The organism is Paenibacillus sp. FSL R5-0928 (assembly GCF_037970385.1).
Taxonomy (GTDB): domain Bacteria; phylum Bacillota; class Bacilli; order Paenibacillales; family Paenibacillaceae; genus Paenibacillus_AQ; species Paenibacillus_AQ odorifer.
Window position 1 is genome coordinate 461,371 of record NZ_CP150225.1, and the last position, 57,671, is coordinate 519,041.

At 45.6% G+C, this 57,671-nt stretch carries 54 protein-coding genes and 1 riboswitch (1 of these 55 running past the window's edge); of the genes, 31 read left to right on the forward strand and 23 right to left on the reverse strand.

Features of this window, described 5'->3' with window-relative positions; translation table 11 throughout:
• The 5 genes from MKZ16_RS02050 to MKZ16_RS02070 form a co-directional block, all read right to left on the reverse strand.
• Positions 1 to 37: the 5' portion of an ABC transporter permease gene (locus tag MKZ16_RS02050; protein WP_038568418.1), read on the reverse strand. The gene continues 1,910 nt to the left of window position 1, outside the view; 37 of the gene's 1,947 nt are visible here — the first part of the coding sequence; its start codon is at positions 35 to 37; the stop codon falls past the left edge of the window.
• Positions 27 to 788 (reverse strand): ABC transporter ATP-binding protein, encoded by a 762-nt coding sequence (locus MKZ16_RS02055; protein ID WP_038568421.1) that lies wholly within the window; start codon positions 786 to 788, stop codon positions 27 to 29. The genes MKZ16_RS02050 and MKZ16_RS02055 overlap by 11 nt, the downstream gene beginning before the upstream one ends.
• Before the next feature lie 106 nt (positions 789 to 894).
• Positions 895 to 1,899 (reverse strand): sensor histidine kinase, encoded by a 1,005-nt coding sequence (locus MKZ16_RS02060; RefSeq protein ID WP_076107429.1) that lies wholly within the window; start codon positions 1,897 to 1,899, stop codon positions 895 to 897.
• Positions 1,896 to 2,585, reverse strand: coding sequence for a response regulator transcription factor (locus MKZ16_RS02065; protein ID WP_076101243.1), 690 nt, complete (start codon positions 2,583 to 2,585; stop codon positions 1,896 to 1,898). Before MKZ16_RS02065 ends, MKZ16_RS02060 begins: the two co-directional genes overlap by 4 nt.
• A 77-nt stretch (positions 2,586 to 2,662) precedes the next feature.
• Positions 2,663 to 3,553 carry a TetR/AcrR family transcriptional regulator gene (locus MKZ16_RS02070; protein WP_249267784.1) on the reverse strand — a complete coding sequence of 297 codons (891 nt, stop codon included), beginning with the start codon at positions 3,551 to 3,553 and terminating at the stop codon, positions 2,663 to 2,665.
• A 205-nt stretch (positions 3,554 to 3,758) separates the two neighbouring features.
• Between MKZ16_RS02070 and MKZ16_RS02075 the strand changes: the two genes are divergently transcribed.
• The gene (locus MKZ16_RS02075; protein ID WP_076107430.1) at positions 3,759 to 5,282 is read left to right on the forward strand and encodes a DHA2 family efflux MFS transporter permease subunit; all 1,524 of its coding nucleotides are present in this window, start codon (positions 3,759 to 3,761) and stop codon (positions 5,280 to 5,282) included.
• Positions 5,283 to 5,329: 47 nt separating this feature from the next.
• On the opposite strand, the gene MKZ16_RS02080 is transcribed toward MKZ16_RS02075, so the two are convergent.
• Positions 5,330 to 6,376 (reverse strand): YncE family protein, encoded by a 1,047-nt coding sequence (locus tag MKZ16_RS02080; protein ID WP_076107432.1) that lies wholly within the window; start codon positions 6,374 to 6,376, stop codon positions 5,330 to 5,332.
• 185 nt (positions 6,377 to 6,561) lie between these two features.
• Here MKZ16_RS02080 and MKZ16_RS02085 point away from each other — a divergent pair, with 185 nt between their 5' ends.
• Entirely contained in the window at positions 6,562 to 7,443 is an 882-nt protein-coding gene (locus MKZ16_RS02085; RefSeq protein WP_076107434.1) for a nucleotidyltransferase domain-containing protein, read from the forward strand.
• Between the two features lie 366 nt (positions 7,444 to 7,809).
• On the forward strand, positions 7,810 to 8,559 hold the full coding sequence (locus MKZ16_RS02090) for a WecB/TagA/CpsF family glycosyltransferase (protein WP_038568435.1): 750 nt from the start codon (positions 7,810 to 7,812) through the stop codon (positions 8,557 to 8,559).
• Between the two features lie 1,004 nt (positions 8,560 to 9,563).
• Here the strand turns inward: MKZ16_RS02090 and MKZ16_RS02095 are convergent.
• The 7 genes from MKZ16_RS02095 to MKZ16_RS02125 form a co-directional block, all read right to left on the reverse strand.
• A complete protein-coding gene (locus MKZ16_RS02095) occupies positions 9,564 to 10,202 on the reverse strand; it encodes a hypothetical protein (protein ID WP_076107435.1) in 639 nt (212 codons plus the stop codon).
• 229 nt (positions 10,203 to 10,431) lie between these two features.
• Positions 10,432 to 11,265, reverse strand: a complete 834-nt coding sequence (locus MKZ16_RS02100; RefSeq protein WP_076107449.1) for an ABC transporter ATP-binding protein — start codon at positions 11,263 to 11,265, stop codon at positions 10,432 to 10,434.
• A 34-nt stretch (positions 11,266 to 11,299) separates the two neighbouring features.
• Positions 11,300 to 12,061, reverse strand: coding sequence for an ABC transporter permease (locus MKZ16_RS02105; protein ID WP_036682669.1), 762 nt, complete (start codon positions 12,059 to 12,061; stop codon positions 11,300 to 11,302).
• On the reverse strand, positions 12,058 to 12,351 hold the full coding sequence (locus tag MKZ16_RS02110; protein ID WP_036682688.1) for an MTH1187 family thiamine-binding protein: 294 nt from the start codon (positions 12,349 to 12,351) through the stop codon (positions 12,058 to 12,060). The genes MKZ16_RS02105 and MKZ16_RS02110 overlap by 4 nt, the downstream gene beginning before the upstream one ends.
• 745 nt (positions 12,352 to 13,096) lie before the next feature.
• Positions 13,097 to 14,146, reverse strand: a complete 1,050-nt coding sequence (locus tag MKZ16_RS02115; RefSeq protein WP_076101299.1) for an ABC transporter substrate-binding protein — start codon at positions 14,144 to 14,146, stop codon at positions 13,097 to 13,099.
• 161 nt (positions 14,147 to 14,307) lie between these two features.
• A riboswitch (TPP riboswitch) is annotated at positions 14,308 to 14,418 on the reverse strand.
• Positions 14,419 to 14,576: 158 nt separating this feature from the next.
• Positions 14,577 to 16,040 (reverse strand): hypothetical protein, encoded by a 1,464-nt coding sequence (locus MKZ16_RS02120; RefSeq protein WP_076101301.1) that lies wholly within the window; start codon positions 16,038 to 16,040, stop codon positions 14,577 to 14,579.
• A 72-nt stretch (positions 16,041 to 16,112) separates the two neighbouring features.
• Complete coding sequence (locus MKZ16_RS02125; RefSeq protein ID WP_076103825.1) at positions 16,113 to 17,333, reverse strand: MFS transporter; 1,221 nt, start codon at positions 17,331 to 17,333, stop codon at positions 16,113 to 16,115.
• 160 nt (positions 17,334 to 17,493) lie between these two features.
• Between MKZ16_RS02125 and MKZ16_RS02130 the strand changes: the two genes are divergently transcribed.
• The 7 genes from MKZ16_RS02130 (at position 17,494) to MKZ16_RS02160 (ending at position 23,028) form a co-directional block, all read left to right on the forward strand.
• Positions 17,494 to 17,913: a pyridoxamine 5'-phosphate oxidase family protein gene (locus MKZ16_RS02130; protein ID WP_076103826.1), complete on the forward strand. Its 420-nt coding sequence runs from the start codon at positions 17,494 to 17,496 to the stop codon at positions 17,911 to 17,913.
• A 119-nt stretch (positions 17,914 to 18,032) separates the two neighbouring features.
• Complete coding sequence (locus MKZ16_RS02135; protein WP_038568445.1) at positions 18,033 to 18,707, forward strand: response regulator transcription factor; 675 nt, start codon at positions 18,033 to 18,035, stop codon at positions 18,705 to 18,707.
• On the forward strand, positions 18,704 to 20,131 hold the full coding sequence (locus MKZ16_RS02140) for a HAMP domain-containing sensor histidine kinase (RefSeq protein ID WP_076103828.1): 1,428 nt from the start codon (positions 18,704 to 18,706) through the stop codon (positions 20,129 to 20,131). The genes MKZ16_RS02135 and MKZ16_RS02140 overlap by 4 nt, the downstream gene beginning before the upstream one ends.
• A gap of 70 nt (positions 20,132 to 20,201) precedes the next feature.
• Positions 20,202 to 21,113 carry an ABC transporter ATP-binding protein gene (locus MKZ16_RS02145; protein ID WP_036682661.1) on the forward strand — a complete coding sequence of 304 codons (912 nt, stop codon included), beginning with the start codon at positions 20,202 to 20,204 and terminating at the stop codon, positions 21,111 to 21,113.
• A complete protein-coding gene (locus tag MKZ16_RS02150) occupies positions 21,110 to 21,826 on the forward strand; it encodes an ABC transporter permease (protein ID WP_076103829.1) in 717 nt (238 codons plus the stop codon). Before MKZ16_RS02145 ends, MKZ16_RS02150 begins: the two co-directional genes overlap by 4 nt.
• 1 nt (position 21,827) lies before the next feature.
• Entirely contained in the window at positions 21,828 to 22,562 is a 735-nt protein-coding gene (locus MKZ16_RS02155) for an ABC transporter permease (RefSeq protein WP_076103831.1), read from the forward strand.
• Positions 22,563 to 22,662: 100 nt separating this feature from the next.
• The gene (locus MKZ16_RS02160) at positions 22,663 to 23,028 is read left to right on the forward strand and encodes a metalloregulator ArsR/SmtB family transcription factor (RefSeq protein WP_036682656.1); all 366 of its coding nucleotides are present in this window, start codon (positions 22,663 to 22,665) and stop codon (positions 23,026 to 23,028) included.
• Positions 23,029 to 23,479: 451 nt separating this feature from the next.
• Here the strand turns inward: MKZ16_RS02160 and MKZ16_RS02165 are convergent, their stop codons facing one another.
• On the reverse strand, positions 23,480 to 24,241 hold the full coding sequence (locus tag MKZ16_RS02165) for a CPBP family intramembrane glutamic endopeptidase (RefSeq protein WP_036682655.1): 762 nt from the start codon (positions 24,239 to 24,241) through the stop codon (positions 23,480 to 23,482).
• A gap of 264 nt (positions 24,242 to 24,505) precedes the next feature.
• On the opposite strand from MKZ16_RS02165, the gene MKZ16_RS02170 reads away from it, so the two are divergent.
• Both MKZ16_RS02170 and MKZ16_RS02175 read left to right on the forward strand, forming a co-directional pair.
• Positions 24,506 to 26,740, forward strand: coding sequence for a heavy metal translocating P-type ATPase (locus MKZ16_RS02170; protein ID WP_076103833.1), 2,235 nt, complete (start codon positions 24,506 to 24,508; stop codon positions 26,738 to 26,740).
• A 180-nt stretch (positions 26,741 to 26,920) separates the two neighbouring features.
• Complete coding sequence (locus MKZ16_RS02175; RefSeq protein ID WP_235219477.1) at positions 26,921 to 28,963, forward strand: methyl-accepting chemotaxis protein; 2,043 nt, start codon at positions 26,921 to 26,923, stop codon at positions 28,961 to 28,963.
• A 109-nt stretch (positions 28,964 to 29,072) separates the two neighbouring features.
• On the opposite strand, the gene MKZ16_RS02180 is transcribed toward MKZ16_RS02175, so the two are convergent.
• The 3 genes from MKZ16_RS02180 to MKZ16_RS02190 form a co-directional block, all read right to left on the reverse strand.
• Complete coding sequence (locus MKZ16_RS02180) at positions 29,073 to 30,035, reverse strand: L-lactate dehydrogenase (protein ID WP_036682652.1); 963 nt, start codon at positions 30,033 to 30,035, stop codon at positions 29,073 to 29,075.
• A gap of 402 nt (positions 30,036 to 30,437) precedes the next feature.
• The gene (locus MKZ16_RS02185) at positions 30,438 to 30,938 is read right to left on the reverse strand and encodes a cytochrome c biogenesis protein CcdC (protein WP_036682651.1); all 501 of its coding nucleotides are present in this window, start codon (positions 30,936 to 30,938) and stop codon (positions 30,438 to 30,440) included.
• Between the two features lie 207 nt (positions 30,939 to 31,145).
• Positions 31,146 to 31,406 carry a GlsB/YeaQ/YmgE family stress response membrane protein gene (locus MKZ16_RS02190; RefSeq protein WP_036682650.1) on the reverse strand — a complete coding sequence of 87 codons (261 nt, stop codon included), beginning with the start codon at positions 31,404 to 31,406 and terminating at the stop codon, positions 31,146 to 31,148.
• A 249-nt stretch (positions 31,407 to 31,655) separates the two neighbouring features.
• Here MKZ16_RS02190 and MKZ16_RS02195 point away from each other — a divergent pair, with 249 nt between their 5' ends.
• Entirely contained in the window at positions 31,656 to 32,705 is a 1,050-nt protein-coding gene (locus tag MKZ16_RS02195; RefSeq protein WP_076103835.1) for a lactonase family protein, read from the forward strand.
• Between the two features lie 129 nt (positions 32,706 to 32,834).
• Here MKZ16_RS02195 and MKZ16_RS02200 read toward each other — a convergent pair whose 3' ends face one another.
• The gene (locus MKZ16_RS02200) at positions 32,835 to 35,102 is read right to left on the reverse strand and encodes a hypothetical protein (RefSeq protein WP_076103836.1); all 2,268 of its coding nucleotides are present in this window, start codon (positions 35,100 to 35,102) and stop codon (positions 32,835 to 32,837) included.
• A gap of 387 nt (positions 35,103 to 35,489) precedes the next feature.
• Here MKZ16_RS02200 and MKZ16_RS02205 point away from each other — a divergent pair, with 387 nt between their 5' ends.
• The 4 genes from MKZ16_RS02205 to MKZ16_RS02220 all read left to right on the forward strand — a co-directional run bounded on the left by MKZ16_RS02205 (position 35,490) and on the right by MKZ16_RS02220 (position 38,891).
• Positions 35,490 to 36,617 carry a sulfate ABC transporter substrate-binding protein gene (locus tag MKZ16_RS02205; RefSeq protein ID WP_036682645.1) on the forward strand — a complete coding sequence of 376 codons (1,128 nt, stop codon included), beginning with the start codon at positions 35,490 to 35,492 and terminating at the stop codon, positions 36,615 to 36,617.
• 93 nt (positions 36,618 to 36,710) lie between these two features.
• Complete coding sequence (gene cysT / locus MKZ16_RS02210) at positions 36,711 to 37,559, forward strand: sulfate ABC transporter permease subunit CysT (RefSeq protein ID WP_036682643.1); 849 nt, start codon at positions 36,711 to 36,713, stop codon at positions 37,557 to 37,559.
• 126 nt (positions 37,560 to 37,685) lie between these two features.
• Positions 37,686 to 38,549 carry a sulfate ABC transporter permease subunit CysW gene (cysW, locus tag MKZ16_RS02215; protein ID WP_036682641.1) on the forward strand — a complete coding sequence of 288 codons (864 nt, stop codon included), beginning with the start codon at positions 37,686 to 37,688 and terminating at the stop codon, positions 38,547 to 38,549.
• A 117-nt stretch (positions 38,550 to 38,666) separates the two neighbouring features.
• Positions 38,667 to 38,891, forward strand: a complete 225-nt coding sequence (locus MKZ16_RS02220) for a YezD family protein (protein WP_036682638.1) — start codon at positions 38,667 to 38,669, stop codon at positions 38,889 to 38,891.
• A 711-nt stretch (positions 38,892 to 39,602) separates the two neighbouring features.
• On the opposite strand, the gene MKZ16_RS02225 is transcribed toward MKZ16_RS02220, so the two are convergent.
• Positions 39,603 to 39,911: a hypothetical protein gene (locus tag MKZ16_RS02225; protein ID WP_038568468.1), complete on the reverse strand. Its 309-nt coding sequence runs from the start codon at positions 39,909 to 39,911 to the stop codon at positions 39,603 to 39,605.
• A gap of 179 nt (positions 39,912 to 40,090) precedes the next feature.
• Here MKZ16_RS02225 and MKZ16_RS02230 point away from each other — a divergent pair, with 179 nt between their 5' ends.
• The 3 genes from MKZ16_RS02230 to MKZ16_RS02240 all read left to right on the forward strand — a co-directional run bounded on the left by MKZ16_RS02230 (position 40,091) and on the right by MKZ16_RS02240 (position 43,106).
• Complete coding sequence (locus tag MKZ16_RS02230) at positions 40,091 to 40,504, forward strand: GNAT family N-acetyltransferase (RefSeq protein WP_235219476.1); 414 nt, start codon at positions 40,091 to 40,093, stop codon at positions 40,502 to 40,504.
• A gap of 232 nt (positions 40,505 to 40,736) precedes the next feature.
• Entirely contained in the window at positions 40,737 to 41,369 is a 633-nt protein-coding gene (locus MKZ16_RS02235; protein WP_076103839.1) for an NAD(P)H-binding protein, read from the forward strand.
• A 90-nt stretch (positions 41,370 to 41,459) separates the two neighbouring features.
• Positions 41,460 to 43,106: a bifunctional ADP-dependent NAD(P)H-hydrate dehydratase/NAD(P)H-hydrate epimerase gene (locus tag MKZ16_RS02240; protein WP_076103841.1), complete on the forward strand. Its 1,647-nt coding sequence runs from the start codon at positions 41,460 to 41,462 to the stop codon at positions 43,104 to 43,106.
• A gap of 16 nt (positions 43,107 to 43,122) precedes the next feature.
• On the opposite strand, the gene MKZ16_RS02245 is transcribed toward MKZ16_RS02240, so the two are convergent.
• Both MKZ16_RS02245 and MKZ16_RS02250 read right to left on the reverse strand, forming a co-directional pair.
• The gene (locus MKZ16_RS02245; protein ID WP_051491252.1) at positions 43,123 to 43,578 is read right to left on the reverse strand and encodes a hypothetical protein; all 456 of its coding nucleotides are present in this window, start codon (positions 43,576 to 43,578) and stop codon (positions 43,123 to 43,125) included.
• A gap of 31 nt (positions 43,579 to 43,609) precedes the next feature.
• Entirely contained in the window at positions 43,610 to 44,509 is a 900-nt protein-coding gene (locus tag MKZ16_RS02250) for an SDR family oxidoreductase (protein ID WP_076103844.1), read from the reverse strand.
• A 124-nt stretch (positions 44,510 to 44,633) separates the two neighbouring features.
• On the opposite strand from MKZ16_RS02250, the gene MKZ16_RS02255 reads away from it, so the two are divergent.
• From MKZ16_RS02255 to sdaAA, 4 genes are all read left to right on the forward strand, one after another.
• Positions 44,634 to 45,209, forward strand: a complete 576-nt coding sequence (locus MKZ16_RS02255) for a DUF4269 domain-containing protein (protein ID WP_036682680.1) — start codon at positions 44,634 to 44,636, stop codon at positions 45,207 to 45,209.
• A 2-nt stretch (positions 45,210 to 45,211) separates the two neighbouring features.
• Positions 45,212 to 45,631 (forward strand): GNAT family N-acetyltransferase, encoded by a 420-nt coding sequence (locus MKZ16_RS02260; RefSeq protein ID WP_076103846.1) that lies wholly within the window; start codon positions 45,212 to 45,214, stop codon positions 45,629 to 45,631.
• A gap of 154 nt (positions 45,632 to 45,785) precedes the next feature.
• Positions 45,786 to 46,496: an L-serine ammonia-lyase, iron-sulfur-dependent subunit beta gene (sdaAB, locus tag MKZ16_RS02265; RefSeq protein ID WP_036682623.1), complete on the forward strand. Its 711-nt coding sequence runs from the start codon at positions 45,786 to 45,788 to the stop codon at positions 46,494 to 46,496.
• Entirely contained in the window at positions 46,493 to 47,371 is an 879-nt protein-coding gene (sdaAA, locus tag MKZ16_RS02270) for an L-serine ammonia-lyase, iron-sulfur-dependent, subunit alpha (RefSeq protein ID WP_036682621.1), read from the forward strand. The genes sdaAB and sdaAA overlap by 4 nt, the downstream gene beginning before the upstream one ends.
• 2 nt (positions 47,372 to 47,373) lie before the next feature.
• Here the strand turns inward: sdaAA and MKZ16_RS02275 are convergent, their stop codons facing one another.
• Complete coding sequence (locus tag MKZ16_RS02275) at positions 47,374 to 47,676, reverse strand: hypothetical protein (RefSeq protein ID WP_036682619.1); 303 nt, start codon at positions 47,674 to 47,676, stop codon at positions 47,374 to 47,376.
• Positions 47,677 to 47,738: 62 nt separating this feature from the next.
• Between MKZ16_RS02275 and MKZ16_RS02280 the strand changes: the two genes are divergently transcribed.
• A complete protein-coding gene (locus MKZ16_RS02280) occupies positions 47,739 to 47,936 on the forward strand; it encodes a YwbE family protein (protein WP_036682616.1) in 198 nt (65 codons plus the stop codon).
• A 65-nt stretch (positions 47,937 to 48,001) separates the two neighbouring features.
• On the opposite strand, the gene MKZ16_RS02285 is transcribed toward MKZ16_RS02280, so the two are convergent.
• The gene (locus tag MKZ16_RS02285; protein WP_076103848.1) at positions 48,002 to 48,724 is read right to left on the reverse strand and encodes an HNH endonuclease signature motif containing protein; all 723 of its coding nucleotides are present in this window, start codon (positions 48,722 to 48,724) and stop codon (positions 48,002 to 48,004) included.
• A 273-nt stretch (positions 48,725 to 48,997) separates the two neighbouring features.
• On the opposite strand from MKZ16_RS02285, the gene MKZ16_RS02290 reads away from it, so the two are divergent.
• The 6 genes from MKZ16_RS02290 to MKZ16_RS02315 all read left to right on the forward strand — a co-directional run bounded on the left by MKZ16_RS02290 (position 48,998) and on the right by MKZ16_RS02315 (position 57,620).
• The gene (locus tag MKZ16_RS02290; protein ID WP_094902055.1) at positions 48,998 to 49,480 is read left to right on the forward strand and encodes a hypothetical protein; all 483 of its coding nucleotides are present in this window, start codon (positions 48,998 to 49,000) and stop codon (positions 49,478 to 49,480) included.
• Between the two features lie 62 nt (positions 49,481 to 49,542).
• Positions 49,543 to 50,559 carry a LacI family DNA-binding transcriptional regulator gene (locus MKZ16_RS02295; protein ID WP_076103850.1) on the forward strand — a complete coding sequence of 339 codons (1,017 nt, stop codon included), beginning with the start codon at positions 49,543 to 49,545 and terminating at the stop codon, positions 50,557 to 50,559.
• 396 nt (positions 50,560 to 50,955) lie between these two features.
• On the forward strand, positions 50,956 to 52,293 hold the full coding sequence (locus MKZ16_RS02300; RefSeq protein WP_076101329.1) for a glycoside hydrolase family 30 protein: 1,338 nt from the start codon (positions 50,956 to 50,958) through the stop codon (positions 52,291 to 52,293).
• A 28-nt stretch (positions 52,294 to 52,321) separates the two neighbouring features.
• Positions 52,322 to 55,549, forward strand: a complete 3,228-nt coding sequence (locus tag MKZ16_RS02305) for a cellobiose phosphorylase (protein WP_076101331.1) — start codon at positions 52,322 to 52,324, stop codon at positions 55,547 to 55,549.
• Positions 55,550 to 55,758: 209 nt separating this feature from the next.
• Positions 55,759 to 56,712, forward strand: coding sequence for an ABC transporter permease subunit (locus tag MKZ16_RS02310; RefSeq protein ID WP_051491255.1), 954 nt, complete (start codon positions 55,759 to 55,761; stop codon positions 56,710 to 56,712).
• Positions 56,713 to 56,729: 17 nt separating this feature from the next.
• A complete protein-coding gene (locus tag MKZ16_RS02315; RefSeq protein WP_036682603.1) occupies positions 56,730 to 57,620 on the forward strand; it encodes a carbohydrate ABC transporter permease in 891 nt (296 codons plus the stop codon).
• Positions 57,621 to 57,671: the final 51 nt, after the last annotated feature.

Genomic DNA, 57,671 nt, shown 5'->3' on the forward strand with positions numbered 1-57,671 from the left:
TTCGCAGATTTCGAATCATTAATACATTAATGCTCATTCTGCACACCGCCTAATACACCCTGTGTTTTTATAATGTCGTTGAAGAAAACTTGTCTTGATTGTTCTCCTTTATTTAGCTGCGTATAGATTTTTCCATCTTTTATAAAAATAACTCTACTGCAATAACTGGCAGCCACTGGATCATGTGTAACCATAACGATAGTTGCTTTTCGTTTTTGATTGAGTTCACTTAGCTTATTTAATAAATCAGAAGCGGATTTAGAATCCAGCGCCCCGGTAGGCTCATCAGCAAAAATAATACTTGGATCATGAATGAAGGCACGAGCTGCTGAGGTACGTTGTTTTTGACCGCCAGAGATTTCATTGGGGTACTTATTTTTTAATTCCAAAATCCCCAATTCCTTTGCGAGACTTTCGAATTTCTGATTGGCGGCTTTCTTGGGTGTATTGGTAATGGATAGTGGCAGCAGGATATTCTCCTTTACCGTCAGTGTGTCCAAGAGATTATATTCTTGAAAAATAAAACCTAAATGATTTTTGCGAAATTCCGCGAGCTGCTTCTCTTTCATATTGGAGATTTCATTGCCCTCAATGGTAATAGATCCGTTGCTGATTTTGTCGATCGACGAGAGTACGTTGAGTAGGGTTGTTTTACCTGAACCGGAAGGCCCCATGATGCCAACGAATTCGCCTTCTTCTATACGAATATCGAGTCCGCTTAACACGGATTGTTTGTTTAATTTATTGCCATAGCTTTTATGAATTTTAGTAGCTTCTAGAATTGCCATAATGATTCACTCCTTCGTTTCTTCTTGTATAGCCTTATTATAAAAAAGTTTATTGTTCTTATCCTGCGATTGCCCGAACAAAATATAAAAGCATGTGACATTGTTGTCACATGCTTGAGATTTTAACGAATTCATTTTTGAGTGGGAAGGTTAGAGTAAATGTTGATCCCGCTCCAAGCTTGGATTGAACTCCGATGCTGATGAGTAAGGATTGAGCTGCTTTCTGAGCTAAATATAAGCCCATGCCTGTGGCTGCATTGTCGCGATGTACAGTAGTGGAAGTAAACCCTCTATCGAAGATGCGCGGCAGGTCCTTCGGATCTATCCCGCGCCCGCAATCCTTCACCTCAAGAACGATATGTTCAGCTTGCTGGTAGCTATTCACTGTAATATCAGAAGCTTCACTATATTTTACGGCGTTGGTTAGTAGTTGTCTGAGGATAAAAGCCAGCCATTTAGCATCACTAAGCACTTCAGCAGCTTCTAAGTGCAACTCAAAGCCGATTCCCTTCTGAATACACCAAGACTGTAACGTCTTAATCTCACTAAAAATAAGCGTTTCTATATCGATTTGCTCCATATACAGATCGTTTTCAATAAAGGGTATCCGTCTTTGGTGGAGCTGCTGATCCAGCAGCAGATGAATACGCAGCCACTCATAGGTCAAGTGCCTCTTCATAACATCATCTTCTATACGTTCAATCATTAGATGCATTGCGGTCAGTGGAGTCTTTACTTCATGAATCCAGGATAACAGCTCATCCTTCTCTTGCTCCAAGTTCATTAGATTGTCTGAAGCAGTCCTCTTTAACAGTTTCACTTGGTTGGTGATGCTCTCTTCGATGATTTTCTCAAAAGGACTTTCGGCAAGAGCGATACTTGTCAGATCGAGATCATCGTCCCGCTCATTTAAGCTTTTATAAAATCTGGTTTCCTTAGGATAGCGAATGACTAGAAAAATTACGAAAAAAATCATTGATAAAGAGACCAGATAGAGCACTGAAGACAGGGGGATGGTCGGGTCCATAAAGGTGATAAAGAGCATAAATAGATGTACAAAGAGAAAGAGCAGAATCCAACCGAGTCTTTCGAGCAGGTACTTTTTTATCATAGACAATCCTCTTCAATGGCTACGTACCCTTGTCCAACCTTCGTCTCAATAAACACCCCTAATTCAAGCTCGTCCAGCTTTTTGCGCAGCCGATTTACGTTGACGGTGAGGGTGTTATCACTAATAAAGCGCTTATCGTCCCATAAGCTATTAATTAATTCCTCGCGGGTGACAATTTTATTCTTTTTCTCAATGAGTAATTTCAATATGAAAATCTCATTTTTGGTAAGCTCAATCGATCCCGTGTCGTTGGTCACTGAATTCCGCTCATAATCGACGGTAGCTCCGCACCACGTTTTGAGTTCAATGTTATCCGAATTGTAATTGTACACACGTCGGAGAATGGCTTGCACCTTGGCAATGAGTACATCGAAATGGAAGGGCTTTTGGATATAATCATCGGCTCCCAGCTGCATGGACATCACCATATCTGTCGGATGATCCCGGGAGGATAAGAAGATAATCGGCAGGTTAGAGTGAGAGCGAATCATTCTGCACCAATGAAATCCATCGAATTTGGGTAATTGGATATCAATTATCACTAAATCAGGTTTGATTTCCGTGAATTCCTGCGTAACATTGTTGAAATCTTGAATGCCATATACATCATAAGACCACTGCGTAAGCCGCTCTTTGATCTCATTAAACAGCGTTGTATCATCTTCGATTAATAAAAGCTTGAACAAATCGGTCACCACACTTTTAGTTTCGTACCTTGCGTTTAGAATACGCTTAAACGATTGAAGCCATACTTTGATTGTGCTTAGAGCATTGCAGATAACACTGTCTGATAATGCGCAAATTCCTTCGTTTCATTAAATTGAGGGCACATTTTCAAGGAGAGCAGGGCGCTTTCGATTAAGAACTCTCTTGGTTCCTTGTTGTTCATGATCTCTTCTTGGATAAAATATAACAGCTTTAGTGCATTGGACAGGCTAGGATCATCAGCGGCGAATGATTTATCTATGATTTTTTTTAAGCTCACGGTCGCAAACGATAAATCATTATTAAAAAAATCAGTGTATTCGGCTACAGGTAATAGTTTCCCTACATGATCGGGGGAGATAAGCTGGATTCCTTTTTCGCTTACATCCTCAACAATCGTCTGGATAAGAGTAGTGCAATAATTAATGATTTGTTGAGAGGTAATGACTTCATTCATGGCACTGTTAATTTGCAGCATATGTTGCAAGATGCCTGTGAAAATGATGGCTCCATCCAGTAGATAGGGCTTCTTATCTTCAGAAAATATATGCAGGAAACGTTCATGCACCCAGGTTAATAAGGTGAATTTAGTTTTTTTGATGAACGTAATTAAGTCCGGATCATTGGAGACCAGGGCATCTTCAACCAGCTGCAACAATTTATTTTTCTTATTGATTTTCATAACCAGTTGAACTTGTTTAGCGAATATATCAATGTCAGAGGGGTCCTGGCCAATGAGCAGGCCATTTCTGCCTTCTTCCAGCTGGTCATGAATAGAGGTGAATACAGCTTTAAAGAGATCCCCTTTGGAAGGGAAATAATTATAAAAAGATCCTTTGGAGATCCGGCTGTGATTCAGAATGTCCTGTATGGATGTGGCGTGGTAGCCTTTTTCAATAAATAATTCATGTGCTTTTTGAATTACTTGCTCTTTCCGTTTATTTATCATCTTAGGTGCCCCTTTAAGCTGGACTCTTTTGTGCAAAAAAAACACTTCACGTAGAATAGACTAGCTTATATTTCCACTTAATACAATTTAGTTTTTAAATGAATTCTGACTTGCCAAGCAGTAAATATAAGAGTAATATATTCTACATTGTAACATAAGTTCAAATTTGAACCGACGGTATGATTATAGAATGGAGGATTCCAAAATGAAAACGAAAGAAAGTAAAGCGTCCTATGGGATTTTGGCAATCCTTATGATTGGTGCATTTGTTGCTTTACTAAGTAATACACTACTCAATATAGCTCTACCATCGATTATGAAGGATTTTGATGTCAGTGCCTCAACGGTACAGTGGCTATCGACGGGTTATATGCTAGTGAACGGGATCATGATTCCTTCAACGGCCTTTTTAATTCAAAAGTATACAGCGAGACGATTATTCTTAATCGCCATTGGATTATTTGCAATAGGGACCTTTATTGGAGGCTTTGCTCCAAGTTTCCCTGTATTATTGATTGCGAGAATGGTCCAAGCCTCAGGGGCCGCAATTATGATGCCATTATTAATGAATGTATTGTTTACCACATTTCCACCTGAAAAACGCGGCTCGGCCATGGGGATGTTTGGTTTGGTTATGATTTTTGCACCAGCCATTGGTCCTACACTGTCAGGATGGATTATTCAGCATTATGAATGGCCTGTGCTGTTCTTTATGATTGCACCTATCGCCGTATTGGTGTTCATTCTTGCCTTCTTCAAACTGCATGATCCTAAAAAAGATGTGGCTATTAAAATCGATATTCTATCTGTAGTTCTATCAGCGATTGGGTTCGGGGGTCTTCTATACGGCTTCAGTTCCGCTGGGAATAAAGGATGGGATGATCCAATGGTCTACTCCACCCTTATTATCGGGGTAATTGGTTTAGTGATATTCATAATGCGCCAGATGAGAATGAAGGAGCCTATGCTTAACTTCAGAGTGTACAAATATCCGATGTTCGCTTTATCCTCAGCGATTTCGATTACACTGAATATGGCGATGTTCTCAGCGATGATGTTAATGCCGATTTACCTGCAAAATATTAGAGGCATTTCACCTCTGGATTCGGGACTCCTAATGTTGCCTGGTGCGTTAATTATGGGAGTTATGTCTCCAATCACAGGTAAATTGTTCGATAAATTCGGGGGCAAAGTCTTGGCGTTAATCGGTCTGGCTATCGTAGTGATCAGTACGTATTTCTTTAGTGATCTAACTGAAACAACGAAATATTCGACACTTATGATTTTGTATTCTGTGAGAATGTTCGGGATTTCAATGGTTATGATGCCTGTGATGACCAATGGTCTGAACTCCATCCCGGCTAAATATACACCGCATGGTACAGCCATGAACAGTACGATTCAGCAAGTCTCCGGAGCGATTGGCGGGGCGCTGCTTGTAACGATTATGTCTAACAGTACCACTTCACATGTCAAAGATATGGTAGCAGAAGCTGTGAGTAAATTAACGGCTAAACCTTCTGCAGAGCAATTGCTTGGTATTCAAAACCAAGTCATCGCAAAAGCAACGATCGAAGGAATTAACGATGCGTTCTTAGTGTCAGTAGGCGTAGCCATCATTGCCTTTATCCTAGCTTTCTTCATAAAAAGAGGGATACAGCCTAAGGATACAGAAACAGTCGAAGAAAAAGTGGCTGTTAAACAAGTTTCATCCGCTAGATCGATGTAATTTGCTATGCAGAAAGACGCTCACCTGTGGTGGGCGTCTTTTTTGTCTTAATTAAAAATAGAGCTCTGAGTGAGTCTTGGTCCATCCTGAATGACCGTTATGGAGTCGTTTCCACCTACATAAATTCTATTTGTGAGCGGGTTTAGCACAGTACTGCCTGATACAGAGGGGAATCTTGCGAGCCGTTTAAACGTGGTGGCGTTATAAACGGACATATGATTTTTATCGAAATTACCAACAAATAAATGATTTGTATTCGGATTAATGGTTATGTTGGAGGAAGTAGGAAGAACCTTTGTTGTAATGATTTTGTTGTTATTTCCATTGATGACGAATAGCTTTCCTTTACCTTCAACTTGTGCACTTGAAACAAAAATACGGTTCGTCAGGGGATTTATAACGACCTCGCTTTGCAGACGTCCCAGCTGTACATTACGCAACAATTTGTTGGTTCGGCCATTGATCACAGAAAGAAACCGGCTTAAGTTATTAGCGACATAAATACGATTGGTAATTTTATTAAGTGCTGGCGCTATCACGGGGTTACTTCCGACTTTTATTGTCGCAATGATAGCCTGTGTAGTTCCGTTAATGACGGTGACGCTATCATTTGCTGTATTGGTCACATAGACACGGTTTGTAAGCTCATTGATAACGATTCTGGAAGGGCGTCCACCGATTTCAATCTTTTTGCGGACCTGATTTGTTTTCCCGTCTATGACGAATAGGGTTCCGAATGCGCTAGTTACATAAATCAGATTGGTTCGAACATTCACTCCGATATTGTCTGGGAATCGGCCTACTTTGACAGTTTTGATTACCTGGTTTGTCCGCCCGTTTATGACAGAGACATTTTCGTCACGGAAGTTAGGTACATAAATCCGGTTGGTTTGGGGGTTGATTCCGAGCTGAGACGGCAGTCTTCCTACAGGGATCCGAGCGATAATGCGATTAGTTCTGCCCTCCAATACCCCGATAGTTCCAGCCTCGGTGTCTGGGTTTACAAAGTATACTCGATTCGTAACGACATTTACTTTTATATCTCCGATCGGTCCGGCAGAGCGGACTGTAGCAATCACTTTTGGCTGCGCCATGCTTTTACCCCTTTCCAAGTAAATAGATACTTCATTATATTTAGGCTTAGGCAAAAGGGTACTTCATTTATCCTTGCAAGATATATATTAGGAGTGTAGAATGGTACTCCATTATCCAAATATTAGGTTATGTGTAAGCGTTTTATTTTTTGGAAAATTGAGATTGATTGGAGGTTGGGGTTGAGATGGTGAAATCAGTGTTGTCGGATATTTTATTAACACCTGATAAGACGCAGCTTCATAGTGAATTGTTAGAGGAAATTGGGCAGTATATCACGCAAGAAATTCTAAATCATCCGTTAATGAAAGAGGAGAGTCAGCGGGTAAGTATTCTCCTTGATGGATCGACCGCACTTGGTGTGGTGGATGAGCAGTCGGATGTGGATGTAATCATTATTTGTCAGGACGAGTATTATAGCAGCATTAATCATCGGTTCGAACAAGCGGGGCTGATCCCGGAGCAAAGTAGTTTTTTTATGGATTTACGACTCCCCAGCGGCAAGTCCGGACATTACACACTGCATAAAATATCAGAAATTAAAGCGGCGTTAATGAGCGAAAATATGGAATGGCTGTGGAATGCTTCTATTTCTTATATCTACTATGACCGATTGGATGTAAAGTCACTTTTTGATGCCTATATGCCCCTCCAACCTGAAGTCCTAATGAGATTTCGTAAGAATTCATACATACAGTTAAGAAGTTATGCCAAAAGCTTAGATAATCCTGTAGTGCGTGGCGATGCCTTTCCTATTTTATTTTTAGCGGTTTCTCTTTATAAAGTTGCATTACGCTGTGCCATTACTATTGAAGGTTATCCCTACCCCTACGACAAATGGCTGGTACCTGTAGCCAAACAAACGACTGTCGGACGAAAGATTACGGAGTGTGCGGGCGATTTTTGGAGTTTTATTAGAGATGATGAATCCTTTGCCCCTATGTACCAGGAGGATAATAACTTTGTCAAAATGGAAAAACGTTTCCGGAAGATACTTGTAGAGGAATTCCGCATGCGGGGGATCAATGAACCTTGGTTAGTAGAGTGGTGGAAGTTTATGGAGGAGTGAGTGGAGCTATAGGGTGAGTGTTGAGTGGTTGGGGTGGTTGGAGAGGTGGCGGAGGGAGTGAAGTGGTTATTGTGAGGTGGAGTGGCTATGGTGGATTGTAGTGGCTGTAGTAGCGTAGTAGCTGTGATGGCTGGAGAGGTGGCGGAGGGAGTGAAATGGTTATTATGAGGTGAAGCTATGGTGGACTGTAGTGGCTGTAGTAGCGTAGTAGCTGTGGTGGCTAGGGTGGTGGAATGGTCGGGTGGTTGAAGTGGCTATAGTGTTTGGGTAAGTGGCTGTAGTGATTAAGTAACTTAAATGACTCCCCTTCCTCCTCTTGATTATGGTAAGGTATATTGAAGTGGAATTTTAGTGAGAGGTGATTATATGGACGGGACAGTTTCAATATTAGGAGTTCCCTTTTCAAAACTAACACTACATGAGACAACACTTCATCTAACAAAACATATTCAATCCGGAGAACCGAAACTTTTCCATTTGATCACGGCTAACCCGGAAATTACGATAACAAGTCAATCGGACGAGCTGCTACGAACCATACTTCAAGAAGCGGATTTAATCACTCCTGACGGGATTGGCATTGTGATGGCTTCAAAAAGAAAAGGCGATCCTATTGCTGAGAGGGTAACTGGATATGAGCTGCTTCTTGAGCTTTTGGAGCAAGGAAATAGCTTGGGATGGAGTTTTTATTTCTTGGGAACAGATGAGCTTACCAGTTGTAAAGCGGTCGAAAAGATCACGGAGTTATATTCGAATGTGAAGATTGCAGGAAGACATAATGGTTTTCTTACCAAGGAAGAGGAGCCTGCCATTGTAGCAGAGATTCAGCGTGCACAGCCGGATTTTCTGATCGTTGCGATGGGGGCGCCATACTCTGACAAATGGGTATATAAGCACAAACAGGAGCTTACGCAGGTAAAAGTTGTTTTTGGCGTGGGGGGCAGCTTGGATGTAATAGCGGGAAAAGTTACTCCTGCACCAGCGCTATGGAAAAAACTCAATCTGGAGTGGTTGCATCGACTTTTGTTCGCTCCAGTTGCGAAGGGACAAAAGTCGCGATGGCGCAGACAGGCAGTTCTGCCCAAATTCGTGTTCCGAGCTATGATTAAGAAATGAAGAAAAGGCCTCGTTTATGGGGGCCTTTTTTGGTTCGGTTGGTGTGAGAGGAAGAGGAGGCAGGTGTGAGAGTAGGAAGTAAGGAGTAAGGGGAAGAGTAATAGTGGTTAGTGGGAGTGAGGTGAGGAGTAGGGGGAAGAGTAATAGTGGTTAGTGGGAGTGAGGTAAGGAGTAGGGGGAAGAGTAGGAGAGATTAGTGGGAGTAAGATGAGGAGTATGAACAAGAGCAAGTAGTGGGATTGAGGTAAGGAGTAGGAGTAAAAGTGAGTATTAGGATTGAGGTAAGGAGTAGGGGCAAGAGTAAGTAGTGGGATTGAGGTAAGGAGTAGGAGTAAAAGTGAGTAGTGGGATTGAGGTAGGGAGTAGGAGTAAAAGTGAGTAGTGGGATTGAGGTAGGGAGTAGGAGTAAAAGTGAGTAGTGGGATTGAGGTAAGGAGTAGGAGCAAGAGTAAGTAGTGGGATTGAGGTAAGGAGTAGGAGTAAAAGTGAGTAGTGGGATTGAGGTAGGGAGTAGGGCAAGAGTAAGTAGTAGGATTGAGGTAAGGAGTAGGAGTAAAAGTGAGTAGTGGGATTGAGGTAAGGAGTAGGAGCAAGAGTAAGTAGTGGGATTGAGGTAAGGAGTAGGAGTAAAAGTGAGTAGTGGGATTGAGGTAGGGAGTAGGCAAGAGTAAGTAGTAGGATTGAGGTAAGGAGTAGGAGTAAAAGTGAGTAGTGGGATTGAGGTAGGGAGTAGGAGCAAGAGTAAGTAGTGGGATTGAGGTAAGGAGTAGGAGTAAAAGTGAGTAGTGGGAGTAAGTGTAAGAGTAGCGAGTAGAATGTAAGTGCGACTATAGTTGTGACCTTTAAACAAATTAATAATAATAAACAACACCGATTCTGGTTGATGCCATAGCCTCGTATTTAATTCAAGCTAAAAGCTAAGGGGGTACAATAAGGGGATAAATTCCCTTGAGTCACTGGAATTCCGCCCGAAGAGGCAAAAGAAAGGCAAAAATGCCTTAGAATTACTGGGATCCAGCCCGACGAAGCAAATCAACGGTATAAATCCCGCAGAATGAGCCGAATCCGGCCCGAAGCAGCAAATCAACGGTATAAATCCCGCAGAATGAGCCGAATCCGGCCCAACGAAACAAATCAACGGTATAAATCCCGTAGAATGAGCCGAGTCCGGTCCGACGAAACAAATCAACGGTATAAATCCCGCAGAATGAGCCGAATCCGGCCCGAAGCAGCAAATCAACGGTATAAATCCCGTAGAATGAGCCGAGTCCGGTCCGACGAAGCAAATCAACGGTATAATTCCCGTAGAATGAGCCGAATCTGGCCCGAAGCAGCAAATCAACGGTATAAATCCCGCAGAATGAGCCGAATCCGGCCCGACGAAACAAATCAACGGTATAAATCCCGTAGAATGAGCCGAGTCCGGTCCGACGAAGCAAATCAACGGTATAAATCCCGCAGAATGAGCCGAATCCGGCCCGACGAAGCAAATCAACGGTATAAATCCCGTAGAATGAGCCGAACCTGGCCCGAAGCAGCAAATCAACGGTATAAATCCCGCAGAATGAGCCGAATCCGGTCCGACGAAGCAAATCAACGGTATAAATCCCGTAGAATGAGCCGAATCCGGCCCAACGAAACAAATCAACGGTATAAATCCCGTAAATGTCCCCAGCCCAACCCGGTTACTATCCATTACCAACACGGAGGCCGTTTTCGCCACACATTTAATGTGATCCCTACTATGATGAGTGAAATTTGTTAAATGAGCAGATACATCCGCACCAATTGTAAATATGTTAGGGAATTTATCGCTGCAAATAAATAACTGACACCGCTATACCAGCGATATCAGTTTACAGTGGTTAGCGATTAAGCTAGCGGCTGCCTATTTTTAGCTTGTTCCTCTCGCATCCACTGTGACAACTGGCGTTTGAGCTTAAGGAACTCGGGAGAGTCCGTAATCTCATCACGGCGTGGCCGCGGAAACGGCACATCGACTGTATGCAGGATGGAGCCGGGGCGGCCGGAAAATACATAGATACGATTAGAGAGCAGCAACGCTTCTTCGATGTTGTGAGTAATGAACAGCACAGAGCGGCGATTCTCTTCCCACAGCTCAAGCAGCCAGCGCTGCATTTCACTGCGAGTTAGTGCATCGAGTGCGCTGAAAGGTTCATCCAGCAACATTAGCTCCTGCGGAGCGAGCAATGCTCTGAGAAAAGCTGCACGCTGCTGCATCCCGCCAGACAGCATATGCGGATAAGCATGTTCGAACCCGCTTAACCCAACCTTGGCAAGCCACTGGCGTGCTTCCTCGCGGGCTCCATCCCGCAGTGCGCCCTTGATCTCCCCAGCAAGCAGCACATTATCCTCAATCGTACGCCAAGGAAAAAGAGCAGGCTGCTGCGGCATATAACTAATTTCACCGCGTTGACCTGTAACGACCTTACCGTTCATGCGGATCGTGCCTGCATCGGGTTTCACAAGGCCGCCAATCATATGGAATAAGGTGCTTTTTCCGCAGCCGGAAGGACCAACGATCGAAACGAATTCTTGTTGCTCTACCTTGAGAGAGACATTATTCAGAACTTTTGTCTCACGGCGACGATGGAAAAAAGATTTGGAGATGCCGCTCACTTCAAGGGCGGGTGCCGCGGTATGAGCTTCAGGAGAGCTGATGACTTCTGTTGTTCTGTGTTGCATTTGCATCGCTTGAGACATACAGGCATCTTCCTTTCTATGAGTTACGGCGCGGCTTCCAGCGAACCAGCCATTTTTCCAGCAATGCAATAATAGCAAAGAGTACAAGACTTAAAAGTACAATAATAACAATAGCGACAAACATCCGATCCGTACGATAAGCCGATTTCTGCAGAAGCATATAATAGCCAATACCTTTATCCGCGCCAATCCATTCAGCGACCACGGCGCCCATAACCGCATAAGTAGCAGATATTTTTACACCGGAAAATAGTGCCGGGATAGAAGAGGGCAGCTCCAGCTTGGTAAAGATTTGCCACTTGCTTGCGCCAGCCATTTTCATATAATTCATCATGACCTGATCACTTTGGGCCAGGCCGCCCATCGCAGCGACAGCTACAGGGAAGAAACATACTAGTGTAATCAGCACGATTTTGGGCAAAAGACCAAAGCCGAACCAGATAATGAGCAGGGGGCCGAGCGCGATGGAGGGAACATTTTGACTCAGAATAATGAGTGGATAAAAAGCCCGTCTAGCCCAAGGCAAAAGATGCAAAAGCAAAGCGACGATCAGACCTACCCCCGTACCGATGGGAAAACCAATTAAAGTGAGCCGCAGCGTAGCCATCGTATGAGCCCAAAGACCAGAAGCGTTACTGGTGGATTCACGGGCAATATCAGCAGGACTCGGCAGAATCCAGGATTCAATATGAAATACAGATACAGATAGCTGCCATACGGTTAAAAAGAAGACGACCGCCACAAGGGGCGGCCATATTAGCTTCCAGGTCGATCTCACGGCCGATATTTCTCCGTCAATTTATCCATGCTGATTCCGTTAGGATTATGAGCGATTTTGATCTGCGAAATTACGCTTGGACTGCCTGCTTCGATCAACGCCTCTTGCATCTGACGCACAACCTCCAGCAGCTCGCTAAGCTCACCTTCCATTGTGGTTTCCAGCGGATTCACCTGATGTTTAACACCGGATTTTTGAATGACCTCAATCGCTTTATCTACGTATGGGATGGAATCCTCATTGTTCGGAGTTTTTGGAATTACTTGAATGCTTAGTAGGGTGTTAGCCACAATAATCAATCCTCTCATTTTATAAGGTAAGTTCAAAAAGCCAACTTTGATAACGAAGTAATTCAGGAAGCAAACTCGACATCGAATCTTGAACGAACTTGGGAAGTCCGGTACTCACGTAGCACATCACTACGCTCCGTTCCTCCTTCCTCAAGTAACGTCCAACCTTCTTGGTTCTGAAAGCCGACTTTTTGAGCTCTTAAATTATAAGGTGAGTTCAAAAAGCCAACTTTGATAACGAAGTAATTCAGGAAGCAAACTCGACGTCGAATCTTGAACGAACTTGGGAAGTCCGGTACTCACGTAGCACATCACTACGCTCCGTTCCTCCTTCCTCAAGTAACGTCCAACCTTCTTGGTTCTGAAAGCCGTCTTTTTGAACTCTTAAATTATAAGTTAAGTTCAAAAAGCCAACTTTGATAACGAAGTAACTCAGGAAGCAAACTCGACATCGAATCTTGAACGAACTTGGGAAGTCCGGTACTCACGTAGCACATCACTACGCTCCGTTCCTCCTTCCTCAAGTAACGTCCAACCTTCTTGGTTCTGAAAGCCGTCTTTTTGAACTCTTAAATTATAAGGTAAGTTCAAAAAGCCAACTTTGATAGCGAAGTAATTCAGGAAGCAAACTCGACGTCGAATCTTGAACGAACTTGGGAAGTCCGGTACTCACGTAGCACATCACTACGCTCCGTTCCTCCTTCCTCAAGTAACGTCCAACCTTCTTGGTTCTGAAGTCCGCTCTCTACTCCGCCGGTAAAAAATCATTACTGAATGCACTAGCAGCATCCAGCGGTTTATCCAGCAACTTCAGATCATACATCCAGTCGCCGTAATTTTGCCAGACCTCGGTTTTTTGCTCGCCCCAGCGGGCAGCATCGTCCTTGTATTTTGGGCTAAGCCATTTTTGGCTAGCTAGGACAAGGTCGGCGTCCAGGTCAGGAACGGCCTTCGATAACATACCGGCAGCCTCTTCCGGATGATCAATGGCATATTGATAACCTTTTGATGTGGCTTTCATGAAGGCCTTCACCAGCTCAGGATGATCTGCAATTTGCTTCTCACTCGTCGTCAGCACAGGCGTGTAATAATCGAGCTGTGGCGCATAATCCTTTAAGTACAGCATATCCAATGGCTGGCCACGCAACTCAGCCTCAACGCCAGTCCAAGCGTAGAAAATCCAGGCGAAATCAATGTCACGTTTGACGGCGGTAAAATAATCAGCTTCACCGATACTGATCAGCTTCACCTTTTTCACATCGCCACCTTCAGGATCCATGATGGCCTTCATGGCTGCTTCTTCGGCCGGTGAGCCCCAGCCTCCGTAGGTTTTACCTTCGAAATCCTTTGGTGATTTAATATTGCGATCTACTGGAGCGGCGAATCCCGACGTATTATGCTGAATAATAGCTGCTATCGAGACAAGGGGCACGCCTTGTAGACGGGCTAGCGTTAATCCTTCTTGGGCGCTGATGCCAAAAGCGGCTTCGCCAGAGGTAACCATAGTATCAGAACCCGCTGCGCCTGGCTGAACGATCTCGACGTCCAGGCCTTCTTCAGCGTAGTAACCAAGATCCTTAGCTACGTATAGACCGGTATGATTTGTGTTCGGTGTCCAGTCGAGTGCGACTTTAACTTTGGTGAGCTCTTTTGGAGCATCCGTCCCAGCCGCTGCAGTTGGATCAGTAGCATTTGCTTTGTTTCCGGCTGTATTCCCATTGTTGCTGCCGCATCCGGCAATGGCAAGAATGAGTACACAGGTGAGGCACAACGTAAGTGCTTTTTTGAGGTGCATGTCTTCTTCTCTCCTTTAAGGTTACAAGAATCCCGTCTTCACAACATGAACCGTAAAGTGTAGTATGTACGTTTTTCTACATCTTTTAGTGATCTTACAAAAAAAGCGCCCCGAGTGATCGGGACGCTGGCTTGGCGCAAGGTTAGTCAAGGTCACAGGGACCAGAACCAATTGGCGATTCCTACGCTGGCATTATCCAGATCAGGTATAAGGGTCAGTATCTTGTGGGATACAATCTCAGCCGGCCAATTCCAGCACCCCTGGTTCTATGAAGTTAACGGGTATTTCTATGTGCAATATAAGTAAGTATAAGTTTTGTACCCATACTTTATATCTTATATTTCTCGCATACGGTGTATTATAGACGGCTGTACTCGGAATGTCTAGTAGTGCACTCCTGAATTTTTCCAATCCAGTAGTTTCTTTTTTGCTAGTCTAGATCTTTATATTTCTTGCGGTGACGCCGTTTAAGCTCACTAACCAGCGCCCCTAGCGTGAGGACAACGCTGATCAGAATCCCGCTCATGATCACGAAGAGGGCAAGAAATTCAAAGGGGGAATATCCAATCATTTTACTCCATTGAATCTTTCCATCCAGATCGTCAATGACCTGATTCATGCCGTAAATCCCGCTTACTACCGTAAATACAGTGAGAATCATCAGCAGATTATCCCGTCGCTTGGACTGAAACTTATCCTGATACTGAAACAGATCATTTAAGGTTTCTTTCACTTCCTCGAACAAAGCGTCGTTTCCGTATACTTTGCGCAGCTGAAGAAATATCTCCCGGCCCTGCGACTGCGAAATCAACTCCAAGAAGTAGAACTTCGCCGAGAACTTATTAATGGAGTAAATTAGATTGTCTATCTCCTCATAATCATGATTAATCCGAAGTCGGGAGTGCATATTGGCGAGCTTCAGCAGAACGATTTTGTGGAAAATATTGAGTAAAAATCCGTAATAATATTGCCCGTACATCTGGTTGGCTAGACTAACAGCAATCTCCTGTTCAGCCCGGGTCATGCAGCAAAAGGTCTGCTCATTCATCATATAATACGTGTCTGGGCCCCAGCGATTATAGGAATGCTCATGACAATAGTTTGCAATATACGCTGGATCGCTTGCACTGGCATAGGGCTTTCCGTTCAGATCAATTCCATCAAGCTGTGAGGCGCGATAGCGTAGATTTACACTAATCTCATCAGAACTTTCTTCATTCTGAAAGCCGTAAAAAGCTTGTACCTGCATTCTTTCATCTACGAAAAAAGGAAGGGTCTCAAAATAAGCCCCATTGATATCCGATTGATCCAGATATGGCTCCAGTCCATCCACCAAATTTCGGAAGACAAAATCCTCTACCATCTCATAGGTCTGTTCCCCGCAATGAATATAAGTGTAGTCATCCTGTATGAAGGTTTTCTCTAGCGCACGGAAACGATCCGCGAATTCTAGGGCAATACTAAAGGGAATCGAATCCCCCTCCAGCTGGACACGTATCGTCACGAATCCAAGCTGAAAGGGACATATGAATATATCCGTCGAGAGAATTTTGAAAAATATAGATTGCTGCGGAATCTCCAGAATGCAGTCGAGATTATTTACTCTGGAAAAACGGCGAAACGAGTCGGCATCCTTCCTGCGCGGAAAAAGGACGTGTGCGGCAAACGGTAAATAGGTGCGCTCCATTCGTTCATGGGAAACACAGTAACCTTCTCCATAATAGGCAGCTTCCAGTTCTTTGTTATCCAGAAAAAAACGTGTGAATCCGTCGTCCTGTAATTGCTGGATAAGCTGCTTAGAATCGCCCTTTTTTATAGAGAAGGGAAATATAAACTGCATAAGCGCAGTATGTAACAAAGGCTCAGTTGAAGACTCATTTAAAGACTCATTCATTCATTGTCCATCCTTGTGCTCAGAATATGCTTATAGATCACATTACCCTAAAAGGATAACGTTGATACTATTCTAAATACGGGAACTCTTTCCTTCCACCGCTTGCCTGGCTTGGAACCTCCATGCGGCAATGCTTAGCAGGAACAAGAAGGCAGCAAAAGTGGCAAGTAATCCGGCTGTTTGCGCCACTTCTAAATGATCCATAGACCAGCCCGTAAACAGAGGTAGCAAAGCACCACCAACGCCTCCGGAAGCAATCATAATGCTGGGTGTTGACTCTTCGGTGCCAGGCAGCATTTTGCTGGAGAAAACCAATGCAATGGAGAAAATACCGGACATAAACAGCCCCAGCAGCAGAATTACAATGAAAGCAGCCATACGATTTTCAGTGAACGGAAAGAGTGTCAGCAGTAACAAGGTTAGTAAACAGCTGCTGAGAATGTACACGCGATAAGATATTTTTTCGGCAATTACACCCGCAAACAATCTTCCTGTAGACATCGCCAGCCAAAAGAAAGTGACTGTCAGTGCTGCCGCAGACTCTGTCATCCCTAGCTTGGCAATAAAGATAGCCGGCATAAAGTTGACTAAACTCATCTCTGTGCCTACATAAAGAAAAAAGAAAACGATGAAGATCCCTAGCAGAATCCATTGCTTACCTTTATACGGAAATTTTTTGTTAGAACGTGAGCTTGAGGAATGCGAATTGTCTGCTCCTTGGACAGAGGCACGTTCATCCAGCATGCGTTGTAGATTACCGAAGTGTCCTCTTGCCCAGAGGATAAGAGAAATCAAAGAGAAGGCAGCGACGATTAGAAAGGCCAATCTCCACGCTCCGGCAGCAATGAGCGGACTGGCGATAAGCGGCATCACGAGTGCGCCTATCCCGAATAGAACTTCGAGCCGGCTCATCGCAATAGCCGTTCCTTCGGTTACAGCACCAATAATGATGGTGCCGATAACCGCTTCGATCATCCCGAAACCAAAACCTGCGGCAACAGCGATAAAATACATCCAGCCCCAAGGCGGTAGAAAGGCATAGGCAACTTCTGCAACTATTAGAAGACTGGTGGCAATGAGGATGCCTCCACGTTTACCGAAGCGGCGATTAAGTAGGGGAGAGACCAACACGCCTGCTAAAAAACCAGCGAATTGACTAAAGATTAATTCACCGCCAGCACTGTAATTTTGATCATAATGTTGCAGTAGAACGGGCAGAATAGATCCCAGCACAACATGTGCCAGACCGATAACGAAGTAGGAGAGACAGCCGATCCAAATCAGTTTTTTCACGAAGTAAGCTCCTTATCTTGATGTAGTTTATGGAGTAAGGTCGGATTCAATGTGAACCTGAAGGGTACATTATAATAAGCACCATTGTTATGATAAATCCAAACGGTGAGCTTGGATATATAAACTTTTGTTTACATGCTTGAAGGGAGAGATTTACGTAATGGATAACAAACAACTGGAACAACTCATTATTAAAGCATTGGATGACAACAAGTTCGGTTCCTTTGGTACGATCGAAGAAGGAAATAAGCCGAAAGTACGTTATATGGCCATTTTCCATGAGGGTTTGAAGATTTATTTGGCTACAAATCGCAAAACTCATAAAGTGGAGGAGTTATCCGATAATCCGAATGCTTTTGTACTGCTTGGCTATGAGGCCGGCGGAAGCAAAGATTTGCTGGAGATTGAAGCGACCGCTACCGTCTCTAAGGATGAAGGCTTGCGCTCCAAGGTATGGAATAAAGAGCTGGAGCCATGGTTTACTGGACCTGATGATCCTAATTATGTGATTTTGGAGCTTACTCCAACACGTATTGAGTATGTAGGTAGCAATAAAGAGCATGGAGTATGGCAGCCATAAGCTATAGCCTTGAATTGATCAAACAGCCCTCCTATCCCCTATGGGGTAGGAGGGCTGTTTGATGTGTTATAATGACTTCAACTTTTTAGGTATTCATATCGGGGAGGAGCTAAAGCTACATGAGCGTTACTCTGTTATATATTGAAGATGATCGTGAGATTGGCAGCGTAGTGTCTGCTGATTTAAGCGAAAGAGGATATAGTGTCCGCTGGCTACGGAGCGGCGAAGGTGCGATGGAAGAAGCAGGCGCCTGCCAACTGGCTATTCTCGATGTTATGCTTCCTGGTCTGGATGGGTTTACGATCGGGCAACGATTGAAACGTTCCTACCCTAAGCTGCCCATTTTAATGCTCTCTGCCCGAACCTCGATTGATGATAAGCTGCAAGGTTTGGAATTCGCGGATGATTATTTGACCAAGCCTTTTCATCCGGATGAATTGGCCGCTCGAATCGAGGTGCTGCTCCGAAGGAATGGGGCATCTGTTCAGGATTCGCTCACACTTAAACATCTAGTCGTATATGAAGGGGATAACCGCGTGATGAATGCTCAGACTCAGGAAGAAATCATGCTTACAGGCAAGCAATTTCAGATTTTTTCCTATTTGCTGCGTCATCTTAACCAGATTATGACGAAGGAGCAGATCTACGAGGCCGTGTGGGGTGAGGCTTATATCGAAGGGGATAAAACTCTGATGGTACATATTCGTTATTTGCGCGAAAAGCTGGAGCTTGATCCGGGTAATCCGGAAATTATCGAAACTGTCCGTGGGATCGGATACCGGGTAAGAGCATGAGAGGATTGGAGCGCATTCGCAAGAAACGCAATTCCTCTTTGTTATCAGGGTATTTGCTAATTATCGTTTCTGCACTGCTATTTATCCCTGTGGTCCTTCCGCTGTCTTTTGTTGGCTACAATATTGTTAACGAAGTGACTAAAGGTGCCCCGCCTGTAGATACATCCCTGTATTCGAATATTGCACCGCTGGAGACTATGTGGCATAAGGAGGCACTTCACTTAGAAAATGCTTCTTCGGAAGCCATAAATCAGCGGCTGCATGAACTGAGTCGAAAATACACTGAGACTACTATGTTTTGGGTAGACGGGCAGGGAAAAACCCAGCTGATTCTCACACCTGATGAAGGGGATACGGATAAGATTTACCATGAAGTTCCTGATCAGTGGACTGCGGCTGAGGCTATTTCATTTATGAAAGAAAGTACGAATCGTGATCCTTTAGCCATCGTTGCTTTCGTGGGGGACAAGGTGGAGGCAGGCAAGGGATTTATAGTGATGCAAATTCCAAGTGAGCTGCTGAACAAAGGGGCTTATGGGGGATTAGGGGCTTGGGCTTGGTATAACTTTGTGTTATTTACCCTTTTTGGAGGGTTCGCTCTGGTTTCGTGGATGTTCTTTAGAAAAATTCGCAAACGGCTATTGCAACTGCAAACCGCGATGATGATTACAGGCCCGGATAGAATGCCTAAGTCTATAGTGACAGGCAAACTGGACGAGATCGGTCGCCTGGAGGAAGCTTTTAATACGATGGTAACCAAACTGGATGAAAGCCGACGCAGGGAAATAGAAGAGGAAGAGTTGCGTAAGCGTCTAGTCTCGAATCTATCTCACGATTTACGTACACCTCTAACCGTCATTCGCAGCCATATCCATGTTATGACCAAAGAGGATCTGACCTCAAAAGGTAAGCAGTCCTTACAGCTTATGGATGAGCGTATTGCGGATCTTAGCGTCCTGATCGAGAATCTTTTATCTTACAATCTGCTCAATAGTGGACGGGTAACCTTAAAGCTGGAACGTAAAGATGTTTTACGCTTGTTGCGGGAAAGTGCGGCTGCTTGGTACCCCGTATGGGAAAAAGAGGGCTTCGACATTGATATTAACCTGGAAGCCGAACCGCTATTCTGGAGGGTGGATGAGGTCTGGTTCCGCCGTATTCTCGATAATTTGTATCAAAACATTGTACGACATGCCAGCAGCGGGCATTATGTCGGGATCTCAACGGAGCAACGTAATGAACAACGTGCCATAATTATTGCGGATCATGGTCGAGGCATTCAGAGTCCATCCGATTACAAGGGGGCAGGTTTGGGATTGTCTATCGTCGATCTTTTGATGAAGCATATGGAGCTGGAATGGGTTATGGAGAGCACAGGCGAAGGCACTTCTATTGTAATCTTTGATCCGCGTCGTGAAATTTAAACAAAACTTAAACTTGGCACTTCCTTGTTCTTAACCTTGGGACGTTATGCTGTATACCGAGGTGAAGAACATGGAAGAAACAGTGATTAAAACTAAGGATTTATTGAAAAAATATCGTGGCCGGGCTGCGGTAGAAAATTTGAATTTAAATATCCGCAAGGGTGAGATTTATGGTTTTCTGGGTCCCAACGGAGCTGGGAAAACTACAACAATCCGTATGCTGCTTGGCCTAATTACACCGACATCTGGAAAAATTGAAGTGTTCGGCCAGGATCTTCGGAAGAATAAGCTGCAAATTTTACGGAAGGTAGGGTCGCTTGTCGAATCCCCCTCGTATTATGGGCATCTGAGCGCTGTGGACAATCTCGAAGCGATCCGCCGCATTCTGGATGTTCCGAAGTCACGAATCGCTGAGGTGCTAGATATTGTTTCTCTAACCGGGGAAGAGAGACGTCCGGTCAAAGGGTTCTCCCTCGGGATGAAGCAGAGACTTGGTATCGCAGCTGCCTTGTTAGGGAATCCAGAGCTGCTTATTCTGGACGAACCAACGAACGGACTCGACCCGTCAGGGATTCAGGAAATTCGTGGGCTTATCAAACGTTTGCCACAGGAGCAAGGAATTACGGTTGTAGTATCCAGTCACCTGCTTAGTGAAATTGAACAAATGGCAGATACCGTGGGTATTATTCGCCAAGGGCAAATGGTGTACCAAGATACAATAGCTAATCTGCAACAACAGGCTGCTGGCGAGATACGCCTTGCGGTTTCGGAACCAGAGTCTGCGTTACGTCTCGCTGGAGGCCGGGGGTATGAAGGGACACTACATGAGCAAAAACTGATTTTTTCAAGAATGAACGATGCAAGAGTAGCGCTGCTAGTCAAAGCTTTGGTAGAGAATGGGCACGCTGTCTATCGTGTAGAGGAGCGGAGACAATCGCTTGAGGACTTCTTCCTACAGGTTGTGGGAGGCGGGGAATCATGATGTGGCGGGCGTTGTCAGCGGATTGGCTTAAAATCCGCGGCAAAGGAATTTGGTTTCTAGTGTTTCTAGGACCGATTGGTCTAGTAGCCATGCAGGGCCTTAACTTTGGCCTTCGTTATGATTATCTGCGTCAGCAGTATAGCGCGGATTTATGGGGAGGACTACTGGATAATGTGTCCGGGTTTGTGCCCACAGCTCTTTTTCTGGGAGGCACTTTAGTATGCTCGCTGATTGCAAATGTCGAACATCAGATGAGCTCGTGGAAGCAGCTCTTGGCACTGCCTATCTCCCGTACTTCAGTGTTTATGGCTAAGCTAACGCTCTGTCTGCTGCTTGTGGCAGTTTCCTGTTTGTTGCTCTCAGTGGGGATAGTTATTTTAGGGCTTATTTTGGGCTTCAAAGCAGATCTTATTCCTTATGTGGATGTACTCAGAATTGGCTTTATGTCCTATATTGCGGCTCTGCCGGTCATCGCGCTACAGCTGTGGCTTTCCCTGGCTAATCGTAATCAGACACTGCCGGTTGCCCTGGGGATCACATTATCTTTGACGTCATTTTTCTCCATGTTCCTTTCGGAGTGGGTGCCTTTAACATGGCCATATTTGGCGTGGGACTCCTCTAATCGCCTCTTGTTCAGCGGTGCGGGTCTGCTGCTGGGAATGCTGGTGTTTTTGCCGGGTGCAGTGCATTTCGCTCGAAAGGATGTAGATTAAGATGAAGTCATTTTGGAGAGTATTATCCTCAGAGCGATTAAAAATGTCTAGATCATATGTTTGGCTTTTAGTCATAGGAAGTCCGGTTTTATCACTGGTTCCCGGATTGTTATCGGATAATCAAGGCGAGAAGATGACTTGGGAGCTGCTGTTAAGTGTGATGTCAATGATGCATGCTTTGCTGTTTCTGCCTGTGCTTTCAGGCATTTTTGCGGCCCTGATCTGTCGTTATGAGCATCATGACGGTGGCTGGAAGCTATTGTTGTCTCTGCCTGTAACCCGGTTGTCGGTGTATCTCTCAAAATATGTGATGATCATCGGATTGCTGGCTGCTGTGCAAATAACGTTCCTCGTTATGGTGCTGGGAATGGGCTTGTTCCGTGGGGCACCAGATCCAATCCCTTGGGCGCTGCTGCTAAAATCAGTATTTGGCGGCTTTGTAGCCTGCCTACCACTCGCCGCATTGCAGCTGGCGATCTCGCAAAGCTGGAGCAGCTTCGGCGCACCGCTGGCGCTGAATGTGAGTCTGACCATTCCCAATATACTCATCGCTAATTCTTCAACCTACGGCCCCTACTATCCTTGGGTACAGCCGATGTTGGCCATGAGTCCTTATGGTGATGACGGATTTGGTGCCTTTAATCTGCCTTTAGAGACACTGATGATGATAGTGGGAGGGAGCTTGATTGTCTTTTTTGCCGCAGGACTAATCTCCTTTTATCGTAAAGCAGTCTGATTCACAATCAGAGGCTATAAACTCCTCCTCAATGGACATCCCGTGCTGTTTTTCTTATAATTAAAGAATATAATTAGCTAAGATGGAGGAGGGCGAGAGCATGGAGCCAACGGCATTAGAAGATTGCGACAATACATGCAAGGGTTCAGAGCTTGAACCGGAATCCATTGCATTGATCCTGCCAGACCGTGGGATTACTGATAAAATGGCAGAAATGTTCAAAGCGTTGGGTGATCCAACACGAGTGCGGCTCATTTACGCTTTGTCCCAGCAAGAATTATGTGTACATGATTTGTCCGTGATCCTTGATATGGGCCAATCTGCGATATCCCATCAGCTCCGTTATTTACGGAATCTACGGATCGTGAAACGCCGTAAAGAGGGGAAAACGGTATTCTATTCGCTGAACGATGCGCATGTGGAGCAGATCTTTTTACAGACCCACGAGCATGTCCGACACGAATAGCTAGTTGCAAAAAGGGGGACTCCCAGCAGCCATTGGATGGCTTTTGGGAGTCCCTCTTTTTATTATGCCGACGAGTCCTAACCATCCACTACGGCTTACGGACCCAGCTGACGTTATTTGCACAATAATCGCTTTTTGAGCAGAGTTGCGGACCTCAGTGCAGTTATTCTTTAGAAAGAGGTCTTATTTTGCTCTTTTTCATGCCAATAGCGCCTATGGGGTCCGATAATATGCTAAACCGGGGATAATACTGCTTTTAGTGTCAATTGGGTCCGTTAGCTGTGTGGTTTGCGACAAATATTGCTCTAATGAAGCTAAGTAACATCTCAGCTTAACTAAGTAACATCTCAACTAAACTAAGTAGCATCCCAATTAAACCAGGCTGCGTCGGGGTTAACCAATGCGTTTAAATCCACTGAAGCCTTGTATTTTGAAGTAAGGATTTAGCTTATTAGCTGGCTTGATTTAGGTTCTTCGTTAGGTTTGGTTTTCTAAAGGACAACACTAGCCAGACACATTGCACAGCAAGCACTAGCAGGATAAATAGATCGATTCCCATGTATTCACTCGTATTATCGTTGCCCACAAACTGAATTAAATTATGTATAAAATGAAAGGATATCAGCGGAAGAATATTATTATTTTTTAGCATCAGCAAGGCTAGCGCAAAACCGATCAGAAGCGCATATACGAGTTGTAGAAGAATTTGTGTGATATCTGTGCCGGATAATGCATTAAGTAAGTGGGTAATAGAGAAGAGAATGCTTGAAGTGATCACTGCTGTTTTAGCCCCTTTAGGAAGCAAGGTCTTAAAAATCAAACCGCGATAGATGCTTTCCTCCACAAAAGCGACCAGCAGGGTGAAGAAAATAAAGAACAGTACCTCGGATGCGCTGATCTCACGAAAACCCTTAAAGGATATGGTAATCAGGACCACTACTAGCGGGGCATAATAGATCCAGTTGCCGGAGGATATGGTGTTTAGAGGTCGGAAGCCGAGCGTGCTCCATTTGCGCTTAACTGTAAAGTAGATGATGAGTACAAGCGCGATTGGGATGAAGGAGATAAGTACAGGGGCGTTGTACGCAAGTTCCTTAATTGTTGCGTAAGCCCCGGCGGCAGTTACGGCTACAAGTAATAACACCTCGATAATAACTACGCTCCAAATGGGGTGTTTCTGTGAAAAAGAAGACGTTTTGGCTAGCTTTGACATGTTCTAAATTCATCCCTTCTGTGTAAATCATTTGCCCATCGAGCTTCATTGATAATGGGGTCATTCGTATGTAAGAAACTTACTTTGGGTCATACATGATTTTACATATTTTCACGTAAAGGTCAATTGATTTAATTTTTAAGATAATGTAGAAAAATGGTGTGTATCGCGTATTGACCTTGAAATATAAAGGGAATATAATAGGGCTAAGATAACATATGAACAAGTGCTCATATATGGTTTTTATTTGAGGAGATGTGCCGTATGGATACAATGCAAGGAAAATTAAAACGTCAGTGGGAATTAGAAGGCTTGGATTGCGCCAATTGCGCGATGAAAATTGAAGATAAGGTGAAGAAGATTGAAGGTGTATCGTCTTGTTCCGTTAATTTTGTAACAAAAACAATGACGTTGGAAACTGCCGCAGGGTATGAGGAGTCAGCGATTGTAGAAGCGAAGAAAACGGTGAAGGCACTTGAGCCCCACGTAAATGTGAAAGAGAAGGTTGGGGGCAATCACAAGGCGCGCAATAGCGGTGCTCATGAACATACGCATGATCACCATGAGCACGGCCATCAAGCTGATGGACATCATCATGATCATGAGGATGCTGAAGGTCATGGTCATACTCACGAGCATGGAGAAGGTGATACACGCAAAATATTGCTGCGGTTAGGCGCTGGTGGAATTCTTGCTCTAGCTGGGATATTCCTGCCCGTGGATGGAGTAGTTGAATTGCTGATCTTTTTGGCAGCCTATCTTATCGTGGGTGGTGAAGTTGTCTGGCAGGCGGTTAAGAACATCATCCGTGGCCAGGTGTTTGATGAGAATTTCCTGATGGCTCTGGCAACTATCGGTGCATTTGCGATTGGTGAGTATCCAGAGGGCGTGGCAGTAATGCTGTTTTACCAGATTGGAGAACTGTTCCAAGGTCTGGCTGTGAATCGTTCACGCCGATCTATTACGGCACTTATGGATATTCGCCCCGAGTTTGCCTATCTCAAGCTTGGAAATGATCTGAAGAAGGTCTCACCTGAGGAAGTAGCCATCGGAGATTTGATTGTTGTTAAACCCGGTGAGAAGGTACCCCTTGACGGAACTATACTTGAAGGTAACGCCATGATGGACACATCTGCACTTACTGGAGAGTCGGTACCACGATCAGCTGGTCCAGGAAGTGCGGTGTTAAGTGGTTTTATTAACCGGAACGGCGTAATTACTGTGCAAGTTACTCAGACCTTTGGAGAATCGGCCGTATCCAAAATACTGGAGCTAGTGCAGAATGCATCAAGCAACAAAGCTAAAACCGAGAACTTTATTACTAAATTTGCACGTGCCTACACGCCTGTAGTAGTGATCACAGCAGTTCTGCTGGCCGTCGTTCCTCCACTGCTGATCAGTGGTGCGACTTTTTCGGATTGGATTTACCGTGCACTTGTATTCCTCGTAATCTCTTGTCCTTGTGCGCTTGTGGTCTCGATTCCACTGGGATTCTTCGGAGGGATTGGTGCAGCTTCACGCAGCGGTATTCTGATTAAGGGAAGTAACTACCTGGAAGCCCTAAATGATGTGAAGGTAGTTGTCTTTGATAAAACGGGAACATTGACCAAGGGACAGTTTAAGGTGACGGAGATTTACCCGTCGGGTGGCAAATCTAAGGATGAATTACTGCGGACAGCCGCTTATGCGGAGAGCCATTCCAATCACCCGATCGCTGAGTCGATTCGGACGGCTTATGGTGAACAGATTTCTAAGGAAGCTATCTCGAATTACAATGAAATCTCTGGTCATGGTATCGAAGTAACTATCGAAGGCAAGACCGTATTTGCAGGTAACGCACGTCTGATGGAGCGTGAGGGAATTGCTTATGAGGTCCCAGATCAGAGCGGTACCGTTGTTCACATTGCGGTAGATCATCAATATGAAGGTTATCTGGTGATCGCGGATGAAGTGAAGGAGGACTCACTACAGGCCATTCAGCGTCTCAAAAAGCTGGGTATACGCAAGACGGTGATGCTGACAGGTGATGCTTTCGCCGTAGCTGAAGATGTAGGGAAGCAGTTAGGGGTAGATGAGGTACACGCAGAGCTTTTACCACAGCATAAGGTAGAGGCCATCGAGAAGCTGGATCGTGATAAGTCTCCACGCGAGAAGATTATTTTTGTCGGAGACGGAATTAATGATACTCCTGTACTGGCTAGAGCCGATGTCGGGATCGCTATGGGGGGACTTGGTTCCGACGCTGCCATTGAAGCAGCAGATATTGTAATTATGACCGATGAGCCTTCGAAGATTGCTATAGCTATCGGAATTGCCAAGCGTACTCGAGCCATCGTATGGCAAAATATTATTTTTGCTTTAGGTGTAAAAGCTATATTCCTTCTGCTCGGTGCATTTGGGATTGCCACGATGTGGGAGGCAGTATTCTCAGATGTAGGGGTAACCGTACTAGCCGTACTGAACAGTATTCGAGCTTTAAAAGTGCAAGACGAGGGTTAAGTATCTTTGGTGTTTATATAAAAGATTTCAACAAAAGTAAGCTTTAGGATTCCGGTTTTAGGGGTCTTAGGGCTTACTTTTTTTATTCTCCAGCAAAGAATTTGTCTATTTTTGCCGATATAGAAGATATATCCACATCAGGAGATATTATAACAAATGGAGTGAGGAGGCTATTTCATCGTGAATGAAAATGAAATGAAAGGAAACAAGATGAAAAAAATGAGAAAAAATGTAACGAAGAGAAAAGCGACGTCAATTCAACTTAAGTGGTCATCTGTTATATTAGCTATTGCAATCGTGCCGCTCATGGTAGCGACCATATTTTTACTTGATTATTTCGGCAATGTCACACGCACAGACAGTGAGCAAATGGCGCAGGACACCATTAATACGAATACATTCCGGATGGATGAGTGGCTATCCAATAAAACCTCGTCCGTAAAGGATCTGGTATCCCAGCACCCTGAGTTCGACTTTACAAATCCGGCAAGTATCTTCCCTGTGATAGAAGTGCTGGAGGAAAGTGACAGTGAGACAGAAGGTTACAGTGTCATCAGTAAAGACGGCCAGTTAACTAATATGATGAACATGACCGCAAGTGTAGCAGATGCGAGCTATTTCTTGAAAGCGAAAGAAACGCATGCGCCTGTGTTGGGGGAAATGTCCTATCTGGAGCAGCTTGATAAATATATCATTCCGATTGTAGTTCCTGTCATGGATAAGGATAAGCAATTTATGGGAGGTATTGTCTTCTCGATTACTCCTGAAGTTCTTGCCCAAATGAGTAATGAAATTACTATGGCGGATACCGGATTTGGATACGTAATCTCAAATGATGGCATGTATTATACTTATCCAGACGTCAGTCGTATGGGCAAAAAAATTACCGATTACGCTAAAGAGCCGGCTCTTCAGAAGGTCGTTGACAAGATTTTGAGCAACAAAGAGGGGTCCGAAACTTATAAGGGCGAAGATGGTAAGAAAGTCATTACATACTTTAAGACCATTCCAGATACTGACCTGAAGCTTCTTGTAACAGTACCGGAGAAAGAGGTTTTTGCCAAAGTGACCTCTGCACAAAGAACAGCAATGTTCATCTTATTGGCAGTTATACTCGTCATAATTTTTGTTTCTCTCTACCTTACTCGCCTTATCGTTAGACCCATTAAAGCTATTTCCTCCACTATGAAAAAGGTGGCAGAGGGTCATCTGAATGAGAGGGTTAAAGTGCAATCCGGAGATGAAATCGGCGAGATGAGTCAAAATATCAATGATATGATTGAGACACTCTCCGGTATTGTCAACAAGATTGATACAACGGTAGTGGAGGTTTCTTATTCCTCAGAAGGAATGCTGAAATCGGCTCAACGGTCGTCTTATACTTCAGCAGAGGTAGCAACAGTTATCCAAGAAGTGGCTCAAGGAATGGAAGAGCAATTCAGAGGCTCGGAGCAATCGGCAAGAGCAACGGAAGAGATGGCCGTAGGTTTGCAACGTATTGCTGAGTCCTCTGCAGCGGTATCAGATCAGGCTGAGACGGTCAACTCAGAAGTAGAGAGTGGCTATTTGGAAATCCAATCTACACTGCAACAGATGGCTGTTATCAGTTCCACAGCTAATCAGACAGCCGAGATGATTGGTAAATTAAGTGAGCAATCGGAACAGATCGGACAAATTGTGGATGTAATTTCTGAGATATCCAATCAGACAAGCTTATTATCTTTAAATGCTTCTATTGAGGCTGCCAGAGCTGGGGAACATGGCCGTGGCTTCGGTGTAGTTGCGAATGAGGTGAAGAAGTTAGCGGAGCGGACGAACAGTTCCATCATTAGTATAGTGGAGCTGATCGGCGGCATTCAGTCTTCGACAACAAGTGCAGCGGATTCCATGAAGAAGAGTATTGAGGAAATTGGCGATGGAATGGGAAAAATGCAAAACGTCGGTGTTTCCTTTGATCATATCCGTTCTTCGATCCGTGAAGTATCGTCGCAAATACAGGATGTGTCAGCAATTAATGAAGAGATGTCAGCTGGCACAGAAGAAATAACGGCTTCTATATCCGATATGCTCGGAATAGCTAAAGAATCTGCTGAGAATGCTCAGGCGGTCTCATTAGCTTCAGCGGAGCAGACGGAGATTATGAAGGATGTCGTGTCCTCGGCGGAATCACTTAATGAAGTGATGTCTGTGCTGAAAGAAGAAATCGAGAAGTTTAAAAAGTAGGAGATAAACTGAGATTCATCTCCTTATAATACAAAAAATCGCTCTTTGGGAGCTGGTGGGCTTATTTCACCAATTCCCAAAGTAGCGATTTTTTTTGTTCTTTATGAGATTAAATGCTTTCTTCCAGCTGTAGACTCTCGATGCCTGCACGTACAATATTGCAGGAGTTGTTCAATTTCTGGGTTTCCTCTGTATTTAAATTAAGCTCCAGCAGCTCTTGAATCCCAGTGTTGCCTATAATGGCGGGCACACCCGTGCATACACCACTATGTCCGTATTCTCCATCCAGAATGGCGGATACGGCGATAATTTTGTGCTCATCATTCAGGATCGAACGGGTAATGTAGGCAAGTGCGCTGCCAATCCCGAAATGTGTGGAGCCTTTACGGGTGAAAATTTCCCAGCCGGCATCTTTTGTCTTGCGGGAGATATCCTCCAGATCCAGATGCGGGAACCGCTCGCGATGCTGATCCAAAATTTGTAGAATAGGCTTGCCGCCAATTGTCACATGGGACCAAGCTACAAATTGAGATTCGCCATGTTCACCTAACGCGTAGCCATTAACACTACGCGGGTCAATGGAGAACACATCGGAGAGCAGTGTTTTTAGGCGCGACGAGTCAATGGAAGTTCCGGTACCGATAATTCTGTGGCGAGGCAGACCTGATATTTTCCAGACCATATAAGTGACAATATCGACCGGATTAGCGGCGACTACGAATATTCCATCAAATCCCCCAGCCATGATGTTGGTAATGATTTCTCTAGTAATAACAGCAGAGGCTTCCAATACGTCAAGTCGGGTCTGCCCGGCTGTTGGATTAGCACCAGCGGTTAAGATAACTACATCCATCTTTGCACAATCGCTATAGGTTCCGGCATATACCTTTGTGCGTGTGCTTGTGAAATCCATACAGTGCGAGAGATCAAGTGCTTGTGCCATAGCCCGATCATAGGTGCGGTCGATCATCATTATCTCGTCACAAATGGCCTGATTAACCATGGAGTAAGCACAGCTTGAACCCACCATTCCGGCCCCGACGATGGCTACTTTTCTCGATTTACTTTTCAATTGCCTTGTCCTCACTCTCTAAAAGTTATACGCAGTATAGGTTTCCAAATGATATTTATTTCAGCATTAAGGTCTTTTGGAAGCTTATCGTTAGGTATGCTTATAGTTTAACGTATCCCTTCGCAGGTTACCTGACATCGGACTTACAAAGAGTATATTTTTTCTTTTTAATGCTGAATAGGTGACATAATGAGTTAGATATTTTAGGTGATCTATCCCTATAGTGTATGTAAAGTACTAAAAGAGGATGTAATAAGAGGATGGCTAATTGATGTCAGAAAAGGGTGAAAAGTAGAAAAAAGCAGAGGATATAACATAAGCTTGAGTTACAAGAGGTAAGAAGTCATCTCAAGGATATCGGGTAAGCACCCTGAGATGGCTTCTTAGGATCATTGTTGACAATCATGGCTGGGGCAGCAGACTCCCCGAGGAAGTCATAGCCTTATAACGCTTGAACATAAAAAATCTCCAATGAACAATCATGCCGAAGGCTAAAATAAAGAACAAACCACCGGACTGTGGGATAGACACATAACGGTTAATAAATTCATGGAGTAAAGTGCGGACTAGAAGAAGTCCGAGCAGGATAAACGCAAAGCTCTTGGAGCGTTGAGCATAAATTTGTCCATCACGTTGTTCAAAATGGGTGCTGCGTATAAGAGGATACGCGAAGATGAACCAGCCAATCAGAAAGGCGACTGCCGCCCACCATAATGGGAACCTGACCGCAGGTGCTACAAACATGGCAAAACCCGTCGACATACCGAGAGGTGGAATCCATATTTTTCGAATGGTAACCGGACGTGCGCTTGCTTTTAGACGAATGAAAATAACCATCAGCGCCATGAACAAAGCTCCTAATGTAGAGCCAATATGTAGAAGCGAGGGGTTTATGTTACCCATGATACACGACCTCTCTATGATTTCAGTCACTTGTATCTTCATTATAACAGAAAAACGATGGCAAAACATTGAAGTGTATTGGCTCCATACCCGCTACAATTCCAGCTTAGGAATTTTTTCTTAAAGGAGCGATACATACAAAAATCCCCGCCAGAGCATACTCTGACGAGGATTTATTGATGTGAATATTATTATCTCAGCCCAGACTTACGAACGGCTGCGTCCACTTGTCGAGCGGAGAATAAGGCTCACGATAAAGATCAGCACAACGGCACCGATCAAAGAAGGGAAGAAGTAGAAATCACTTACTTTAGGTCCCCAGCTTCCCAGAAGCACGCCACCGAGCCATGAACCGATAATACCAGCGATGATATTACCGATAACACCACCAGGAATATCTCTTCCCATAATCAGACCAGCCAACCAACCAATAACCCCACCAACGATTAACATCCATAGAAAACTCATGTTACTTCAACTCCTTCGTTTTGTTGTTTGCGATGTCTACTATTAACCTTTGTGACCATCTTTAAACCACATGGAAAAACTTACTTCTTCCGGAATAGTTAGGGAGTAGGCTCTAAATGCAGTTTCGATAATGTATTACAACTATAAACATGCTATAGTGAAAAAATATTATAAAATTATGAGTAAACCCCTATTAGTAAAGGGTAAGTAAGAAGTAATACAATACATAAAGATAAAGGAGCCACTATTATGGAACGGGCTAATGAGGCATTGTTTTATGTAGGAACGTATAACTCTGAGAATGAGAAGGCGATTCAGTTATGTGCGCTTAGTCTTTTATCGGGGGAAATGAGAATTCTTGAGGGTACCGAGGGAATTGAGAACCCATCGTTTTTAGCTGTGAATAGTGCAGGCAGCGTGTTGTATGCAGTTAGTGAGAAGGATCAAGGTGAGGTTTACGCATATGCAATTGATCCCGCAACTAAAGCGTTGCAATCACTTGGAAGTCGTTCTACGGAAGGCGGCGCTCCTTGTTATGTCTCCGTTAGTCCTAAGGAAGATTACATATTCGTCTCCAATTACTCGGGAGGCAATGTTAATGCTTTTCCTGTAAATGAAGATGGTTCGCTTCAAGAAATGTCCGACCAAGTAAAACATGTGGGTTCAGGCATTCGTGAAGACCGTCAGGAGGCTCCGCATCCGCACTCTGTCATTCCGGACGCAAGTGGTAGACATGTGCTGGTGTGCGATTTGGGACTGGATCAAATTGTGATCTATCGCCCTGAAGAGGGCAAACTGGTAAAACATCGTGAGCTTAATCTGCCACCTGGTTCAGGTCCGCGTCATCTGGCGGTGCATCCCTCTGGACAATGGATCTACCTGGCGAATGAACTGAATTGTACAGTAACGGCATTTGCTAATGATGAACAGGATGCAAATCTAAATATTTTACAGCATCTTAGCACGCTTCCTGATAATTATACTGCTGGTAGTGACGATACAGCTTCCGATATTCATGTCTCCCCTTGTGGCAGATTCCTGTATGTCTCCAATCGCGGACAAGACAGTATCGCCCTGTTCCATATCGATGAATTAACGGGTCTGCTTGAAGCGGTGGATTGGCAGGTTACCGGCGGGCGTACTCCGCGTAACTTTGCAATTATTGGGGATAAGCTGCTTGCTGCTAATCAGAATAGTGATAATATTACCTCGTTCTCCATCGATAGTGAGAGTGGCAGATTAATCCCTACAGGAAATGAATTGGAAATGAAGTCACCTGTTTGTGTGCAAGCGTTGTAGGCTGAGACTAGGTTATTGTATGTCGTAAAAATAAGGGCTATTCCCGTAATCCATTCATTTTTTCGTGAGTGGAGGTTGGGAATAGCCCTATTTTGCAAATGAAGACCTAAGGATAATAGCAAGTGATTGTTAAAATGTATTTCTGATACCTAAATCGTAAAAACCGATGTCATCAAGCATGATCCGGTCGCCTTCTTCTTCAAGATAGAAGGTGATTTCCGTCAGGTTGTCAGGATCCAGCTCTGGTTCTTCCTCCTGAAATTGTTCGAACGGCATCTCGTAGGTTTGAAATACAGCTTCGGAAAGGTCGCCGTATTTGCCATCGTTTATCCGCTCTTCAAGCCATGGGAATAACGTGAACTGAGTTTGTGGAAGTGGCAGTATGTCCATTACTTCATCCAGCTTCAAGCGTGCTGAGGTATCGTTATGGTCAGTTAACTCCACCTCAACCTTTGGAGGTTGTGGAACATCCATTTCTTCATTCATGTCGTCATTCAGATTTGCCATGGAGAACGTAAGGCCATCTGCCCCTAAAAGAGCAGTTTCAGTACGGACACTGTCGTTAAGCTTAATGTTGTAATAAGCTTCTTCGTTTTTGCTGGCTGTGCGTTCAAGGACAACACCATAGGTGGCTTTGCTTTTCGACTCCCGGTCTTTAGCTAACTCTTCTGACCAAGAAATACCCGATGCTGCTGCTGTTCCCAGTTCTACAGTGTTTTTGTTACGGTCATCGTCAAATGTGGCTACAGGACGATATCCCCCGCTTTGGAATCTATTGTAGTAGGCGGTATCTGGTAACCACTTCAGCCCGCTGCGATAATCCCGGAACAAGCTTTGGTATTCCTCTTTTTCATGCAAGGTGGTCTCTAAGAAAGCTGATACATAGACCTTGGCAATTTGCCGTTGTTTGTCTGCATCCATGATTTGTGTCCGATTTAAAAAGAGTCCAGCTGGCAAGGTCTGATCATACCCGCCCCAATCGCTGTTGAATTGACTGTGATTGGCATCCGCAATATACAGCGAGCTTTTGAAAGCAGATGATCCTTGGGAATAGGAAGTGCGTATATACTGCCGATCACCATAGAAATCATGTACATCTCCATCGCGGGCTCCCTGCAAGGTCAAATAATTGATGTCTTTGAGACGGGCTTGCTGGTCATCTATTGTTTTGTCCGTCGGTGCAAGCGCGATTACAGAGGTTATATTAAAGCGATTAACTGCCGCCATCACCGGATCATCCTTAAACCAACGAGTGGCATCCGCGGCCATAGCTACGGCTTGTCCTCCGCGGCTATGGCCGAGCAGGGCGGTTTTTGTGAAATCTATTTTCTGATAAAAAGGACTGCCCGGATCATCTGAAAAATCTGCTAGCTGCTCTAAATGTTTCAGTAGGATCCAAGTACGTACTTTAAAATCATTGTCCGGAATGCCGGACCAAGCAGAATAATTCAGGAAATTCTCATCGAGCGAGATCGCGATAAATCCCCGGCTTGCCAATAGTTCGCCGAGATAAGCGTACCCGCCATCAGAGTAATCTTCCATCATATGATTGCCGTGCACCATCAGCACTACTGGATATGGACCTTCACCTTCTGGCATCCATACGCGACCATTCAGGGGAAGTGCCTTATAATCGAAACCCCAGAATAAAGTGCGCAGCTTTGACCAATCCTTAATATAAGCAGAAGCATCGGCCGTAGAGGATATCAAGCTTGTATCCTTGCCGTATTCGGCACGATGAAGATCGGTACCACTGGCATAGGTGAAGGTCTGATAAGCTAGATTGCCTGGTATTCCCGGATCAGAGGCTGTCAGTGGAACGACTTCCGTATCGTTGATATCGACCGACTCTGAAATAGGCAGTTCTTGTACTCCGCTTGCCAGCGCAAGTGGGGAAAAAGTCACCGCCACTGTTAGCAGAAGCCCTAGTGTTATTCTTTTGCTGCGGAGCAGGCCGATGGCTAGTCCGCCTAATGCCCCTAGCAGTGCAAGCACGACCGCGATGACAACCGCGGCTTCAATCTCAAAATCTGCGTAATATAAGATTAGTAGAATAGCTCCAAAATCACTCAATACACAGCCTGCAAATAATCTTGGGATACGCAGTCCGGTCAACGCTAGCAGAACAGCTAAGATATTGCCGGAAATCGCCAGCAGGACAGTGCCTGCACCTGCAGCAAGAGCGATATCGGTAGGTTTACCTAATCCAGTAGGAATGCCTAACACGGCTGTACTAAAGGCTAAAAAGCATACTATCCAAAGACCGGCTATAGCTGTTCTCCAAACTGCTGTATCGTAACGGTAGGTTCCCCTAATTCTTCGTCCAATTTCTTGAGCCATACGTCTGTGGAGCCGTGGTTTCAACGGCGCAGGGACGTACTCTAACTCCATACCCATGACTCTCTCCCCTGACATAAAGCGGTATTTTCTCTTAACCCATAAGCTGTAGCAATAATATTACTTTATAGCATCAATAACAAGTGGATCTTACAGGAACCGACCCCATAGCTTGTACGGTGTGATGTGTGGGAGTTTTCTTTGACATAGGCTGGAAAAAAAGGTTTGACACAGTTAAAGGGTTTCAGTATTATATCCATATAAACCAACTAAGTAGATAGGAATAATTGAAGAAAGTTCTTACCGTACGAACGGAGGAACGCCTGCATTAGGCTCGCAGACACGGTCTTAGGACCGGTTTGACCTGCCATACGTAGGCTTTCCTCCGTTCTTTTTGTGTTACCCAAGGGTTTGTCTGGTACGAAAAAACATGGGGGAGTGGAAGAGATGAAGAAAAAGATGAATAAAGGGCTTCTTGTAGGGTTTAGCTTGTTGCTGACGGCAGGGCTTACTGCTGCTTGCGGCAGCAATAACAATAACGGCAATAGTGCTAGTCCGGCAACAGACGCACCAGCAACAACCAATTCAGCGGAGGCCACAAATGCGGCTGAAGCAACAAAAACTCCATCTAAAGATCCAGTAGAACTACTGAACGTCTCATATGACCCTACTCGCGAATTGTACGAGAATTATAATAAAGCTTTTGCTGCCTATTGGGAGAAAGAAACAGGACAGAAGGTCACCATTAAACAATCCCACGGTGGATCAGGGAAACAAAGCCGTGCTGTGCTTGATGGTCTGGAAGCGGATGTTGTGACATTAGCACTTGGTTATGATATTGATGCCTTGCAGGAAAAGGGACTGATCAATGAGGGCTGGCAAAGTAAATTCGATCATAATAGCTCGCCTTACACCTCGACTATCGTGTTCCTTGTACGCAAAGGGAATCCGAAAGGAATCAAGGATTGGCCAGATCTGCTCAAAGAGGGCGTAGAGGTTATTACACCAAACCCGAAAACATCAGGTGGAGCACGCTGGAACTACTTGGCAGCTTGGGGCTACGCACTTGACCAGAACAATAACGATGAGGCTAAGGCTGAGGAATTTGTAAAAGAACTGTTCAAGCATGTGCCAGTGCTGGATACCGGCGCGCGTGGATCTACGACAACGTTTGTGGAGCGTGGAATTGGTGATGTGCTGATCGCATGGGAGAATGAAGCCTATTTATCTGTGGAAGAGCTGGGACCGGACAAATTTGATATCGTGAATCCTTCGGAGAGCATTCTGGCTGAACCGCCAGTAGCTATAGTAGATAAGGTTGTGGATAAAAGAGACACGCGTGAGGTATCCGAGGCGTACTTGAAGTACCTCTATAGTGAAGAGGGACAAAAAATCGCGGCTGAAAACTACTACCGTCCTACATTAGATAGCGTGAAAGAAGAATACAAAGATAAGTTCCCGGAAATCAAGCTGTTCACATTGGCTGACAAATTCGGAACCTGGAAAGAAACGCAAGAGAAGCATTTTAATGATGGCGGGATCTTTGACAAGATTTATGTGCCAGGTGCCAAATAACAGATGAATGAAACGCAGGATGTAATCATTGAGATTTGTCCCGGTAGGGGCTGATCGGCTAAAAGGCCGAAGGCGAGAAAGGATGAATAGGGGATGAATGTCACCACTACGGCTACACCAGCAGCAACACGGCGCAAAATACTGCCCGGCTTCGGGCTGACGATGGGCTACAGTGTACTATACCTGAGTCTAGTGGTTCTACTGCCACTTTCGGCGCTGCTGTTCAATTCTACAGGTCTGAGCTGGGCGAAATTCTGGGATGTAGCTACGGACCCGCGGGTATTAGCCTCGTATCGTGTGAGCCTGTCGACAGCTGCTGCGGCCGCTTTTGTAGATGCAATTCTAGGACTTTTGCTGGCGTGGGTACTGGTACGTTATGAATTTCCGGGCAAAAGAATATTTGATGCGCTGATCGATCTCCCGTTTGCCTTGCCGACAGCTGTAGCCGGTGTCTCTTTGACGGCGCTCTATGCAGGCAATGGCTGGATTGGGTCTTGGCTTGAGCCGCTGGGATTAAAGGTGGCATTCACTCCGCTCGGGATTACCTTGGCTTTGATGTTCATCGGCATACCGTTCGTTGTCCGGACGGTGCAGCCGGTGCTGGAGGATTTGGACAGAGATATGGAGGAAGCTTCGGCAACCCTTGGCGCAGGCCGCTGGAGAACCTTTCGCTCAGTAGTACTGCCTGAGCTGTTCCCGCCACTGCTAACAGGTTTTGCTCTAGCTTTTGCCCGGGGCATCGGTGAATTCGGCTCCGTCGTATTCATCTCCGGTAACATGCCGATGAGGACGGAGATTGCTCCGCTGCTTATCATGTCTAAACTGGAGCAATATGATTATGCCGGAGCTACCGCCGTAGCCCTGCTATTGCTCTTCATTTCCTTCCTTATGCTGCTTGTTATTAACACACTTCAGCGCTGGGTTCGTAAGACTTCTCGTTGAGGGTAATCTCCGTGACAGCTGACATCCGATCATGTTCAAACTTACTCGGAGACAATTCGTATCTGTTGTCGATACTGCATACTCGAAGTATCTTGTCTTCGTAAAACCCTTAAAGGAGGAATAATTTTGGCCGGTACCGTCCCCCTCTACACCCCCCGGCTACAAAAGAATGCGTCCTCGTCCGCGACAACAGAAACCCCAATTGTAAAATGGGTGTTGATCGGAGCGGCTGGGCTAGTCCTTTTTTGGCTGATTGCTCTGCCATTAGTTGTTGTGTTAACCGAGGCGCTGAAGAAGGGCTGGGATGTATATATAGCTGCCCTGACTGATCCGGATGCCCGCTCAGCGCTGCGATTGACGCTGCTTGTTGCAGCGGTAACGGTGCCTCTGAATACCTTTTTTGGTGTAACAGCGGCGTGGGCTGTAACCAAGTTTCGTTTCCGCGGCAAAGGGTTTCTAATTACCTTGATTGATCTCCCTTTTGCAGTTTCGCCTGTCATCGGCGGTCTAATCTTTGTGCTCGTCTTCGGTGCTAACGGATGGTTTGGTCCTTGGCTAAGCGCACATGATATCAAGATTGTATTTGCGCTTCCGGGTATCGTGCTAGCCACGTTGTTTGTGACGTTTCCTTTTGTAGCGCGTGAGTTAATCCCGCTGATGGAGGATCAGGGTACACAGGAGGAAGAAGCCGCAATTACACTCGGAGCACATGGGTGGCAAATCTTTTTCAGAGTCACACTGCCTAATATTAAATGGGGATTACTATACGGCATTATTTTGTGTAATGCGCGGGCCATGGGTGAGTTTGGTGCGGTTTCTGTGGTGTCCGGGCACATACGTGGGGAGACGAATACGCTGCCGCTGCATGTTGAGATTTTGTATAACGAATATCAATTTTCAGCATCTTTTGCAGTAGCTTCTTTGCTCCTGTTATTGGCTTTGGTAACGATGATTATTAAAAGCTGGTTGTCGCGAAAAAATGCCCATTGACATGACTTTTAGTTCCATGCTAAGTTAATTCATAGTATACTGGTTGGTAATAACGGAATTGAAGAAATAAGGAATTTAGGCGGATACAATCCTTTGGTGAGAAAGGGAGGCTAGAGAATGGCTAAACCGCTGAAAGTGGACGATTTATGGCTTACGCGGATTGCAGGACTTCTGGATGATATGGAATTTGGCTCATTGCATATTGTGGTGCATGAAGGTCAGATTGTTCAGATGGAGCGTACGGAACGCAAACGGTTTGAGAATAGCAGTGGCAACGCAAATGGACGTTATATTGGTGAAAACGGCGGCCGGCGGGCCGATTCTCAATCCGCGGGACGTTGATTCAATCTCTGGGCAATCATAAAGATATATCTCATCTTTTTGGATAAAAGATTATGGAGTTGTCACATAAGCCACGTAATGGCTGCTGGGGCAACTCCTTTTCTTTGTATGCTTGGATATTCTGGCACGTATGACGCATCCCATCGGACTCAGTTAACGCTAAACGCAGTATTATGCCACATTTGCCACGCTAACGGACCGCATAGCTGCTATTGGCATAAAAAACACCACATATGGACCTGATTCTAAGCAATAACGTCCCTGGAGTCCGAAACCACGCTCCAAAAGCTGAAAAGGCGCAAATAACGTCATCTGGGTCCGTAGGTCGCAAGGAATGATGAGTGTTGAAGCAGACCGCTCATGAGTAAGAACAAAGCAATATGTCATCCGGGTCCGTAGGTCGCAGGAATGATGAGTGTTGAAGCAGACCGCTCATGAGTAAGAACAAAGCAATATGTCATCTGGGTCCGTAGGTCGCAGGAATGATGAGTGTTGAAGCAGACCGCTCATGAGTAAGAACACAGTAATATGTCATCCGGGTCCGTAGGTCGCCGGGAATGATGAGTGTTGAAGCAGACCGCTTACCAGTAAGAACACAGCAATACGTCATCTGGGTCCATAGGTCGCCGGGAATGATCTGTCTTTTTACGACTTTTACAAATGATTCGGCCCGTGGGACAGCTACATATTTTGATGTTGCAGGTACGTTTGTTAATAACGAGGGGCTTGGCGTGAGGCGGATACGCCCTCCATTAACAGGATGAACGCAGTGATGGCATGCATAATCCAACCAACGATCGGAATAAAAGCTAAAATCGAGGTGATAATGCCCAGAACGTTACCCATGAATGGTTTATGCTCTCTCTGCAGCACAACAATGGCTACAGCGTGGAGCAAAAAGGCAATGGCCAAAGGGACCCAACCATTTGCAATGATAAAGAGTCCGCCGATCAACGGCAGAGCCAGAAAAGCTTCATAAAGGCATGTTCCCCATTTGAACAGCTTGGCTACAGGAGACATAATGCTTCACCCACCCTTTTATAAATATTGTTACAGATACTATTCCACACAGTCAGTAAAGGAATTCAAGAATATAAAACTTATCCCTCAGTTTCAAAAACATCCCTAGCAGTGAGCCTTGCCTGTGAACCATGCAGTCGTATATAGTGGGAACAGCAATGCTGAACGGAGGAGTGCGGGTGGAAACAACAAGAAAGCTTGATATACGCCATGAACAGCCTTCAGTGGAACAGTATTTGGCGCTGAGAAAAGAAGCTGGGCTGAGTGAAATGAGTGTGGAAGGTGCAGCGATCGGTTTGCCTCGTTCTATTTTTGCTGTAACCTTGTATGAGGAGAATAACCTAATCGGGATGGGGCGGGTGATTGGCGATGGGGGATGTTTTTTTCAGGTCACGGATATCGCGGTCAAGCCTTTACATCAAGGACAAGGTTTGGGAAAGCTGATCATGCGGGAAATCAGAGAATTCCTTAATACTGTACCAGACAAGGCGTATGTAAGTCTGATTGCAGATGGAGAAGCCTCGAAGCTCTACGCACAATATGGTTTTGAATCGGTTATGCCACGTTCTCAGGGAATGTTTTTGCGTCGCTAAGCTAAGGCGAATACATGCTGCTTTTTTTAGTAGAGAGTGCCCCTTGTATTGGTTAAGGGGTTTTTGGTCTGAAAGCGGGTTAGTAGGTGCGATCTGGTTTCGATTGGATCTCAGGGGATAAATAATGTTTAAAGGCTGTAAGGGAAAAGCTATTCAGATGAGCATCAAAAAAATAATTGAGCAGAAGGCTGCACGATAATGGCTTTGCTCGTAGAATGTGAGGAACAACAAGATGGATGTTGTAATATTGGGCGCTTCAGGAACGATTGGAAAGGCAATTGTACAGGAGGCATTAAAAAGAAAACACGAAGTAACAGCTGCGGTACGCAATCCAGAGTCAATAACTCTCGAACACGAGCGTTTACATGTAACAACGGTGGATATTCTTGATCCGGCTTCAGTAACAGCTGCAGTCCGTGGCCATGAAGAGGTAATCAGTGCTTATGGACCAGGAGCGGGGCAAGAGCAGGATCTGATTACGGCGGCAAAAGCGTTGGTGGAGGGTATGCAGACGGCAGGGTTAAATCGGCTGTTGGTTGTTGGAGGTGCAGGTAGCTTAAAGACTGAAACTGGAGAGCTGCTGATGAATACACCGGATTTTCCGGAAGAGTTTAAACCAGTTGCAGAGGCGCATGCGCAGGCTTATGAGATTTACAAAAATACAGAATTGGATTATACGTATCTCAGTCCTGCTGCGGTAGTTCATCCAGGTCGTCGTACAGGTCATTTCCGCATCGGATTGGACCGTCTTATTCTAGATGAGAATGGTGAAAGCAAGATTAGTGTGGAGGATTTCGCTGTAGCTATGGTGGACGAGCTGGAGGAAGGGAATTTTAGTCGGGCCAGATTTACTGTCGCTTACTGATATCAGACTTGCGCCGGACTTGCGCTCGGACTTGTACTTGGAATTGCGTGTGAAGCTTTGGAACGGTAGATAGCGGAAAGGGGCTAAATCATGTATCTGGTAACTGCTGAGCAAATGAGGCAGCTGGACAGCGAAACGATCCAGCAGCTGGGGATTCCAGCGATTGCGCTGATGGAGAATGCGGGAAGAGTTATCGCCGAGGAGATCATCACGCTTTGCCGGGAGAGAGGCGGGGCAGGCTGCAGGAATGCAGCCGAAAGGAACGATACCGGGCTAAGGGAGGCCGCGCTGGGTGGCACAGGCAAGGCATTTAAGGTCAGCGCAGATCATGCGCTGACGCTTGCCTCTGCCGCAGCCGAGCGATGGTTCATCCTCGTCGGCAAAGGCAACAACGGCGGCGATGGCCTCGCCGCCGCACGGTACCTTCGCGAGACCGGCATCGCCGTCACGCTCGTCTATGCGGTGCCGCCGGATTCGCTCTCCGGCGAGGCCGCCCTGCAGCGCGATGCGGCTGCAGCCATGGGCCTGCCTGCCGTAGTATACGGCAGGGATCGGCTGGACCTTGCCGAGTGCAGCGGCATCTTGGATGCGCTGCTCGGCACCGGCGGCGCGGGAGCCCCGCGCGGCGCCTATGCGGAGTTGATTGCCGCAGCGAACAGCAGCGGCAAGGTCATTGTGTCCGCGGACATCCCCAGTGGTCTGAACGCGGACACAGGAGAGACGCATGAGCCTTGCATTCATGCGTCAGTGACGGTATGCCTCGCGTTTCTCAAGCGAGGCCTCCTGCAATACCCCGGTGCAGGCGCAGCGGGGCATGTCAAGGTACGGGCCATCGGCATTCCGACTGCTCTGGCTCTTAACAGCGGTGTGCAGGCACACCTGCTGACACCGGAAGTGCTGCATGCCCATCTGGGTGTCGATCTGGCCCGGCGGCGATCGCCTGAAGGCCATAAGGGTACTTATGGGCATGTACTCCTTGCCGCCGGCACCCTACGGATGAGCGGTGCTGGACTACTCGCAGCCCGTGCTGCGCTACGCACGGGCTGCGGACTGGTGACGTGGGCGCTTCCTAAGAAGCTGTTACCTTCCGTCATCGGTGTTGTTCCTGAATTGATGCTGGCTGATGTAGGTGGCAGTGAAGAGGGAAACTGGGTGGCTGAGACCGTGTCAGAGCTACTGAAGTTAAGCGAAGAGCGAGATGTAATAGCTGTGGGTCCTGGTCTTGGACGGTTTCCGGGAGATACAGATTGGCTTCGCAGTCTTTGGGAAGGCAGTGATTGCCCGCTGGTTATCGATGCGGATGCCTTAAATATTCTGGCTGACTCCGATTATAAGAGTTGGGTGCGGCGTCATTCTGTAATTCTGACCCCTCACCCAGGTGAGATGGCTCGTCTAGCCAACCTAACTACGGCTGAGGTCCAGCGTGACCGGATCGGTCTGGCTATGGACTATGCCAAGGAGCATGGGGTTACACTTGTGTTAAAAGGAGCACATACCGTGATAGCAACTCCTGAAGGGCAAGCTTATGTAAATACCACAGGCCATCCCGGCATGGGCACTGGTGGAGCCGGTGATGTGCTAACGGGCATGATTTCCAGCCTGCTGGCTCAGGGACTTCATGCTACGCAGGCAGCAGCTTTTGGGGTATACCTGCACGGATTAGCAGGAGAGAGAGCAGCCCGTCAGCGGAATAATCCGGCGGCTATCATTGCCGGAGATATCATTGAAGCGCTTTGAATACACCTAATAAGGTTTATGACAGCAGTAAACAGAGCAGTGGCAGAAACAGGGCGAATACTGGCAGCAACAGAGGGAATCTTTCCACACCAAGCTGGGTCACTCGAAGAATGAGCAGTCCCAGAATTCCACCCAGACCCCATAGCAGATACTCTGCACCTTGTTCCGCTGCCAGCCATAAACCTGCGCCGAAACCCGTGACGACGTATACAGCCAGAGGCAGGATTTGCGATTTCGAACGCAGAATATGCAGTAGTATATCCGCTACTAACGCCGCAGGCAATCCATAAGCATAAATGGCATAAGGAATCGATAGTGGCCAGCCTTCAGGGATTCCGTCGGATTGTGGAAATCCAAGCATAAGTAAGGTAACAAGGACGTAGGTTAACCCTGCGCAGGCTAATTTGGTTAATGCGTACATGCCACTGCTCAGGCGGACAGAAGAGATATCATAATCGTTTATCTTATTCATTTGATATACATTCCTCTCGTGGTGTAATGCATCAGCTGGTGACCATGTCTCCACCATTGACATGAATACATGTCCCGGTAACATACGAAGAATCCGGTCCCGCTAAATAAAGATAGGCTCCTGCTAACTCATATGGCTGTGCGGCACGTTTAAAGGGTGTATCCGTCCCAAATACACTAACCTCATCTGCGGAGTAGCTGGAGGGAATTAGTGGTGTCCATACGGGTCCGGGAGCTACACTATTGACACGAATGCCAGAGTCTACGAGTGATAAGGCTAAAGAGCGGGTAAAGGATACGATCGCACCTTTAGTTGAGGAATAATCTATAAGCTCTTTATTTCCTTGATAGGCAGTAATGGACGCAGTATTGATGATGGCTGCGCCTTTTTTTAGATGTGGAAGTGCGGCTTGCGTCAGGTAAAAGAATGGAAATATATTCGTCTGAAACGTTTGGTAGAGCTGTGCTTCCGTGATATTCAAAATACTTTTTTGTGGATACTGGACGCCATGATTGTTGACGAGGATGTCCAGCTTGCCAAAAGTGCGAAGGGTATGCTCCACAGCCTTGAAGCAGTTTTCCTTATGGCGTAAATCAACTTCGATCCGCAAACAACGTTGCCCTAATTCTTCAATTCGCCGCTGAGTGACCTCTGCATCTGAAGCTTCGTATAAATAAGCTATAGCGACATCTGCGCCTTCCTTTGCAAAAGCAATGGCCGCCGCTTTACCAATCCCGCTGTCGCCTCCGGTGATGAGTGCAATTTTTCCTTTCAGCTTTCCACTGCCGGCAATCTCCGGATCTTCACTGATGGGGCGAGGATTCATTAGACTCTCTAGACCTGGCTGACGGTCTTGGTGCTGCGGGGGAAAAGCAATAGGCTGTTCCTTACATATCGTTTGTTCCCCATAGTAGGGGTAGGTGGGATTCATTTTTACATACACTCCTCCTTGCCTTCTATCTTCCGTATATTTCTATGCATGCGCCTAGAAAAGCGTGCGCTGTTATCCAGTTATACCTGTGTTTATATCCTAGTCGGAGGGGCGTTTGTCCGAGATGAATGATTGGCGAAATATAGATTATTTGAATCACGGAACTCCAGTGCAAAAAGAGGCCTATGCCCTGTTAAGAAAATTAAATATTATGAGTTTGCTGGCCGACTATAACCCGGTGCTGGTTGGCACAGTGCCGCTTGGAATTCAGGTGAAGGGCAGCGACCTGGATATTATTTGTGAGGTTCATGATTCCGTAATGTTTACGGACATTGTTAGTCGATATTTCGGAACCATGGATGATTTTACTAGTGTATCGCGTGTGGTTGATGGGGTCTCTCGAACGAAAATTAACTTTATGGCCGGGGGCTGGCCTATAGAACTGTTTGGGCAGCCGCGGCCTACAGCTCTGCAGAATGGTTACTTACATATGATCATTGAAGCGGAAATTCTAGCTCAGCTGGATAATGATTTTCGCCAGCTGATCATTATGATGAAAACAAACGGATGGAAGACCGAACCCGCCTTCGCGCAAGTGCTGGGTTTGGAAGGTGACCCTTACGAAGCGCTGCTGATGCTGGAAAAGCTTCCGCGGAGTGCTCTTTATGCTTTTTGTCATTCTATACAAGCGAGGGGATAGACATGAATTATCGAGAGATGATTGCGGATGATTATGAAGCTGCCTACCAGCTATGGGAAAATACAGAGGGAATGGGACTCAGCGAAGCAGATTCGAGGCTGGAGGTTGCGCGTTATCTGGAGCGTAATGCTGGCTTCAGCCAGATCTGCGAGAATGAAGACGGCCGGATTGTAGGAACTGCATTGTGTGGACATGATGGGCGAAGAGGTTATATGTATCATGTGGCGGTTAGTAATGACTGCCGAGGCATGGGCATCGGGCGTGAGCTTGTAAAGCGTTGTCTCGGTAATTTACATGCAGCTGGTATTGCAAAATGCCATCTGATGGTTATAGGAACCAATGAACAAGGAAGAGGATTCTGGGAAGGGATAGGCTGGCAGTATAGAGGTGGAATTATGTTATACTCCCAGGATATCTTGTGATACATAAGATGCGAAATGAAGATACTATCTAAGTAAAATATCATTAGATTAGAAGTGGATATATCACAGCAAATGTAACGGTGAACTCCGACTGCCAGTGCAGTATACTATATATGAGTTTGATAATTGCCTATTTGCAGGCAGGAGGTCTTTTATGCGTTTTAAAGATGTGTTTTCAATTATTGGTCCGGCCATGGTCGGGCCTTCAAGCTCGCATACAGCCGGTGCAGCACGGATCGGAAGGGCTGCAAGGCAGGTGCTGGGTGAAGTGCCGCGTGTGGCAGAAGTGACGTTTTTTGGTTCTTTTGCAGCTACTTATCAGGGACATGGTACAGACCGGGCTATTGTCGGAGGACTTATGGATTACGCTACCGATGATCATCGGTTACCCGACTCTCTGGAGTTGGCGGCTGAAGCTGGGATGGAAGTATCTTTTGAGCAAGGAACGGGATTGTTTCCTCATCCTAACACGGTTAAACTGCATCTTATCGGACAAGAGACAGGAAGTGAGCTGACTTTAACGGGGACATCCATTGGTGGTGGAAACATTGAGATCGTCGATGTGGATGGTTTTGGAGTAAAGCTTACGGGAATGTATCCGACGGTATTGATTCATCATATGGATTATTTAGGTGTTCTGGCGAGTGTTACAGAAGTGATGCGTAACGGACAATTTAATATAGGGCATATGTCTCTGGATCGGAAGAATCGCAGCGGTGCAGCCTTAACGGTACTCGAGCTGGATGAAGCTGCTACTCCTGAGCTTATTGAAGCGCTTAAAGCGCTCACTGCGGTGAAATCGGTGAAATTGGTTAATTTAAACGAAGGTAAGCAAGATGAGAAGGGGAAGGAAAGCTTAACATGAATTTTCAAACACTTAGCCAACTGGCTGTATTATGTGAGGAACGTGGCCTCACCATTGGAGCTCTTATGCTCGAAGAGCAAAGCGCGGAATCTGGACGTTCCAGTGAACAGGAATTTGCCACTATGCGTGAGTATTATGGGGTCATGAAAGAAGCTGTTCATCGTGGGATGCATGAAGATACCACTTCGCGCAGCGGCCTTACGGGAATGGATGCCCAGCGTGTAGGAGCCTATAACGCAGCAGATGAACCATGCCTAGGTGGACCCGCTGGTCAAGCAATGGCCTATGCTTTGGCTGTATCCGAGGTTAATGCCTCAATGGGCCGAATAATTGCTACACCTACCGCAGGTTCATGCGGAATTATTCCGGGTGTATTTCTCAGCTGCCAGGAACGGTTTGGCTGGGATGATGATTATATGGTTTCCGGTTTGTTCGCTGCGGGAGCAATCGGTTATGTCATTGCCAACAATTCGTTTGTATCTGGCGCAGAGGGTGGCTGTCAGGCCGAGGTCGGATCGGCCATCGGGATGGCGGCAGGAGCTTTAACCGAACTGCGTGGAGGGACGCCTGCACAAGCAGTGCATGCTGTTGGACTGGCGCTTAAGAACACATTAGGACTGATTTGCGATCCGGTGGGAGGACTTGTAGAGATTCCTTGTATCGTTAGAAACGGATTCGGTGCAGTGACCGCGCTCGCCGCCGCCGATATGGCACTGGCTGGTGTACGTAGCGTGATCCCTTCAGATGAAGTAATCAAGGTCATGCTTGAGGTAGGCTCAGCTATGCCAGAAAAACACCGCGAGACCGCAGGTGGCGGATTAGCACAGACACCTACCGGCCGCAAGATCATGCAGGATTTACGTAAAAAGAAATAATTTTAGAGCATTTTGAAACGTTCCAACTGTTCCCATAAGCCTTCCTTCCGAAGGATTTCTGCTTGTTTGGGTCCCATAAGGTCAAAGTGGGGGAATGGGGAACGATTATGAATATATTTAGCCGGCAGTCCATTTTCCTCACACCAATAGGTTAATCTGGTTAGGTCACTACAGCCTACCTTGGTGACAGTAGTCATGCCGGGAAAACGCGGGTCTAGCCAGTAATGGGTTAAGAAGGCGATTTCTCCTGCGGAGACTGCTTTTTTCCAGCGGGTTAATTCTTCTCTGTTGATGCCGAAGGCCATTACGTCTCCTCCTTATCTAGTATAGTTGACAACATTATAACCCATTGAAAGGGGATTACATCATGAACGGACAGGTAAGAGCCGATATTCGTCCTGGGCTTGAAGTGGATATTGTGCTAAAGCAGGATCAGCCGACGGGTAAGCTAACACATGGAACGGTGAAGGATATTCTCACCAACTCACCTCGACATCCGCATGGCATCAAGGTGCGTTTAACCAGTGGACAGGTAGGACGAGTTAAAAATATTGTTGCTAACTAATAATAAAATTCACCTTTAATTTAAAAAGCGCCCCTAATCAACTGAGATTGGGGCGTTTTTCTATTTTATCTGCTCATAAAATCCTCAACGGACTGATCGGCCTTGGTCTGATTACATAACGTACAAGCGCAAACGCAATTATCCGGAGTAGTATGGCCACCTTTAGCACGGGGCAGCAGATGATCTATAGTGTCTCCATAGGAGCCACAGAAGTAGCAGGTATAGTTGTCTCTGGTCAATATATAAGCACGGAAATCCTTATTGCTGTATATCCTGCGGATGGTTCGGCGATTCACTACGATAGCGGCATGTTCTCTGACTAGAGTAACCGCAAGCTCGTAGTCAATTTCCTGATGCCAGCGCCGTCCTTTATCACTGTGGCCACGCATTAGAATTTTCCCTTTGGCAGAGGGAATCAATTGCGTTGGATCTTCGGGACTCAGTTTCGCGCCTTGAGAATGAGAATGTTTCCTTCGTTGTTCCAAGCCCCGTATGCGCTGATTTGGGTTGGATTGCGGTGAAGAAGCAACCGTGGAAGAAGGCTTTCCTTGTTTGGAGCGTTCCTTGACAGCTGAAGAAGGGGGTTGAATGGTATCAGGTTGTACTGGAATGGGACCTGCTGCAAGAGTGAGATCTATGTTTTGTCGTTGTTTGCGGCACTCCCGACAAGCACCACGGCGAGACTGGCCTTTGGAACGTTTGCCGGTACGTTTACGAAATTCAGAGAGCGGCTTCTGTTGCTGGCAATAGGTGCATTGTTTGGTGGATAAAAGATGGGTATCGTTCATAGATATGTTAGGTTCAGCGCGTCTTTGCGCCCGTCCTGTCTCCTTGTTTTTTAGGATCCAATGTATTTTATTTATTAGATTCAGTCGGCAGGGTTAACATTTCGTTCTAATCTTAGTATAGCGTAAAATACAATCGTTCACATCGCACTCAAAAAAAGCTTAAATACGGCTTTTTGTGTGATATCTATCTTGGTGACGTTCAGGAAAAACATGTAAAATTGAAAAGAGCAGTAGGGAATGCTCAACTTTTTTAACATGGGAAGGGGTATTGAAATGGAACCAACCAAAAGAAGGCCGTTTACGGTAACATTGCTTTATATTCTTCATATATTTTTGGGGGTTGGAGCGTTAGCAGGAGGCGGGTCAATGGTCATAGATCCTAGTGGTGATCTGATACACATGCCCACATCTATGCTGGAAAGATCGCCATTTTCAGATTTTTTAATTCCGGGTATTTTGCTATTCATCGTATTTGGTATCCTGCCCTTGTTTGTGTTTTATGGGTTGATCAAGAGACCAGAATTGCGCTGGGTGAATACTTTGAATCCCTTTAAGAAATTATATAGCTTCTGGGCATTGTCCCTATATATCGGATTTGGGTTAATTATTTGGATTATGGTGCAGACGTATATGTTGAACAGTGTGGCAATCATACATCTGATCTATATGAGTCTAGGGCTTTTGATCCAAGTCTTTACGCTGCTTCCTTCCGTACAAAGTTACTTTTTGCTGGACGGCGGTACCGAAAGACGTTAAAATTGCAGTGAACAGAAGGTATCAGAAGGTATTTCATTAGTCTGGGCAAGGAGTGAACCGGATTGACAACTATATATGATATTGCCAAAAGAACCGGTTACTCTCCTACAACGGTATCCAAGGCGTTTAATAATTATTCCGATGTACGGGAGAAGACTCGCCAGGAAATTTTCCGGGTTGCCCAAGAAATGGGATATTTGCCGAATTCCCATGCCCGTACACTGACTACTAAGAAATCATGGACCATCGGTGTATTGTTTGTAGAGAATACGGGATTTGGTATTCGCCATCCCTTTTTTAGCGCTGTGATTGAGAGCTTTAAGAAGGTTGCTGTGGATAAGGGGTATGCCCTCATGTTTATTTCCAAGGATGTTGGAGGTAAACAAAGTGGTTATTTGGAGAATTGCCGAATTCGTGGTGTAGATGGTGTTGTCGTATTCTTGTCTGATTACGAGGACCCTTATTTCCGTGAGCTGCTAGAGAGTGATATTCCTACTGTGATTCTGGATTTTGAGACTACGCAGTCGCATACGGTATGTTCGGATAATACGGATGGAGCTCAGCTTGCGATAGAGTATTTAGTTTCTTTGGGTCATCGCAAGATTGCTCATATTTCCGGAGGTATGAACACTTTCCCTGGTAAAACCCGGGAGTTAGGATATAAGAACGCTATGAAGCAGCAGGGGCTTGAAGTGCCGGAGTCCTATGTTGTGAATGGAGCTTTTTATTCTCGTGAAAGTGGTTATCAAGCGATGCTGGAGCTTCTTAAGCTGCCTGATCGGCCAACCGCTGTTTTTGCTTCGGGTGACATGTTAGCTTTAGGGGCTATTATGGCGGTAAAAGATAGTGGACTTTCCGTACCGCTGGACATTTCAGTTGTGGGGTACGATGATATTGATCTAGCTGAGTATGTTACACCTGCATTGACAACCATTCGTCAGGATACGGAACTTTTAGGAAGCCGAGCAGCGGACATTCTTTTAGCATCGATTGAAGGGAAACAGTTGGATAAGGAAGCGGTTCTAGTTCCGGTAGAAGTGATCGAACGGGAATCCTGTGCGCCTCCGAGTGGAAATTAGGGCTGTATCAAATTCCATAAGTACAGAGAGCAGGCTGCTGCCCACAGGATAAATCTTGACGAAAAGAAAAGAGTCCTGATAAAGTAGAGGACATCATAGCTCGAATTCTTCCTATGTGGTATTTGCTACAGCTTATTCAGAGGAATGGGGCTATAATGGGTATATTGTTATGCCGCTTTTTTTTCCTGCTCTTCGTTAGATCATTTTTTTTCGCAACAATCGAAACCGGTTTCGATTTTAGGTTTCGAATGAGCTGAAATCAAAGTTTACCGAAGGCTTCCTTGAATTTTCTCAAACGTTTCAGTGGCCCATCGCTCCGAACCCTAACATCGGATGGTGATCCAGTAAAGACAGTGCTTGTTGTTAGTAACAAAACAATTAGAGGAGATGGATGAAATGGCAAAAGTTCAAACTGTAGTAACTGCAAAAGATACAGGGGAACGCTTAACTCCGAAAGAGGCAATTGTTTTTAGCACAAGAGTAGATTCTGGATCTGCCGATGTAGAGCTTAAGCCAGAGCAGGAGTTCCAAAAGATGATAGGATTTGGCGGCGCTTTCACAGAAGCTGCGGCATATACGTTGTCACGGCTCAGTCCTGAGAAACGGGCAGAGGTTATTCATCGCTACTTTCATCCGGTAGAGGGATTAGGTTATAACATGGGTCGTGTTCATATTCATAGCTGTGATTTTGCGCTTGGAAATTATACTTATGTCGCTGATCATGATACGGAGCTGGCTACCTTTGATATCTCCCATGATCATAAGTGGGTGCTTCCGCTGATTAAGGATGCAATGCAGGTAAAAGGTGGACCGTTCACGATGTTGGCCTCTCCTTGGAGCCCTCCGGCATGGATGAAAACAAATGGTGAAATGAATAATGGAGGATCGCTCAAGCCAGAATACGCTGAAGTTTGGGCACGCTACTATACCAAATTTATTGAAGCTTATGGGAAGGAAGGCGTACCTATTTGGGCGGTTTCCGTGCAGAATGAGCCGGCTGCTGTTCAAGTCTGGGATTCTTGCATTTATAGTGCGGAAGAGGAACGCGATTTTGTTAAAAATCATCTCGGTCCAGTGATGCAGCAGGCAGGCCATTCCGATGTGAACATTGTTATCTGGGATCATAACCGCGATATTATGGTCGAACGTGCTTCGGTCGTGTTGTCTGATCCTGAAGCTGCACAATATGTGTGGGGTACAGGCATCCACTGGTATGGTGGTGAGGAGTTCGACAAGGTAGAGAAGGTACATGATCTATTTCCTGACAAACATCTATTGTTCACTGAGGGCTGTCAAGAGGGCGGCGTCAAGCTTGGCGAATGGTTTACAGGTGAACGTTACGGCAGAAATATGATTGGGGATCTCAATGCATGGACAGAAGGGTATCTGGACTGGAACCTGGTACTGGATGAGACCGGCGGGCCCAATCATGTAGGGAATCTCTGTGATGCTCCAATTATTGCAGATACAACAACAGACGAATTGCACTATAACAGCTCTTATTATTATATCGGGCATTTCAGTAAATTTATCGCGCCAGGTGCGGTACGGATTGGCTTTACTTCTGAAGCGGAAGGAATCCTATCCACAGCATTCCGTAATCCGGACGGCAGCCTTGCTGTCATATTGATGAATGAGAGCGAAGAAGCTCGCACGGTAACCTTGGGGCTTGGCGAAGAGATTGCCAACTGCGAGCTATCCCCTCATTCTATCGTAACGCATCTGATTTCATAAATAAGTAACAGTTTAGGAGGACATTAACGTGAGTAATTATTATTTCGAATCAGGTAATTTTGTAATGGAGCAGTTTGATACAGGAAAGCCTTTCTCTAGTTTCCTGCCAGGTCTTGCAGGTCTTAAGGGAATTCCAATGTGGACTTTTTATGTGAACCGGGGGCAAGCGATTTGCAGCTTTGGAGTACGCGACAAGAACTCGCCAATCATGGAATTTTCTCCAGCAAATATCTCTTATAAAGACGTAGGAACCACCGGCTTCCGAACCTTTATTAAAATAAAAGGCGAGCAAGAGATTTATGAGCCATTTCAATCGGCACGTCCAGATCCTGCCGCCAAGCGGATCATGACCATTTTGCCTAACGGACTGACCCTTGAAGAAAGCCATGCCGGGCATGGGCTGAAGACGACCGTACACTATTTCAATCTGCCTAATGACGATTATGCCGCGTTGGTACGTCGGGTGGAGATTGAGAATATCGGGGGCAAAGAGATTGAACTGGAGCTGATGGATGGTCTGCCTGAGATCTTGCCTTACGGAGTAGAAAACAGCGGCTACAAGGAGATTGGTAACCTGCTGCGCAGCTGGATGGACGTATACAATCTGGAGAACGGTATTCCGTTCTATAAGCTGCGTTCCAGCACCAACGATAGCGCGCAGGTTAGCGAAATCACAAATGGGCATTTCTATCTGTCGTTTACTGGAGAAGGAGAAAAAGTCGCGCCAATCGTTGATTTCGAGCTTATTTTCGGCGGCAATACCTCTCTTACTTACCCAGACCGCTTTGCGGGATTAACGCTTTCGGAGCTGAGTGAGCTTCCACAATATCCAGTCAATAAGGTTCCTTGCGGCTTCAGTGGTGTGGCTAGACGTTTGGCACCCGGCAGCAGCTTGACCCTGAATACTTTGGTTGGGCATGTAAATGACATCGATAAAATCAATAAAAAGGCAGAGCATTTATGCCGAGATGAATATATTCTGTCCAAATCCCAAGAAGCCGCAGGTCTGACAGAGGAATTAACAGAAGACATTGCCACGCACACTTCATCGGCTGTGTTTGATGCTTATTGCCGTCAGTCCTATCTCGATAACTTCCTGCGTGGAGGCTATCCTTTTATTTTTGACAATGGCGGAGATGGCTTTGTGGTTCATTTATATTCCCGTAAACATGGCGATTTGGAGCGCGACTATAACTTCTTCTCGCTTGCCCCAGAATACTATTCACAGGGGAACGGAAACTTCCGCGATATGAATCAGAACCGCCGGAATGATGTGTTTTTTAATCCGAAGGTGGGCAGCTTCAACATCAAAATGTTCTATAGCTTAATTCAAGCAGATGGCTACAACCCACTTAGTGTTCAAGGAACAACCTTTGAAGTGAAGTCAGACAGCAGAGCGAAGGCTGCGGAATGGATCGGAGAAGCGGCTGCGGATCATCAAGCTGAGCTTGTTAAGCTATGCAACAGTCGGTTCACCCCAGGCAGCCTGATCAATTACATTGCGGATCATAACGTTACGTTGAAGGTTAGTGAGCAGGAGTTTCTGTCGGGTCTGCTAGCCCTGTCACAGCAAAACATTGAGGCTGCTTTTGGCGAAGGCTTCTGGTCTGATCACTGGACATATAATTTGGATCTCGTAGTAGGTTATTTGGACATCTTCCCTGACAAGAAGCAGGAGCTTTTATTTGGGGATAACACTTATGCGTTCTATGACAGCCCAGCATATGTGCTGCCACGTAGTGAGAAGTATGTAATTAGTGACGGAAAAGCCCGGCAATATGGCGCCCTCCTGGAGGATGAGGAGAAGCTGCATAAGCTGAAATGGAAAGCAGGAGATACCCATTGGCTGCGTGCCGAAGGTGGGCAAGGTGCTATTTACCACACCAATCTGTTCGTGAAGATGTTGTCTCTTGCTTTGAATAAATTTGCTACGCTTGACCCTTACGGCATGGGTGTGGAGATGGAAGGCAACAAGCCGGGCTGGAACGATGCCATGAACGGTCTGCCAGGATTGTTTGGCTCCGGAATGAGTGAGACTTTTGAGCTGAAGCGTACTGTAGTCTTTTTGCTGGATGTGCTGAACGGTGCTGAGAATGTACAGGGAGCTGTAAAGCTGCCAGAAGAAATCGCGGAGCTGCTTGAAGTGGTATATCACGCGGTAACTGCTGTCCTAGCAGGAGAAGTGGAACAATTCAACTATTGGGATACAGTAGCTTCAGCCCGTGAAGCTTATAGAGCAAGTATCCGGTTTGGCATTACTGGTGTTGAGTCCGCAGTAACGCTGGAGCACATCCGCGAAGCCCTTTCCAAGTTCCTAGTTAAAATTGATGAGGGGATCAACAAGGCGGTAGAAATGGGCAATGGACTTACCCCCACCTATTTCCGTTTTGAAGCGGAGAAATTCCATCAGGTAACAGATGCTGAGGGTCAGCCAGTAATTAGCGGATACGGACTGCCAAAAGCTGTGGTTGAGGAGTTTAAGGCTTATGCCTTGCCTTATTTCCTGGAAGGACCTACCCGCTGGTTGAAGACGATGAAGAACCCGGTGCAGGCAAAAGAAATCTATAATCTGATTAAGCAAACAGAGCTGTATGATCGGGCAACATCTATGTATCAGACCTCTGTTAGTCTAGAAGGTGAATCGCATGAAATCGGACGAATGAGAGCCTTTACACCAGGCTGGCTAGAACGGGAGTCTAACTTCCTGCACATGTCCTATAAGTATCTGCTTGAGCTGCTGAAGGGCGGGCTGTACGAGGAATTCTACGGTGAGCTGAAGACGTCGCTGGTGCCATTCCTTGATCCTGCTGTTTATGGACGCAGTACACTGGAGAATTCATCTTTTATCGCAACTGGAGGCAATCCTGATCCAAATAACCACGGTAGAGGGTTCGTAGCGAGACTTAGTGGATCGACCGCGGAATTCTTAAGCATGTGGAGAACAATGATGGCTGGAAGCCATGTTTTCAGAATGGAGGATGGAGCGCTTACGCTGTCTCTTGATCCGGTATTGCCAGGATGGCTATTTGATGAAGAGGGCAATCTGTCCTTCACTTTCCTTGGGAATACGGAGGTAATCTATTCTAACCCAAAACGTGAAAATACCTTTGGCGAGAAGAAGGTTAGTATTCAATCTTTGATGCTTGTATACCGTAATGGAACTATGACTAAAATATCTGGAGCGTTCGTGCGCGGTGAAGAGGCAGAGGCTCTGCGGCGTGGAGAAATCGCGCAAATTCAAGCAGTATTAGCATAAAAATAGAGGGGCGAGCTGCGGCTCGCCCTTAAATTTTCAATGAATCCGAAAAATGGAACCTATAATCCGAAATTCAAAGCCTTACGGAGACAGGCAAAAGCAAATACAATGGATACATAAACATTGTAAGCGCTTTAGATTAAATACAGATATAGAGCCTGGAGGTCCAAAGGATGGAGAACAAAAAAAGCATGGAAGTAAGCTCAGCGATGAAGCCGTTAATTCCTGGCAATTTCGAAACCGGTAAAGTAAATCGCAGTCCGCTTTGGAAGAGGTTCATTGCCCAGCGTCATTTGCAGACAATGGCTCTACTCGGCATTGCGTGGATGATAATCTTTAACTACATTCCCATGTATGGAATTATCATTGCTTTTAAAGATTACAACATCGTTAAAACGATTGCAGAAGCCCCATGGGTGGGACTTACACATTTCAAAGAGTTCATGGATGATGACAATCTCTCGAATGTAATTAAAAATACACTCGGCATTAGCTTGTTTAAGCTAATTATCGGATTTCCCTTGCCGATAATCTTCGCTCTATTTCTGAACGAAGTTCGTTCAATGAAATTCAAGAAGACCATACAGACGATTTCGTATTTGCCCCACTTTCTCTCATGGGTGGTACTCGGAGGGATTTTGGCTACATGGCTTGCTGATGTAGGAATTATCAATAACATTTTGCTAGCGCTTCATCTTATTGATCAGCCAATTACATACTTGGCTGAGCCGGGTTACTTCTGGACAATTATTATCTCCTCTGATATCTGGAAAGAACTTGGATGGTCAGCGATTATCTATTTAGCAGCAATTTCCGGTGTATCTCCTGAAATGTACGAGGCGGCGACAATCGACGGCGCGGGCAGATTTCAGAAGATGTGGTATGTTACCTTGCCGGCGATTAAATCGACAATCAGCATTCTCTTCATTCTCGCGGTCAGCGGAGTGCTGAACTCCAACTTTGATCAGATTCTGGTCCTGCGCAACTCACTGAATGATAGTGCAAGTAATGTAATTGATTACTATGTGTACTATACAGGGATTCTCTCAGGCCGCTTCTCTTACTCAACTGCAGTTGGATTGTTAAAATCGGTTATCGCTCTAATCTTGCTGCTGATTGCCAACCAAGTATCTAAAAAAATCAACGATACATCGTTGTTCTAGGATAAGGAGGACCATATATGTTTGCACTTAAGCGTAAAACGAAGGGCGAGGCCCTGTTCGATATCATCAATAACCTCATCATGTTATGTATCTGCTTCATAACGCTTTACCCGATCTGGTACGTATTGGTTAACGCCTTCAATAACGGTAATGACGCCATGCGGGGAGGAATCTACTGGTGGCCGCGGATGTTCAGCTTTGAGAATTTCGAGGCCGTGTTTGCCAGCCCCGGCATCATGCAGGCGATGTGGGTTACTGTCGCCAAAACACTTTTGGGTACTGTACTGCATGTATTTTTCACAGCGATGGTAGCTTATGCATTCTCCAGAAAAAATCTCATTGGCGGTAAGTTCTACATGCTTATGGGTACAGTGACTCTCTTTTTTGGCGGGGGACTCATTCCTACCTTCCTGCTGATGAAGGACCTTCACCTATTGGAGAATTTCCTAGTCTATATTATTCCGGTTATGTTTAGCTTCTTTGATCTTATTATCTTCATGACCTTTTTCCGGGAGATTCCCGATGGGCTGGAAGAAGCGGCACGGATTGACGGTGCTAATGATTGGTCCATCTTTTTAAGAATCGTACTTCCAGTATCCATGCCTGTAATTGCTACCATTGCGCTGTTCCATGGCGTGTATCAGTGGAATGATTACTTCACGGGTATGATCTATATCAATAATACTGATCTGCAGCCGATTCAGACGTATTTGTTCCGGGTCGTCGCACAATCGAGCTCTAGTCAAATGATGGTCGCTGTACAAGGCAGCAGCGTTACGAGAAGCGTAACGTCACAGTCCATTAAGCTGGCGACGATGGTAGTGACCACATTGCCGATAGTATTCGTGTATCCGTTCCTGCAGCGTTATTTCGTTAAAGGGATGATGATCGGCTCCATTAAGGGCTGATGTCTAGCAGTGATAACTCCTCCGGTTGCCTACAGCTGTAGGCACTGGGGT

Bases quoted from the DNA above. Each gene is read 5' to 3' on its own strand.
- MKZ16_RS02135 (WP_038568445.1), top strand. From the start codon at position 18,033: ATGAGCGTTACTCTGTTATATATTGAAGATGATCGTGAGATTGGCAGC.
- MKZ16_RS02235 (WP_076103839.1), top strand. From the start codon at position 40,737: ATGGATGTTGTAATATTGGGCGCTTCAGGAACGATTGGAAAGGCAATT.
- MKZ16_RS02070 (WP_249267784.1), bottom strand. From the start codon at position 3,553: ATGATAAATAAACGGAAAGAGCAAGTAATTCAAAAAGCACATGAATTA.
- cysT (WP_036682643.1), top strand. From the start codon at position 36,711: ATGAATGTCACCACTACGGCTACACCAGCAGCAACACGGCGCAAAATA.
- MKZ16_RS02055 (WP_038568421.1), bottom strand. From the start codon at position 788: ATGGCAATTCTAGAAGCTACTAAAATTCATAAAAGCTATGGCAATAAA.
- MKZ16_RS02310 (WP_051491255.1), top strand. From the start codon at position 55,759: ATGAAGCCGTTAATTCCTGGCAATTTCGAAACCGGTAAAGTAAATCGC.
- MKZ16_RS02200 (WP_076103836.1), bottom strand. From the start codon at position 35,102: ATGGGTATGGAGTTAGAGTACGTCCCTGCGCCGTTGAAACCACGGCTC.
- MKZ16_RS02275 (WP_036682619.1), bottom strand. From the start codon at position 47,676: ATGGCCTTCGGCATCAACAGAGAAGAATTAACCCGCTGGAAAAAAGCA.
- MKZ16_RS02140 (WP_076103828.1), top strand. From the start codon at position 18,704: ATGAGAGGATTGGAGCGCATTCGCAAGAAACGCAATTCCTCTTTGTTA.
- MKZ16_RS02130 (WP_076103826.1), top strand. From the start codon at position 17,494: ATGGATAACAAACAACTGGAACAACTCATTATTAAAGCATTGGATGAC.
- MKZ16_RS02100 (WP_076107449.1), bottom strand. From the start codon at position 11,265: ATGCAACACAGAACAACAGAAGTCATCAGCTCTCCTGAAGCTCATACC.
- MKZ16_RS02145 (WP_036682661.1), top strand. From the start codon at position 20,202: ATGGAAGAAACAGTGATTAAAACTAAGGATTTATTGAAAAAATATCGT.
- sdaAA (WP_036682621.1), top strand. From the start codon at position 46,493: ATGAATTTTCAAACACTTAGCCAACTGGCTGTATTATGTGAGGAACGT.
- MKZ16_RS02280 (WP_036682616.1), top strand. From the start codon at position 47,739: ATGAACGGACAGGTAAGAGCCGATATTCGTCCTGGGCTTGAAGTGGAT.
- MKZ16_RS02190 (WP_036682650.1), bottom strand. From the start codon at position 31,406: ATGAGTTTTCTATGGATGTTAATCGTTGGTGGGGTTATTGGTTGGTTG.
- MKZ16_RS02220 (WP_036682638.1), top strand. From the start codon at position 38,667: ATGGCTAAACCGCTGAAAGTGGACGATTTATGGCTTACGCGGATTGCA.
- MKZ16_RS02115 (WP_076101299.1), bottom strand. From the start codon at position 14,146: ATGCACCTCAAAAAAGCACTTACGTTGTGCCTCACCTGTGTACTCATT.
- MKZ16_RS02195 (WP_076103835.1), top strand. From the start codon at position 31,656: ATGGAACGGGCTAATGAGGCATTGTTTTATGTAGGAACGTATAACTCT.
- MKZ16_RS02185 (WP_036682651.1), bottom strand. From the start codon at position 30,938: ATGGGTAACATAAACCCCTCGCTTCTACATATTGGCTCTACATTAGGA.
- MKZ16_RS02255 (WP_036682680.1), top strand. From the start codon at position 44,634: ATGAATGATTGGCGAAATATAGATTATTTGAATCACGGAACTCCAGTG.
- MKZ16_RS02240 (WP_076103841.1), top strand. From the start codon at position 41,460: ATGTATCTGGTAACTGCTGAGCAAATGAGGCAGCTGGACAGCGAAACG.
- MKZ16_RS02165 (WP_036682655.1), bottom strand. From the start codon at position 24,241: ATGTCAAAGCTAGCCAAAACGTCTTCTTTTTCACAGAAACACCCCATT.
- MKZ16_RS02075 (WP_076107430.1), top strand. From the start codon at position 3,759: ATGAAAACGAAAGAAAGTAAAGCGTCCTATGGGATTTTGGCAATCCTT.
- MKZ16_RS02315 (WP_036682603.1), top strand. From the start codon at position 56,730: ATGTTTGCACTTAAGCGTAAAACGAAGGGCGAGGCCCTGTTCGATATC.
- MKZ16_RS02085 (WP_076107434.1), top strand. From the start codon at position 6,562: ATGGTGAAATCAGTGTTGTCGGATATTTTATTAACACCTGATAAGACG.
- MKZ16_RS02300 (WP_076101329.1), top strand. From the start codon at position 50,956: ATGGCAAAAGTTCAAACTGTAGTAACTGCAAAAGATACAGGGGAACGC.
- MKZ16_RS02290 (WP_094902055.1), top strand. From the start codon at position 48,998: ATGGAACCAACCAAAAGAAGGCCGTTTACGGTAACATTGCTTTATATT.
- MKZ16_RS02285 (WP_076103848.1), bottom strand. From the start codon at position 48,724: ATGAACGATACCCATCTTTTATCCACCAAACAATGCACCTATTGCCAG.
- MKZ16_RS02245 (WP_051491252.1), bottom strand. From the start codon at position 43,578: ATGAATAAGATAAACGATTATGATATCTCTTCTGTCCGCCTGAGCAGT.
- MKZ16_RS02225 (WP_038568468.1), bottom strand. From the start codon at position 39,911: ATGTCTCCTGTAGCCAAGCTGTTCAAATGGGGAACATGCCTTTATGAA.
- MKZ16_RS02150 (WP_076103829.1), top strand. From the start codon at position 21,110: ATGATGTGGCGGGCGTTGTCAGCGGATTGGCTTAAAATCCGCGGCAAA.
- MKZ16_RS02155 (WP_076103831.1), top strand. From the start codon at position 21,828: ATGAAGTCATTTTGGAGAGTATTATCCTCAGAGCGATTAAAAATGTCT.
- MKZ16_RS02120 (WP_076101301.1), bottom strand. From the start codon at position 16,040: ATGAATGAGTCTTTAAATGAGTCTTCAACTGAGCCTTTGTTACATACT.
- MKZ16_RS02060 (WP_076107429.1), bottom strand. From the start codon at position 1,899: ATGATAAAAAAGTACCTGCTCGAAAGACTCGGTTGGATTCTGCTCTTT.
- MKZ16_RS02260 (WP_076103846.1), top strand. From the start codon at position 45,212: ATGAATTATCGAGAGATGATTGCGGATGATTATGAAGCTGCCTACCAG.
- MKZ16_RS02205 (WP_036682645.1), top strand. From the start codon at position 35,490: ATGAAGAAAAAGATGAATAAAGGGCTTCTTGTAGGGTTTAGCTTGTTG.
- sdaAB (WP_036682623.1), top strand. From the start codon at position 45,786: ATGCGTTTTAAAGATGTGTTTTCAATTATTGGTCCGGCCATGGTCGGG.
- MKZ16_RS02080 (WP_076107432.1), bottom strand. From the start codon at position 6,376: ATGGCGCAGCCAAAAGTGATTGCTACAGTCCGCTCTGCCGGACCGATC.
- MKZ16_RS02160 (WP_036682656.1), top strand. From the start codon at position 22,663: ATGGAGCCAACGGCATTAGAAGATTGCGACAATACATGCAAGGGTTCA.
- MKZ16_RS02090 (WP_038568435.1), top strand. From the start codon at position 7,810: ATGGACGGGACAGTTTCAATATTAGGAGTTCCCTTTTCAAAACTAACA.
- MKZ16_RS02170 (WP_076103833.1), top strand. From the start codon at position 24,506: ATGGATACAATGCAAGGAAAATTAAAACGTCAGTGGGAATTAGAAGGC.
- MKZ16_RS02250 (WP_076103844.1), bottom strand. From the start codon at position 44,509: ATGAATCCCACCTACCCCTACTATGGGGAACAAACGATATGTAAGGAA.